The organism is Mesorhizobium sp. M6A.T.Ce.TU.002.03.1.1, assembly GCF_003997275.1.
GTDB lineage: Bacteria > Pseudomonadota > Alphaproteobacteria > Rhizobiales > Rhizobiaceae > Mesorhizobium > Mesorhizobium mediterraneum.
Genome location: NZ_RZTI01000029.1, coordinates 1 through 55810, shown reverse-complemented (window position 1 = coordinate 55810; position 55810 = coordinate 1). Strand labels below are relative to the sequence as shown.

The window sequence follows — 55810 nt, the reverse complement described above, 5'->3', positions numbered from 1 at the left end:
GGGCGAGCGCGGCGTTGACATCGATTGAGCCCCCTCTTATCTGTCCAACGACTTTGCGTCCAGAACCGTTTTCCGGGCGCTACTTGCGTTTGTCCGCGTTTCACGTGGATTTGATGGGGCCGGCCGGCACCCGTCGCAACGACTTGGAATGCTATCGAAAGGGCCATTGAATGGTCAGTTTTGGCGGTCTCGCCCGTAAGGTTTTCGGCTCCTCCAACGATCGTCGGGTCAAATCGACCCGGCCGCGCGTCGAGGCGATCAACGCCATGGAAAACGAGATGCGGGCGCTCTCCGACGCCGAGCTGACGGCCCGCACGGAAAAATTCCGCCAGGACGTCGCCAACGGCGCCTCCCTCGATGATCTGCTGGTGCCGGCCTTCGCCACCGTGCGCGAGGCAGCGCGCCGCGTGCTCGGCATGCGCCCGTTCGACGTGCAGCTGATCGGCGGCATGGTGCTGCACAATGGCGGCATCGCCGAGATGCGCACCGGCGAGGGCAAGACGCTGGTCGCCACGCTGCCCGTCTATCTCAACGCGCTCGCCGGCAAAGGCGTCCATGTCGTCACCGTCAACGACTATCTTGCCACGCGCGACTCCGAATGGATGGGCCGTGTCTACAAATTCCTCGGCCTTACCGTCGGCGTCATCGTCCATGGCTTGTCCGACGAGGAACGCAGCGCCGCCTACGCCGCCGACGTCACCTACGCCACCAACAACGAGCTCGGCTTCGACTATCTGCGCGACAACATGAAATTCGAGCGCGCCCAGATGGTGCAGCGTGGCCACAGCTACGCGATCGTCGACGAGGTCGATTCGATCCTGGTCGACGAGGCGCGCACGCCGCTGATCATTTCCGGTCCGCTCGAGGACCGCTCGGAAATGTACAACACCATCGATGCCTTCATGCTGAAGCTCGAGCCGGCCGACTATGAGATCGACGAAAAGCAGAAGACCTCGATCTTCACCGAGGAAGGCACCGAGAAGCTCGAAAACCTTTTGCGCGACGCCGGCCTGCTCAAGGGCGAGTCGCTCTACGACGTCGAGAACGTCGCCATCGTCCACCACGTCAACAATGCGCTGAAGGCGCACCAGCTGTTCCAGAAGGACAAGGACTACATCGTCCGCAACGGCGAGATCGTCATCATCGACGAGTTTACCGGCCGCATGATGCCGGGCCGCCGCTATTCGGAAGGCCTGCACCAGGCGCTCGAAGCCAAGGAGCACGTGGCGATCCAGCCGGAGAACCAGACGCTCGCCTCCGTCACCTTCCAGAACTATTTCCGCCTCTACAAGAAGCTCGCCGGCATGACCGGGACGGCGCTGACCGAGGCCGAGGAATTCGGCAACATCTACGGCCTCGAAGTCACCGAGATCCCGACCAACCTACCGGTGGTCCGCATTGACGAGGACGACGAGGTCTACCGGACCGTCGAGGAGAAGTACAAGGCGATCGTCAAGGAGATCAGGGAGGCGAGCGCCAAGGGCCAGCCGACACTGGTCGGCACGACCTCCATCGAAAAATCCGAGCAGCTGGCCGAGCGCCTGCGCAAGGAAGGCTTCAAAGATTTCGAGGTGCTGAACGCCCGCCACCACGAGCGTGAGGCGGCGATCGTCGCCCAGGCGGGCAAACCCGGCGTCATCACCATTGCCACCAACATGGCCGGCCGCGGCACCGACATCCAGCTCGGCGGCAATGCCGACATGCGCATCGCCGAGGAGCTTGGCGACATGCCTGAAGGTCCCGAGCGCGAAGCCAAGGAAAAGGAAATCCGCGAGGACGTGCAGCGGCTGAAGGAAAAGGCGCTGGCCGCCGGCGGCCTCTACGTGCTCGCCACCGAACGCCATGAATCGCGCCGCATCGACAACCAGTTGCGCGGCCGCTCCGGCCGCCAGGGCGATCCCGGCCGGTCGAAGTTCTTCCTGTCGCTGCAGGACGATCTGATGCGCATCTTCGGCTCCGAGCGCATGGACGGCATGCTGCAGAAGCTCGGCCTCAAGGAAGACGAGGCGATCATCCACCCCTGGATCAACAAGGCGCTGGAAAAGGCGCAGAAGAAGGTCGAGGCGCGCAACTTCGACATCCGCAAGAACCTGCTGAAGTACGATGACGTCTCCAACGACCAGCGCAAGGTGGTGTTCGAGCAGCGCCTCGAGCTGATGGACGGTGAAGGCCTGTCCGAGACCATCGCCGAGATGCGCGAGGGCGTCATCGACGAGATCGTCGCCAAGGCTATTCCCGAAAACGCCTATGCCGAGCAGTGGAACGTCGCTGGCCTCAAGGCCGAGGTCGCCGAATTCCTCAATCTCGACCTGCCGATCGAGGACTGGGTCAAGGAAGAGGGCATTGCCGAGGACGACATCCGCGAACGCATCGCCCAGGCCGCCGAGAATGCCGCCAAGGAGCGCGCCGAGCGCTTCGGCCCCGATGTGATGACCTATGTCGAGCGCTCCGTCGTGCTGCAGACGCTCGATCATCTGTGGCGCGAGCACATCGTCAACCTCGACCATCTGCGCTCGGTCGTCGGCTTCCGCGGCTATGCCCAGCGCGACCCGCTGCAGGAATACAAGGGCGAGGCGTTCGAGCTGTTCCAGGCGATGCTGGGCAATCTGCGCCAGGCCGTCACTGCACAGCTGATGCGCGTCGAGCTGGTCCGCCAGGCCGCCGAAGCGCCACCGCCCGAGGCGCCCGACATGTTCGGCAGCCATATCGACGGCACCACCGGCGAGGACGATTTTAACGGCGGCGAGACCGGGCTTCTGGTTCGCCAGGAGACCCACGCCATCGTCGCCCCCGAAAACCGCGACCCGAACAACCCCGCCACCTGGGGCAAGGTCGGCCGCAACGAGGCCTGCCCGTGTGGGTCGGGGAAGAAGTACAAGCATTGCCACGGGGCGTTTGCGTAAGCCGCAGCTTTCCTTCTCCCCGTTCACGGGGAGAAGGTGCCCGAAGGGCGGATGAGGGGCGGCGCGGACGCCCGCGCTTAGCCAATCTCCCCAGCTGAGGGGGCGCTGTCTCGCCGGCACCGGAAGTACCTATTACGAATTTGTCGACCGTCAGATTCCATCAGCTGGCCTGTCGTTTCGTCGCGCTCTGCCGCGAACGGCGAATATGAAGCAGCGCTCTGGCGCCGCCCCTCATCCGCCTGCCGGCACCTTCTCCCCGTGAACGGGGAGAAGGAGCGCCCCGCCTCCTCACCCAACCGTTTCTTAATGTGTTTTCGTTAGACGCATACGCAGAAAAGAGGCGGAAAACGGAGAGTAGTGGGTGCGCTTTTCGGCGGCGACGACAGCCGGGCGGTTCCTGCCGCAGCGCCTTGCGCTGCGCGTAAAGCCGCTGCTTGGCCGCATCGACGCCGTGCTGTTCACCGCCGACGAGCGCGGCGAAGCCGGCCGCATGTCGCTCATCGCCTTTTCCATCCGCATCGTCAGCGCCGTCATCGCCTTCGTCAGCCAGGTGCTGATGGCGCGCTGGATGGGCTCGTTCGAATACGGCATCTTCGTCCTCGTCTGGGTAACGATGGTCATCCTCGGCAATGTCGCCTGCCTCGGTTTCCATACCTCGGTCATCCGCTTCATTCCCGAATATCGCGAGCGCAACATGCTGGCCGAACTGCGCGGCATCGTGCTGACCAGCCGACTGTTCGTGCTGGTTGCCTCGACGGCGATCGCCGGCCTTGGCGCGCTCGGCGTCTGGCTGCTCTCGCCCTTCATCGAGAACTACTATGTCGTGCCGTTCATTCTCGGCCTCATCTGCATGCCGATGATCGCCATGTCCGATCTGTTGCAGGGGCTGGCGCGGGCCAACTCATGGGCGCTTTTTGCGCTGGCGCCGACCTATCTGGTGCGGCCGGTGCTGATCCTGGCGCTCATGGCGCTGATGCTTCTGGTGGGCTTTGCGCCCGACGCCAGGACCGCGATCTTCGCCTCGATAGCCGCCGCCTATGCCACCACAATCGGTCAGCTCATCGGCGTCACGGCGCGGATGGACAGGAATATCCCGGCCGGGCCGAGGAAGGTGCATTTCGCGCAGTGGTTCCTCGTGTCGCTGCCGATCTTCCTGGTTGAAGGCTTCTTCTTCCTGCTCACCAATGCCGACGTGCTGATGGTCGGCGCCTATATGAGCCCCAACGACGTCGCCGTCTATTTCGCCACGGTCAAGACGCTGGCGCTGGTGCATTTCGTCTACTTCGCGGTCAAGGCAGGCGTCGCCCAGCGCTATGCGCAATTCACCCATGGCGAGCCCGAAAAGCTCGCCGCCTTCGCCCGCGAAACGGTGTCTTGGACCTTCTGGCCGTCGCTGTTCATGGCGCTGATGGTGCTGGTGCTTGGCGAGCCTATGCTGAGCTTGTTCGGGCCTGAATTCAGCGCCGGCTATCCGCTGTTGTTCCTGCTGGTGTTCGGCGTCGTCGCCCGCGCCGCCGTCGGCCCCTGCGAAAGCCTGCTCACCATGAGCGGCAACCAGAACATATGCGCCGCCGTCTACGCCATGACGCTGGCCTTCAACATCGGCCTCAATTTGCTGCTGATCCCGCTTTTCGGCTTGTGGGGCGCGGCGATGGCCACCGCCTTCGCCATGATCTTCGAAGCCGGCGCGCTGTCTTTCACGGTCTGGCGCAAGCTCGGCATCGTCATGGCCATTTTCGTAGCCGCCGAAGGAGCCGCGTGATGGCCGCTGTCCCGTTGCTCGAAGAAACCAGCGGTGGCCCGGCCGGCGCCATGGTGATCGGCCTCGCAGGGCTCGCCCGCGAAGCCGATCCCGCCCATATCGAACTCCTGGCCAACGATCGGCCCGAGCGCAAACTGGCCATTTACCCGGCCTCCGCCGGCTTCGATCTGGTCGAGGAGCTCGACTATCTCTGCACCCGCACGATCGAGCCCAACGTCTTCTTCAACCCGCGCTTCCTGGCGCCCGCCATGCCGAGGCTGGAAGACCGCGAGGTGCGGCTGGCGGTCATCCGCGACGGCGACGAATACCGCAACCGGCTGCGCTTGCTGGTGCCGTTCTCGGTGGAGCGGCCGGCGGTGCCGCTCGGCGTGCGGGTCATGCGCACATGGTCGAGCCCGTTCGGCCCGATCGGCACGCCGCTGGTCGACCGTGACGATCCCGTCGGCGTCGTCGAGGATTTCTTCTCGATGCTGTCGCGGCCGCACCTCAAGCTGCCGAAAGTCTTTGTCCTGCCCGACATCCGGCTCGACGGCCCGGTGGCCAGCCTGCTGGCCACGGTCGCCGAGACGCGTGGCCTTACGCTGGTCACCACCGGCAAGGCCGAACGCCCGATGCTCGAAAGCGAGCTCGACGGCGATGAGTATCTGAAGGCCTCGCTGCGCTCGCACCACTATCGCGAGTTCCGCCGCCTGAAGCGCCGCCTTGCCGATCTGGGCCAGCTGGAGCATCTCGTGGCGCGCGGACCCGACGAGATCCGCCATGCCATCGAGCGCTTCCTGACGCTCGAGGCTGCCGGCTGGAAGGGCCGCGAGCGCACCGCCATGGCCATCGACCGCTACCGTGCCGCCTTTGCCCGCGAAGCCGTGCACCGGCTGGCTGAACAGGATCTGTGCCGCATCCATTCGCTGACGCTCGATGGCCGCACCATCGCTTGCCTGGTCGTCTTCGTCGAGGCCGGCGTCGCCTACACCTGGAAGACGGCCTATGACGAGACGCTCGCCGCCTATTCGCCGGGCACGCTCCTGATGATCGAGGTGACCAGGCAGCATCTCGACGATCCCAACATCATGATGAGCGATTCCTGCGCGGTGCCCGACCATCCGGTGATGAGCCGGCTATGGATGGAGCGCCGGCCGATCGGCACGCTGGTCATCGGCCTGACGCCGGACGCCGACCGCCTCGCCCGCCAGGCGGCGTCGCAGCTTCACCTCTACCGCGAAACCCGCAACATGGCGCGCCTCTTGCGCAACCGGATGAAGGGCCTGTTGGGACGGCGGTAGGCTTGCAGCCGCCAATCTCCAGGCTTGCGATTAGCTATGAGCCACCATGCCTTCGTCATCCCAGGGCGGAGCAGGAGCGAAGCGACGTCGCGCAGACCCTAGGATCCATGCCGTTTCCTCAGCCGAAGAATGCAGCGGCTCGGGACGGCGCTTGTATCCGCAACGTGCGAGCTACCCTTCCAACACCACCGGAACGGGGTGGAGGAGCGTTCGGTTCTGGTCCGCAGGAGCACTACCGCTAGGTCGCGGCATGGATCCCAGGGTCCGCGCCGCGTCGCTTCGCTCCTTGCTCCGCCCTGGGATGACGAAGGTGTGGGGGATTACGGCTAATCGCCAACGTTGGCGATCGGCGGCTGTAGGCCGGCCGCCAACGACCCGTCCGCAGTCCCTTTGAGGCTCCGCCAAAGAGCCAAATCCCTGTGCAGACGACCTAGCTCATGTGGGTTAATTCTCCCAACCAGCGGAAAGGATTAGCATCGGCGACAATCTGGGCCGCGCAACCAGCATCATTGCCGCCTCGGTCTGCCGGCCAACAAAAAACTGGGAGGAATGCATGACGAAAACAACTCACTTCAGGCGTCGCAGTGTTCTGGCTTTGATCGGCCTTGTTGGCGGCTGTCTGACCGCGGCCGCAGCTCAGGCCGCCGAGCCTGACAAGGCCGAGATCGATGCCCTGAAAGAATCGCTAACCAAGTACGAAGACTACAAGGCCGCCATCCGCGACCTCTATCTGTCGACGGTCGGATGCGTTTATTACAGCGGCGAAAAAGTGGCTGGGGCTATGGATTACCCGAAGGGCGCGATGGGCATTCATTTCGTCAACGTCGCGAGCGTCAGCCCGACACCAGATCCGACGCGCCCCAATGTCCTTATCTATGAGCCGGTCGACGGCGGCTTGCGCCTGGTGGCCGTGGAATGGCTTGTACCGTTGACGCCTGACACCAAGGAGCCGCCGAAACTCTTTGGACAGACGTTCCAGGGGCCGATGGAAGGGCACTATCCGCTCATTCCGGCGGAGTTCCATCATTACGATCTTCACGCCTGGCTGTTCAAGGACAACCCGCTCGGAATGTTCAGTCCGACGAATCCCGACGTGAAATGCGAAAATTACGCGTTTCCGATGCCGGAGCAGCCGACCAAGATGGTGCCGGGTCCGATGTGATGGCCACCTGAGCTACGCGGTCCGATGGTGTCGGGAAGGCCCGCGCCTCGATGGTGGTTATCCCAGCAGCGCCGAACCGGGCTTTCAAGGTGCTCGGATGGCAAATGGTGCCCCTAGCCGGGATCGAACCAGCACTCCTTGCGGAACTCGATTTTGAGTCGAGCGCGTCTACCAATTCCGCCATAGGGGCTCAGGCCGGGCGGCCTGGATGGGCGCGGACTATACGGTTGGAGGCCTGTTCGTCAACTGGCCAATTCCCGGCATCCCGGCCTTCGCTCAACCCCAGCCTTCGATTTCGTGAAGCTGCGGCCATTGTGCGGCGCGAAAAATCTTTCTAGACAGGCAGCGCACGTCATAGGGGTACCAATGCTTCGCGGACTTTACGACTGGACCTTGTCGCTGGCGGCAAAGAAATCCGCCGAATGGTGGCTGGCCTTCATCGCTTTCGTCGAAAGCTCGGTGTTCCTGGTGCCGGCCGACGTGCTGTACCTGCCGATGGCGCTGTCGCGGCCGGATCGCGCCTATCGCTACGCGCTGATCGCCACCCTGGCATCCGTCCTGGGCGGCATCGCCGGCTGGTACATCGGCCACTATGCCTACGACACGGTGGCGCGGCCGATCCTCGAATTCTACGGCAAGTATGACGACTTCGAGGCGCTGCGCGTCTCGTCGGGCATCGGCTTCATCATCCTGATGCTGATCACCTCCGGCCTCGCCCATCTGCCGCCGATCAAGGTGGTGACGATCCTGTCCGGCGTGATCGGCGTCAATCTCCTGCTGTTCATCGTGCTGGCGATCGTGGCGCGCGGCGCCCGCTTCCTTTTTCTCGCCTGGCTGCTGCGCCGCTATGGCGAACCGATCCGCGAGTTCATCGAAAAGCGCCTTGGCCTGATCGCTGGCGCCGCTGCCGCCGCCCTGATTTCGCTCTATATCGTCGTCAAATACGCTTTCTAGAGCAGGGATGTTCAAATCCTTTCTTCTGAGCGAGAACGGACGATAGATCGATGACAGCGACCGTGAATGCCGACATTGGACGCCAGCGCATGCGGACGGCGTTGTTCCTCGCCGTCGCCATGGCCGCCACCGTCGGCTCGGCGCTGGCCTTCCAGTATCTGGGTGGCTACATCCCGTGCAAGCTCTGCCTGGAGCAACGCACCCCCTACTACATCGGCGTGCCGCTGATGCTGTTTGCGGCGCTAGCGTCGACACTCCACGCCCCCGCATGGGTTACCCGTAGCCTGCTGGCCGTCGGCGGCCTGCTGATGGTCTACGGCGTCTATCTCGGCGTCTATCACTCCGGCGTCGAATGGGCGTGGTGGGCTGGTCCGACCGATTGTGCGGCAGCTGCCGGACCGGTGGACACCGGCGGCAAGGGCGTGCTCGACGCGCTCGACAAATTCGTGCCCCCCTCCTGCGACAAGGCAGCCCTGCGCATTCTCGGCCTGTCGCTCGCCGGCTGGAACGCCATCGCCAGCCTTGTCCTGGCGGTCATCGCCTTCCGCGGCGCCTTTGCCCGCGACTGAGCTGCCGCAACGCAGAGTTCGCGCAAAAATTCGTCAGGCCGGAACGCATGACGTGGATTTCGAGAACCGGAGCGGAGCGTACTTAAGTACGTGAGCACCGGAAGCGCAGAAAGCCGCGTCAGGCGGCCGGCATGGCGGATTTGTGCCGAACTCTACGGTTCCAGTTCGACATCCCAGTAGAGATAATCCATCCAGCTTTCATGCAAATGGTTGGGCGGGAACAGGCGGCCATTGTTGTGCAGATCATGCACCGTCGGCTGAAAGGGCTTCTGCAGCGGCCACATCTTGGCGTGCGCCGGCATCATGCCGCCCTTCCTCAGATTGCAGGGCGAGCAGGCGGCGACGACATTTTCCCACGTCGTCGCGCCGCCGCGATGGCGGGGGATGACATGGTCGAAGGTCAGATCCTCCGGCGTGCCGCAATACTGGCACTGGAAACGGTCGCGCAGGAAGACATTGAAGCGGGTGAAGGCCGGATGCCGCGATGGCTTCACATAGGCCTTCAGGCTGACGACACTCGGCAGCTTCATCGAGAAGGTCGGCGACGACACGGCGTGCTCGTATTCGGCGACGATATTCACCCGCTCGAGGAACACCGCCTTGATGGCATCCTGCCACGACCAGAGCGACAGGGGGTAATAGCTGAGCGGACGGTAATCCGCGTTCAGCACCAGCGCTGGAAGCCCATCCGGAGACACGGCAACCGTCACGTCATTGACCTCCTTGGCTCTACAACCGGTCGGCGCGGATACTGTAAGCCCGACATGACAGGGATGTGAAGCGGCTTGTCGATCAAACGAAGTGCCAAAACTGGATGATTTTCATGCTTTTTTGCGGATTTAGGCAGGGGGTGCAGCGTCCCTGCCCTTCAATTCGCGATAATAGGCCCAAAAAAGCCGCGATGCGACACCTCGCCACGGGCTCCATGATTCGGCGAGCTGGATCAGTGTTTTCTCGGGCGGACGCGGCTCGATGCCGAGCGCGTGACCGACCGCGCTCTGCAAGGCAACGTCGCGTGCCGGGAAGACATCGGGGTGGCCGGCGGCGAACAAAAGATAGACTTCCGCCGTCCACGGGCCGATGCCCGACACTTTGGTCATGGCTGTGATCGCCTCCGCGGCATCGAGCAAGCAGAGATGATCGAGGTCGAGGCCATCGACCACCGCCTGGGCCACGGCGATCAGGCCGCGCTGCTTTGGCCGCGACAGTCCGGCCTCGCGAAAAATGGCTTCGTCCGCCGCAAGGATCGCTTGTGGCGTCAGCGGATCGACGAGTTTTGTCAGCCGCCCGAAGATGGCGTCGGCGCTGGCACGGGAAACCTGCTGCGAGACGATGATCGAGGCAAGGCTTCTGAACCCCGGCTCGGAGAGCCGAAGCGGCACCTCGCCGGCCATGCCGCGCACCTTTGTGAGGCGCGGGTCGAGCAGGCAAAGCGCGTCAAGCCCTTGTGAGATGTCGTCGAGCGTGGCGATGCGTTGCATGCTTGCTTGTTCCCAGCGCAAAATGGCAATTCGTAATCAGGCTCAAAGTAGCAACTGGCGAAAGCGCCGCACAACCCGATTGCCGCCCAAGGATGACACTCCTGACATTCCGCTTCGCGCCGAGCCCGAATGGCGAACTGCATCTCGGCCATGCCTACTCGGCGCTGCTCAATCAGAAATTGGCGAGGGCAACGGGCGGACGCCTGTTGCTGCGCATCGAGGACATCGACACGACGCGCTGCACGCCGGAATTCGAGGCCGGCATTTTTCGCGATCTGAAATGGCTCGGGCTTGGCTGGGAAGAACCGGTGCGCCGTCAGTCCGAGCATTTCGCGGACTATCAGGCGGTGCTCGACCGGCTGATTCGCGAAGAGCTCGTCTACCCCGCCTTCATGAGCCGTGGTGATATCAGAGCCTTCATTGCCGACAGCGAAAAGCGTGGTCGCGACTGGCCGCGGGACCCGGACGGCGTGCCGCTCTATCCCGCCATCGACAAGGCATTGCCGACCAGGGAACGCAAGCGACGGATCGCCGAGAATGCGCCTTTCGCCTGGCGGCTGGACGTTGGCGCTGCGATGGCGCGCGTTGGCACGGATCTGTCATGGCTGGAATTTTCGGATGAGAGGCTTTCCGCAACACGCGCGGTAGACGCCCGGCCGCAGGACTGGGGCGACGTGATCGTGGCGCGCCGTGAAATCCCGACAAGCTATCATCTCGCCGTCGTCGTCGACGACGCGCTGCAAGGCATCAGCCATGTGGTGCGCGGGCAAGACCTCTATTTCGCCACCGGCGTGCAGCGCCTGCTCCAGGAGGTTCTCGGCCTGCCGCAACCAAGCTACTTCCACCATCGCCTCGTCCTCGGCCCGGACGGACGAAAGCTGTCGAAGAGTTTTGCGGATACCGGCCTTGCCGCCTTGCGCGAGGCCGGCACATCTCCGGCCGATGTCAGGCGGCTGATTGGGATGTAGATCAGCGCACACGCTCACAAATACGAGCGCCTCTTCAATTCGAATGAGCCTATGGATCAACCGTTTGGTTTTGCTTGCCAGGTTGAACCACTTTACAGCAATCGCACACTCAACCCCTCACCGACCACACGGCAGCCTTCCGAAAATGCACAGCATCAAGCGGTTCATCCCCGCCTCTTTCGTCGTCCTCTGGGCGACCGGCTTCATCGGTGCGCGATACGCCATGCCATGGGCGGAACCCTTCACCTTCCTCGCCGCGCGCTTCGTGCTGGCGGCGATCCTGCTGGCCGTTCTGATGGTCGTGCTCGGATCGAAGAGAGCCACCCGCGCCGAGGCGCTGCACGCCACGGGCGCGGGCATCCTGATGCATGGCGTCTACCTCGGCGGGGTCTTCTGGGCCATCCACAGGGGCATGCCGGCCGGGCTTTCGGCCCTGATCGTCGGGCTGCAGCCGCTGATCACGGCGGTACTCGCCGGCAGATTCCTCGGCGAAGCCATCCTGCCGCGCCATTGGGCCGGTCTCGGCATCGGCCTGGTCGGTGTGGTCATCGTGCTCTGGCCGAAGCTCGGCGCACTCGGCGGTGGCGTGACGGCCGAGACGCTGGCCGCCTCGCTTGTCTCGGTGCTTGGCATGAGCGCCGGCACGATCTGGCAGAAGCGCTTCGCCTCCGGCGGCGATCTCGTGGCGGCCACCAAATGGCAATATGTCGGCGGTGCATCGGTCATGGCCTTGGCTTCGCTCGCCTTCGAGACACGCACCGTCGTCATCAATGGCGAGCTGATCTTTGCCATGGCATGGCTGGTGCTGGTTCTGTCGATCGGTGCCATCTTCCTCTTGATGGTGATGATCCGCGACGGCGAGATGTCGAAAGTCGCTTCGCTGTTCTATCTGGTCCCGGCCGTCACCGCGGTCATCGCCTGGATATTGTTCGACGAGCAGTTGAGCCTGGTTCAGATCGTCGGCATGGCGATCGCGACGCTCGGCGTCGGGCTGGCAACCGCTCAGCCAACTAAGAATCAGCCAACGCGGGCGCGTGCCTCCAGATAGCGGCTGATCGCGGCATTGAGCTCACCGCCGAGGATGAAGATCGCCGAGACGATGTAGAGGAAGACGACCGCGATCATGATCGAGGCAAGGCCGGCATAGGTCGTCACATAGGACGAGAAACGGTCGAGATAGGCGGCGAAGATGGTCGACCCGATGAGCCAGGCAATCAGCGTGAAGATGATGCCCGGTATGATCGAGACGAAGCGGCGCTTGCCCGCAGGCAGCCAGTAATGCACCGCGAACAGCCCACCGACGATGACGACGGAGGCGATGATGTAACGCCACAGCGTGATCGTGCCCATATAGGGTTTTATCCATTCGAAATTGGTCTCGGCCAGCCGCGCCAGCAAGGGCGCGAAAACCACGAGCACGCTGATCACCAGAAAACCCGCCGTGGCGATCAGCACGAAGACGATGCTCTGCACCCGGCGATAGATGATGCCGCGCGTTTCGGAGACGCGGTAGGCGCGGTTGAGCGAGGTGCGCAGCGCCTCGATGCCGTTCGAGGCGAAGAAGGCGGCGAGCAGCACGCCATAGGTCAACAGGTCGGTGCGCCGCACGGTCAGCACATTGAGCACTTCGCGCGCGATCGGCTTGGCGATCTGCTCGGGCCAGGTGTCGAAAACGAGATGCACGGCCGTGTCGGCAAAAGCCTGTGCGCCGAAAAAGCTGGCCAGCGTCGTGGCAAAAATCAGAAAAGGGAAAAGCGCCATCAGCGCCGTGATCGCCAGATGACTGGCCATCGCCCAGCCATCGTCCGCGTTGAAATGGCCGAGCGCATCATAAAGCACGCGTTTGAGGGCTACGATCTTCCGCAACAAGAACCGCGTTCCCTTCGATTGTCTCGACGCCGCGAATATGGGAAGGGATTGCGGCAAATGGCAAGGCTAGGTCAACCCACACTTCCTCCTGGAGAAGCGTTGCGCACCATCATCGTCACCGGTGCTTCTTCCGGGATAGGCGCCTATTGTGCCCGGGCGCTGAAGGCGGAAGGCTGGCGGGTCTTCGCGACGGCGCGCCAGCCCGCGGATATCGCTGCCCTCGAAGCCGATGGCATCGAGGCCTTCTATCTGGACTATCGCGAACCTGTATCGATCGAGACGCTGGTGGCGTCGGTGCTGGAGCGGACGGAGGGACGGCTCGATGCCCTGTTCAACAACGGCGCCTACGCACAGCCCGGCGCCGTCGAGGACCTGCCGGTCGCAGCACTCAGGGAGCAATTCGAGGCGAATGTCTTCGGCTGGCATGACCTCACCCGTCGTGTCGTGCCGGTGATGCGCCGCCAGGGACATGGCCGTCTCGTCCATTGCTCCTCGATCCTCGGCCTGGCGCCGCTGCGCTTTCGCGGCGCCTATTCGGCATCCAAGCACGCGATCGAAGGGCTGATGCTGTGCATGCGTCAGGAACTCCAGGGCAGCGGCATCCATGTCTCGCTGATCGAGCCGGGGCCGGTGACATCGAAGATCGCCAGTAACGGGCTTGTGTGGTTTCTCAGGAATATCGACCATGAGAATTCCGTCCACCGCCTCGCCTACGAGGCGCAGTTGCAACGGCTGCGGGCCGGCGGCAGCACATCGCGGCTGAAGCCCGGGCCGGAGGTGGTTCATGCGGCCTTGCGCCATGCGCTTCTGTCGCGGCGCCCGCGACCGCATTATGTGGTAACGGTGCCGGCCAGGATCGGCGTGATCCTCAAACGCATTTTGCCGGCAGCGATGCTCTACCGCCTGCTTGCCAAACGCGCCTGAACGCAATCGACTGGAAACACACTATGGCAACCGTCTTCAACATCCTCGCTGTCCTCGTCATGGTCGCCGTGGTGATCGTGCTGATCCGCGGCCTCATCAACATGATGCGCGGCGGCTCCGCGATGACCTCCAACAAGCTGATGCAGACGCGCGTCTTGCTGCAGTTCGTGGCATTGGTGCTGATCATGCTGGCCGTCTGGTTCACCCGCAAATAAAGGCGACCTGCGATTTCGGGAGGCAGAGCGTGGTCAAGCTCAACAAGATCTACACCCGCACCGGCGACGATGGCACCACCGGCCTCGGCACCGGCGAACGGCGGCTGAAATCCGATCTGCGCATCGACGCCTACGGCACGATCGACGAAGCCAATGCCTGCATCGGCATGGCCCGCATCCACACCGCGGCAACATATCCGGCGATCGACGCGATGCTCGGCCGCATCCAGAACGACCTTTTCGACCTCGGCGCCGATCTGGCCGTGCCGGACGACGGCAAGCCGCTCGGCTATGAGCCGCTGCGCATCACCGCGGTGCAGACCGACCGTGTCGAAAAGGACATCGACCTGCTCAACAAGGATCTGCAGCCGCTCAAATCCTTCGTGCTCAACGGCGGCACGCCGGCGGCGGCTGCCCTTCACCTCGCCCGCACGGTGGCACGGCGGGCCGAGCGCATCATGGTGGCGTTGACGCAGGACCCAGGCGAGCATGTCAACCGCGAGGCGATAAGATACATCAACCGCGTGTCGGACTTTCTGTTCGTCGCCGCGCGCACGGTCAATGACAATGGAAACGCCGACGTGCTATGGGTTCCCGGCAAGAACCGCTGAATCTGCCGAGGCGGGAGGGGGTCCGATGTTCATCCCGCTTTACGACACCAACCGGCTGCGCCACATCAAGCTGCAATATGTGACGATCGGCCTGATCGCGCTCAACACGCTCGTCTACTTCGCCACCGCGCTTGGCGGCGAGCAGTTTTCCAACGCTGCTGTGCTGGGCCTTGGCTTCATCCCGTCGGTCGTCCACGACAGCGTGGAACTGGCTCCGCAGTTTGTCGTCATCCCGGAGAGCCTGAGCTACGTCACCTATTCCTTCCTGCATGCAGATATTTTCCACCTTGGCGGCAACATGCTGTTCCTCTGGGTGTTCGGCGACAATGTCGAGGACGCGCTCGGCCACATCCGCTTTCTCGTCTTCTACATGCTGTGCGCCATCGCTGGCGCCTTCTTCCAGGGCCTGATCGCGTGGGATTCGCAGGTTCCGCTGATCGGCGCCTCGGGCGCCATTGCCGGTGTGGTTGCCGCCTATCTGATCCTATATCCCCGCGTGAAAATATGGGTGCTGGCCTTCGCCCGCATCCCGCTGCGCATCCCGGCCTTCATACCGCTCATCCTGTGGATCTTGTTCCAGATCGTGATGTTCGCCGCCGGCGGCGAGGATCAGGTTTCCTGGGCATGCCATGTCGGCGGCATCATCGCCGGGGCCGTGCTGGTGCTCATCTTGCGCAACCGCGCCGTGCCACTGCTTGCCGGCGCGGACGAAGAGGCCGTGGTGGTCGCCGGCCAGGTGCCTGTTGCCGCAGAGCCGGCGCCAAGCGACCCGCTGCCGGCGCAGCCGGCGCCGCGCTGGGGACGGGGAAGCGCCTCCAGTCCGGACTGAACCGATTTGAGTGCGTCGCGGATGATTTGCGCGCGCCCCAGATATTGACGTGCGGGGTCGCCGCAACTACGGAAGCTTTCCCACACTAGGCGGTCGGAGACTAGAATTCCGCCCGGAATGTCGGCTTTCGACAACTCTGAAGGGGCGCACGCTGCTATAGCGCGCTCAATTTATCTTGGAAGAGGTTGCTATCGTGAAAGAGGTGACAGGCAAATGAAGATCCTTGTGCCCGTGAAGCGGGTTGTGGATGCGAATGTGAAGGTTCGTGTGAAAGCTGACGGTTCGGCGGTGGAACTCGCCAACGTCAAGATGGCGATGAACCCGTTCGACGAGATCGCGGTCGAAGAGGCGATCCGGCTGAAGGAGGCCGGCAAGGCCGAAGAGATCATCGTTGTCTCGATCGGGCCGCAGCAGGCGCAGGAGACCTTGCGCACCGCACTCGCCATGGGCGCCGACCGTGCCATTCTGGTCAAGACCGACGAGCAAACCGAGCCGCTGGGTGTCGCCAAGGTGCTGAAGGGCGTGGTCGAGGCGGAACAGCCGGGTCTCGTCATTCTCGGCAAGCAGGCGATCGACGACGATTCCAACCAGACCGGCCAGATGCTGGCCGCACTTCTCGGCTGGGCGCAAGGCACCTTCGCTTCCAAGATCGTTATCGATGGCGACAAGGCCAAGGTGACGCGCGAGGTCGATGGCGGCCTGCAGACGGTGGAGCTGAAGATGCCGGCGATCGTCACCGCCGACCTTCGCCTCAACCAGCCGCGCTACGCCTCGCTGCCCAACATCATGAAGGCCAAGAAGAAGCCGCTCGACGAGAAATCGCCCGCCGATTATGGCGCCGACGTCAAGCCGCGGCTGAAGGTGATCAAGACCGAGGAGCCGAGCGGCCGCAAGGCGGGCGTCAAGGTCAAGAGCGTCGCCGAGCTGGTCGATAAGCTGAAGAACGAAGCCGGCGTGTTGTAGGAATTCATGTGATGCCGGCCTGCAAACGGCAGGGTTCTCCGCTTCCGGTGCTCACGTACTGAAGTACGCTCCGCTCCGGTTCTCGAACCCAACCGTTTTCGACTCGGCCTGACATGAATTTGAGACGTCCCCACTGAAGTGGATCAAGGAATAGAGAGATGACAATTCTTCTGATTGCCGAACACGACAATGCGACACTTTCCGACCAGACCGCCAAGGCGCTTTCGGCAGCACTGCAGGTCGGCTCGGACGTGCATGTGCTGGTCGCCGGCAAGGGTGCCAAGCCGGCAGCGGACGCCGCCGCCAAGCTCAAGGGCGTGGGCAAGGTGCTGCTCGCCGAAGCCGACGAGCTCACCGAGCGCCTCGCCGAACCGCTGGCGGCGCTCGTCGTCAGCATAGCCGGTGCCTATGACACGATCATCGCGCCGGCGACCTCGTCGGGCAAGAATGTCGCGCCGCGCGTGGCGGCTCTGCTCGATGTCGCGCAGGTGTCCGAGATCATCGAAGTGGTGTCGTCAGACACCTTCAAGCGGCCGATCTATGCCGGCAACGCCATCCAGACGGTGCAGTCGAGCGACGCCAAGAAGGTCATCACCGTGCGCACTGCCTCCTTCCAGGCCACACCCGAGGGCGGTTCCGCCCCGGTGGAGACGGTCCAGGCGGCGGCCAATCCCGGCCTGTCGATCTTCGTCGAGAACAGGCTTTCCGAGACCGATCGTCCGGAGCTGACTTCGGCCAAGATCATCATCTCGGGCGGCCGCGCGCTGGGCTCTTCGGAGAAATTCCAGGAGGTCATCCTGCCGGTCGCCGACAAGCTCGGCGCCGCCGTCGGCGCCTCTCGTGCCGCTGTCGACGCCGGCTACGCGCCGAACGATTGGCAGGTCGGCCAGACCGGCAAGGTGGTGGCCCCCGATCTCTACATCGCCGTCGGCATCTCCGGCGCCATCCAGCACCTCGCCGGCATGAAGGATTCCAAGGTCATCGTCGCCATCAACAAGGACGAGGAAGCGCCGATCTTCCAGGTCGCCGACTACGGTCTCGTCGGCGACCTTTTCGTCATTATGCCGGAACTGCAAAAGGCGCTTTGACGCTATCTGGCAAAGCGTATTAAATAGTGAGGGGTGGGGTAGACGAAGTCACCCCGCCCTTTTAGTTTGCACCGCACAAAAAGCAGGCCGCAAAGGCCTTTTGACGGGATCGGTGTAATGAGCAAGATCGAGACGATCGGCATCATCGGCGCGGGCCAGATGGGTGGCGGCATCGCCCATGTGTCCGCGCTTGCGGGCTACAAAGTGCTGGTCTACGACATCTCACCCGACCGCATCGAAAAGGGCATCGCCACGATCAGCGGCAACATGGCCCGCCAGGTCGGCTCCGGCAAACTTGAGGAAAAGCTGCGCAATGACGCGATGGCGCGCATTTCGGCAGCGCCCACCATGGCCGACCTTGCGGGTGCCGATCTGGTGATCGAAGCGGCGACCGAGGACGAGACGGCCAAGCGCAAGATCTACGCCCAACTCTGTCCGCAGCTCAATCCCGAAGCCATCCTGGCGACGAACACCTCGTCGATCTCGATCACACGTCTCGCCGCGCAGACCGACAGGCCGGAGCGTTTCATCGGCATCCATTTCATGAATCCGGTTCCACTGATGAAGCTGGTCGAACTGGTGCGCGGCATCGCCACCGAGGACCAGACCTTCGAAGCGGCAAAGGCCTATGTGAACCATCTCGACAAGACGATCACCGTCTCGGAGGATTTTCCGGCCTTCATCGTCAACCGCATCCTGCTGCCGATGATCAACGAGGCGATCTACACGCTTTATGAGGGGGTCGGCTCGGTCGACGCGATCGACACCGCCATGCGGCTCGGCGCCAACCATCCGATGGGACCGCTGCAGCTCGCCGATTTCATTGGCCTCGACACTTGCCTGTCGATCATGCAGGTGCTGCATGACGGCCTGTCGGATTCGAAATATCGCCCCTGCCCGCTGCTGGTGAAATATGTCGAGGCCGGCTGGCTCGGCCGCAAGACCGGGCGCGGCTTCTACGACTATCGCGGCGAGCATCCCGTTCCGACGCGCTGAAGCATTTTTGCAGCCAAGCGGAATCACTTGGCGTCGCAGAAATTTGGCTAAGCGACGTGCGTCCATTTGGGTGCACGAAGTACACGCTGAATTCTCGTATACGAGTATCCGAACATCGTGCTTCCCGGAAATCGAATCCGAGTTCCGGGCCGATGCGCTTACCGCGCACCTATTACTCCGATCGTGGCCCCGTCGTTACCAGCGTACGAAAAGCCGCCCGCCGAGCGCGCCGAGCGCGGCGAGGACGGCAATCGCCATCGTGTACCAGGTGGCGACGAAAAGCGGCGAGTCGTCGAAGCAGTGTGCGGCATAGAAAGTTGCCGCCAGCCCACCGGCGAGCAGGCCCGCCACCGTTCCGGCCAGCACCGGCCGCGTCGGCGCGCCATAGCGCAGCACCGCTATGAAGACGGCAAGCGGACCGATGCCGATCAGCGGAATGGACGTCAGGCAGATAACCATGTTGCTGCCGACCAGCCGCGTGCCCCAGTCGGCCGCAGGCACGGAAAGGAGCTCCAGAACCACCGCAACGATCACCAGCAGCGGTGCGGCAATCATCCAGGCCGCCGCCCTGCCTGTCGATGCACTGGGTGTGGACAGGGCCCGGATCAAGGCGAAGGCGCTGACGGCCAGAGCAGTCGTGAAGACGAACTTGGAGAGGAAGCGCATCGTATGCATGGCGGTCGCGATGTCGGCACGCGGACCGATCGTCAGCCAGAAAACTATAGCCGCAATCACCGCCGTCGCTCCGGCGGCCACCCACCAGGCCGAGCCAAGCGGCATCGTCGTGCTGCGGGCATCGGCGTCAAGCGCCTTGATGAGATCGTCGGTCCTCATGTCATTCACGCCCGAATTGTTTGGCCCCGAACCGTTTGGCAATGGCGGCAAGTCCGCGATGCAGCGACACGCGCACCGCCGTCTCGCTGATGCCGAACTTCGCTGCCGTCTCGCCGATGGAGCGGCCTTCGACCGATACAGACGAGACCACGGAACGCTGCGCCGGCGGCAGGCCGTCCAGCGCCCGGTTGATGTCACGCTCGCTGACTGTCTCGGCCTCCGGTTCGGCGAAGGTCTCGGCGATCTCGTCGATCTCGATCTCGACACGCCGCCCGCGCCGCCGAAAGGCGTCGATCAGCTTGAAGCGCGCAATGGCGTAGACCCAGGGCAGCACAGCCAGATCCTGACGCCACGTATGCCGTTTCACATGAATGGCCAGCAAGGTTTCCTGCACGACATCCTCGGGATCGACCCCGCCCTGGACGATCTTGCGCCTGACAAAGCCGCGAACGAGAGCAGCCGTCCGGTGCAGAAAGTCGGCGTAAGCCCTTTCATCTCCCGCGATCGCGGCCCGCATCAGCCGGGAAAGCTCGGCCTCGTCCTTGCCGGTCACAAGAGTTCACTCCCGATATTCGCGCCTCGGCGCTGGTTTGTTACGTGGCCGGCGAAATAATGTCCAAGCCAAACTATGGGAATACGGAAGTTTGCGGGCGGCTCAGTGCCTCGAGCCGAGCACGAAATCCCGGACAAACCTCAGACCTTTGCGAACGACCAGCTTTCTGCGCCTTTTCCGATACTCGCGCCGCAGCGCGGCAAGAAACTCGAAATGCGTTCTGTCGATTTCCGCCGTCGATGACGGGTCGCGCGTATGCGGCAATGCCAAAAGAGCATCGGCATGCATGTTGGCGTAGGGCATTGAATCGTATTTGTCGAAAGGTGTTGGCGGATAACTAAGGACGGTGGGGTTGGTGTTGATTTCGAAAACCTGAATGCAGCCATCGACGATCGTGTAGTCGATCCGGCCATATCTGATCGAAGCCCTTTCGAAAATCGCCATCAGGTTCGGCGCGTGGGGATTGTCCCTTACATAATCCAGGTGCTGTTTTCTTGTAGCTTGCAGCATGCCCCTTCCAGGATCCTTGATGAACCATCCTTCGTTGGCAAAACAATGCTGTGCGTAGATCCTGTCGCCGACGCGATAGGCCGCGTATTTTCGGTACAGGCCATCGGGGCTGGCCTTCGATCCGAATTCGACCACCATTGGCCGGACGAACTTCATGTCAGGCAAGGCGGCGAGAGCATCGTCCAGTTCGCGACGCGCTTGCAATAGCCTTGGCGCCTTGTAAGCAGCGCCCGTCTCGTCGCGTAGAAAAACGGGATAGCGTATATCGTCGGGCAGAGCATCTGGCCGGTGGACCTGGAAATTGTTGATGCCGTCCGCAAACAGTTTGCGCAGCAAGTCAAAACGCTGAAAACTCTCGCGCGGATGATTGAGCTGAACGACGTGAGGTTGTTCCAGCTCCATCTTGCGGCCGAGCTCCGAGGCCGCATCGATTTCAACCTCACTCAGTCGGTCCATATCGGACCAGATTACCGTTCCCGCAGAAAGCGCCCCTAGAAGAGTTGCCTGCTCATAGGGGACCAGGCGAAAAAAGTTCTGCATATCTTTTCGATAGTAGAGAAGAAAGCTCGCCTGGGTGTAGGTATGCAGGCGATGGCAAACATAAAAAATCATGGGAAAATCAGCCGTTGCGGGGTCGCGCATGCACGACTAGCAAATAGGGATCATGCATTCTATACGGCATTGGCGGGCTGCCCTCCATGACAACGAAAAACATCAGATTTCATTCCCTCGACAAAGAAGACGTGCCGCGGATGGCCGAGATGGAGAATGCCGCATGGGGACCGCTTGGCGCTGGAGCGGACACTATCCGTCGTCGACTTTCCCTGGGGCATACGATGATCGCGGCGTCCGTTGATAATCTCGTCGCGGGCGCAATCTGCTTCGTAGAGACCAATCAGGATCCGCACGACACTGCAAAGTTTCCAAAGACCTTCTCCGCCTATTCTTCGATGCCCCGAAGTGAGCCTGCGCTTTCGCTCTATGTCTATAACCTCGGTGTGCGTCCGGAATTCAGGGGAACGGATATCGCGCGTCGTCTGCTTTCCGAATTGATCGAGCACGGACGCCGGGTCGGTGCACGCTGGTTGGTGGGAGACGGACGCTGCCCGTCCTACGCAGGCGCGCAGCACGACACCCCCGACAAGGTCCTTCCGGATCAGAAGTTCCGTGCGACCATCGACGACTGGCACCGCACCGGCGTGACGCCTCAAGTGAAATCCATAATCCGGGATCCGCTGCTGCGATTCTACCGACGGGTACTGAACTGCGAATTTCTGCATCTGGCGCCTGGATTTCTGCCGGAGGATGCAAGCTCCGGGGGCTATCGTGTTATCTTTGCGGTGGATGTCACCCAATGATATCAGCCAAGCTTTTCAACCCTTTCGCTCTCGGCAACGATCGGTTTCCAGAATTCGCGCGGCGCCGGGCGACCGGGGGAGCAGCTTGGGGCGAAGCACCTTACCCCGAAGTGGGCCAAGCGTATTACGTGTTCAGCCATGCCCTGGTTTCGAAGGCGCTGAAACACCCGTCGCTTTTGCAAGCGCCGCCCGGCGCTTACCAGGCGACCCGGCAAAAGATCACCGCTAATTACGCGCTCGATCTGCTGACGAAATCCATGATGTTGTCGGATCCTCCGCAACATCTACAACTTCGCCGCCCGCTCGCGGGATCGCTGACGCCATCCCTGAGTGCGCGTCTCTTCGACAGCCTGTTGTCCACAGCATTACATTTGACGCAAAAGGCCACGGAAAAACCAGACTTCGACGCAGTGCGCGATCTGGCCGTCCCTTTGTCGTTCTCAACTTTGGAGAACATCCTCGGCATTGATATCGATAACCCGTGGTCGATGGGAGAGGATGCACAATGCATGGCCAAAGCACTGGAGATGAGACCTGAAGGCGTGGACCCCGACGCCAATGATGCCTGCCGCCGGCTGGAACTCTGGGTGTCGTCCGCGATCGACAAGGGTGCGATACGGCCAAACGGCATGGCCGCGCAGATGCTAGCAGAGGTCGAAGCCGGCCGCTGGCACCGCGACGACGCCGTTGCCAACATCGTGTTTCTCCTTTTTGCCGGACAGGCGACGGTTGTCGACACGTTCGGCAACGCGCTTGTTGCGCTTGAATGCTTCCCCGACCAGCGGAAACTTCTTGAAGACGGACGCGTAAGCTGGCTGTCCGCAGCGGAAGAACTACTTCGCTATTGCGCTCCGGTTCACTATGCCGGAGCACGGATCGCTGCGAACGACTTCGATTTTGACGGTGTCGCCATCCGTGCCGGACAGGCTGTCGTCCCAGTGCTTGCCAGCGCCAATCGCGATGCGGCGGTTTTTCCGGCAGGCGACCAGCTGGACCTGAACGCCACCGTCTCCGCTACCCTCACCTTCGGCACTGGCTTGCATGTCTGTCTCGGGCAGCATGTCGCCCGGCTGGAGCTAGCCGCCCTGCTGGAGGCACTGTTCACAAAGGCTGGAGGCTGGCGCCTGGACCTTCCCAGGGTTGTCAGACGACCCTCGGTGCTGCTTTACGGCCTGCAAACCGCTCCCCTGGTTTTGCCTTTCGCGTAGAAAACGCCACGGAACACGACCAGCTCCCGGCGACGCTTTGCTGCGGCCAGAGGAGACACACGTGCCTGCTCACACAAAATTGTCCGTCCGGCGCGGCTTTCGCGTTTCGATACTTGATTAACGCAGTGGCCAATGTTGACTACACCGGTCAGGAATTGATAGGTGCAGCCTTGCTAAATCAAGACCATCGAGATCGAGAGGGATGACGTCCATGAAATATGCTCTTTCCGCCCTTGCCGGTGCCACAGCACTTGCAATCAGCCTGATCACCGGCCCGGCGATGGCCCAGGACGGCGGCATCGTCGTCTACAATGCCCAGCATGAGAGCCTGACTAATGCCTGGGTGGAAGGTTTCACCAAGGAAACCGGCATCAAGGTCACCGTTCGCCACGGCGGCGACAGCGATTTCTCCAACCAGATCGTCGCCGAAGGCGCCGCCTCACCTGCGGACGTGTTCCTGACCGAGAATTCGCCGGCTATGGCCCTGGTCGAGGCATCAGGCCTGTTCGCGCCGATCGATGCCGACACGCTGGCGCAGATTCCGCAGGAGTATCAGCCGGCCAGCGGCAAGTGGGTGGGCGTCGCCGCGCGCAGCACCGTCTTTGTTTACGACAAGACCAAGCTGACCGCCGAGCAGTTGCCCAAGTCGCTGCTTGATCTCGCCGATCCAAGCTGGAAGGGACGCTGGGCCGCTTCGCCCTCCGGCGCCGATTTCCAGGCGATCGTCAGCGCGCTTTTGCAGCTCAAGGGTGAGGCCGCAACGGCCGACTGGCTGAAGGCGATGAAGGAGAACTTCACCGCCTACAAGGGCAACAGCACGGTGATGAAGGCGGTCAATGCCGGCGAGGTCGAAGGCGGCGTGATCTATCACTATTACTACTACGGCGACCAGGCCAAGACCGGTGAAAACAGCAAGAACATCGGGCTCCACTATTTCAAGAACCAGGATCCGGGCGCGTTCGTCTCGGTTTCCGGCGGTGGCGTGCTGGCCTCCAGCAAGCACCCGAAGGAAGCCCAGGCATTCCTGAAATGGGTGACCGGCAAGGGTGGTCAGGAGGTGCTGAAGACCGGCAATTCCTTCGAATACGCGGTCGGCAAGGGCGCGGAGTCCAATCCGGCGCTGGTGCCGCTAGCCGATCTGCAGGCGCCGAAGGTCGACGCGACGACGCTGAACTCCAAGAAGGTGACCGATCTGATGACGGCAGCCGGCTTGCTTTAGTCGGCGTTCGTCCTAAAAGGGCAACCGACTGCGCTCCTGCGGGACTTCGCTTTCCGCAGGAGCGCTCTGTTTTTCGAGATGGCATTCGTCCATGACGACAGACTGCGTTTTTGGCCGCGTTTGCGACCCTTCGATCGTTTCCGCCACCGGGCGGCAGCGGCGCGGCGTCTGAGCTGATGCAGTCTGCGGCCGATCTTGCACGTTCAGGCTCGCCGACCGGCATGGTGGCTGGGCAATGGACGCGCCGGCGGCCCGTATCCTGGATTTCGCTCGCCGCCATCCTGGTCTCACTTTTCTCCCTGCTGCCGCTCGCCTTTATCATCTGGATTGCCGTGCAGACCGGCTGGGAAACCGTATCGGCATTGGTCTTCCGGCCACGCGTCGGCGAGCTCCTGGTCAACACCCTTCTTTTGGTGGTGCTGGCCGTGCCGATCTGCATCGTGCTCTCGGTGGCGCTGGCCTGGCTGACCGAACGCAGCGATCTTCCCGGGGCCCGCCTGTGGGCCTGGCTGTCGGTGGCGCCACTCGCCATCCCCGCCTTCGTCCACTCCTATGCCTGGATCACCCTGGTCCCGGGACTGCACGGCCTGTGGGCCGGCGTCCTGGTTTCCGTCGTCGCCTATTTCCCGTTCCTCTATCTGCCGGTGGCGGCAGCTTTGCGCCGGCTCGATCCTGCCCTCGAAGATGCTGCGGCAGCCGTCGGCCTCGGGCCGTGGCGCGTGTTCCGGCGGGTGGTCTTGCCGCAGCTCAGGCTCGCCATCTGCGGCGGCTCGCTGCTGGTCGGCCTGCATCTCCTGGCCGAATACGGCCTCTACGTGTTCATCCGCTTCGACACCTTCACCACGGCAATCGTCGACCAGTTCCAGTCGACCTTCAATGGACCGGCCGCCAACATGCTGGCGGCGGTGCTGGTTACATGCTGTCTCGTGCTGCTCGGGATCGAAGTGCTCGTGCGCGGCGAGGAGCGCTATGCCCGCGTCGGCTCGGGCGCAGCGCGTCCCCTGCAACGCACAAGGCTCGGCCGCGCCACCATCCCGTGCCTGCTGCTGCCGGTGGTCACAGCGTTGCTGGCGCTGGGCGTGCCGTTCGTCACCATCGGCCGCTGGCTTGTGGCCGGCGGTGCCGATGTCTGGCGGTTCGACGAGATCGGCCTGGCGCTCGGCCAGACCCTGTTCCTGGCGCTCGCCGGCGCCCTGCTCGCTACCGTCGCCGCCATGCCGATGGCCTGGATCTCGATCCGCGCGCCGGGACCGCTGCAGCGTCTTCTGGAAGGCTGCAACTATATCGTCGGCTCGCTGCCCGGCGTCGTCGTGGCGCTGGCGCTGGTCACCATCACGGTGCGCATCGCTCTGCCGCTCTACCAGACCCTGTTCACGATCCTCGTTGCCTATGCGCTGATGTTCCTGCCGCGCGCCCTGATCAGCCTCCGGGCGTCGATCGCGCAGGCGCCGGTCGAGCTCGAACGCGCCGCCGCAAGTCTCGGCCGATCACCGCTCAAGGCGCTATGGTCGACGACGATCCGCCTGTCGGCGCCGGGTGCCGCGGCGGGCATGGCGCTGGTGGCGCTCGGCATCATGAACGAATTGACCGCCACGCAGATGCTGGCGCCCAACGGCACTCGCACGCTGGCGATGGCGTTCTGGGCCCACAGCGGCGAGATCGACTATGCATCCGCCGCACCCTACGCTCTCATCATGGTGGCGATGTCGCTGCCCCTGACCTGGCTGCTCTATGTCCAGTCGAAGCGGATGGCCGGACGATGAGCTTCCTCGAACTCACCGATGTGCACAAGCACTACGGCCCGGTGGCCGCATTGGCCGGCGTCGATCTCAGCGTGGCCAGTGGCAGCCGCACGGCGATCGTCGGGCCGTCTGGCTGCGGCAAGACGACCTTGCTGCGGCTGATCGCCGGCTTCGAGCCGCCGGACCAGGGCCGCATCGTGCTCGACGGCGAGGTACTGGCCAATGGCGGCGCCGCCGTGCCCGCATATCGGCGCAGCATTGGCGTGGTGGCGCAGGACGGCGCCCTGTTCCCGCATCTGACCATCGCCGCCAATATCGGTTTCGGCATGGGACGTCACGAGGACAAGCGCGCCGAGCGCATCGTCGAGCTCGCCTATATCGTCGGGCTCGACAAGGCGATCCTGAAGCGCCGGCCGCACGAGCTCTCCGGCGGCCAGCAGCAGCGTGTGGCGCTGGCCCGCGCCATGGCCATGAAGCCTCGGCTGATGCTGCTCGACGAGCCGTTCTCGGCGCTCGACACGGGTCTGCGCGCCTCGATGCGCAAAGCTGTGGCCGAGCTTCTGGAGGCCGCCGGCATCACCACGATCCTGGTCACGCACGACCAGGCCGAGGCGCTGTCCTTTGCCAGCCAGGTCGCGGTGATGCGCGACGGCAAGTTCTCGCAAATCGGCACGCCGCGCGAGCTCTATCTCAAGCCGAAAGACAGGATGGTTGCCGAGTTCCTCGGCGATGCCATCATCCTGCCGGCAAAGATATCAGACGGCTTCGCCAGCTCGCCGCTCGGCCGCATCGCCGTCGACAGCACCGAGCGGCGCGATATCGCCCGCATCATGCTGCGGCCGGAACAGGTGCTGTTGAAACGGACGTCGCGTGAAGGCATGTCGGGCACGCCGGACATGCTGTTCGGCGAGGTCATGGAGTCCGAATTCGCCGGCTCGATGTGCACTATCGCGGTGCGGCTCTTGAACAGTCCCGATCCGCCGGACGCAGCCGCGATCGGCAACACGCCGTTGATCCTGCGCAAGCCGGGCATGGACACGCCGGTGGTTGGCGAGATCGTCCGGCTGACTGTGTCAGGAAAGGCGCATGTGTTTGCCTGAACGGGCGCCCCGGCCCGCCGGAACGGTTCCCGCGCTCAGGCGACGCGGGCATCCGGCGTGACGATCTCACCGGTCGCCTTTGAATAGACGGGCCATTGCTCGAGGAAGTCGCAGCCATGCACCACCACCCGTCGGCCGGCAGTGTCGACGAGGATGACCGCGTATGACGGGGGCGCCTGCTCGACCACCTCATCGCCCACCAGATCGAGCACGAACCTGGCGTGCAGGCCGCGTTGCGCCGTAAACGGAATGCCGGCGACCGTGCCCGCAATATCGCGATGAACATGGCCGAAGAAGATATGGCCGACATTTCCATGGCGCTTGAGCAGGTCCAGGAACCGTCCGGGGTTCTCGAGGCCGAGCAGATCAAGCTGCCGAAGCCCGCTTGCGAGCTTGCGGATTTCCGAGCGCATCTGCACACGCAGCTTGGCGTCGAGATTGGAGAGCGGCTCGTCGAACAGAAAGACCTTCGGCTCGCGGATCATGGCGCGCCCCATGGCGACGCGCTGGCGCTGGCCGCCCGAAAGGGCCGCCGGCTTGCGGTCGAGCAGCGGTTCGAGCTCCAGCATACGGGCGACCGCGCGGATGCGCTCTGTACGTTCAGCGCTAGCAACACCCGCCACTTTCAGCGAATAGCCGATATTCTGGGCGACGCTCATATGCGGGTAGAGCAGACCGAAATCCGTTGCGATTGCCGTGCGCCCATGGGCGCCTAGTCCGACTTGGCGAGTGCCGTCTCGACCAGCCGCTTGGCGTCCGGTCCCGACCATTCGGCCGGGCCGTTCATATGGGCGATCAGGCAGCCTTCACCGTCGATCAGCATGGTGACCGGCAGGCCGAGCGCCAGGCCGCGCGTCTTGAGATCGTTGAACAGCGCCATCGTCGAATCGCGGTAGTAGCCGAGCGACGTGACGCCGGTTTCCTCAAGGAACTTTTTCGGCTTGGTGTCGTCGCCGACATCGACATTGACCGCGACGACCTCGAAGGCGTCGCTGCCCATTTCTTTCTGCAGCGCGTCGAGCGCCGGCATTTCGGCGCGGCAGGGCGCGCACCATGTCGCCCACAGATTGAGCAGCACCGTCTTGCCGGCATGGTCGGCGAGCGTCATCGGCTTGCCGGCGGGATCGTTGAAGGCAAGGCTTTTCAGCGATTGCGGCGGATCGGCCGGCAAAAGTGCTGCAACCTGGCCGGTGGCAGCCGCCGCAACCGTCTTGGCGCGGTCGGCCTTGGCAGTGCAGGCGGCATCGTCCTTTCTGTCGCCAACGGCAACTTGAGCGGGCGCGTTGTTGCCAGAACCGCTCTCGCTGACATATACCGCGACCGCGCCAACCAGCACGCCCGCCACCAAAGCGGCGAGGATGAGGCGCGGGGCCGGGAAAAATCTATTGCCGTCTGCCATTTTCTAAAAACTGCTCCGGAGCACGGGTTATAGCGATGAGCGACAAGAAGGCCAGCAACCAGATGTGGGGCGGACGTTTTGCCTCGGGTCCGGCCGCGATCATGGAAGCGATCAACGCGTCGATCTCGTTCGACCGCAAACTCTACGCGCAGGACATCAGAGGCTCGATCGCCCATAGCGAGATGCTGGCGCAAACGGGCATTATTTCGGCGGCCGATCAAGAAAAAATCGCTCACGGGCTGAACACGATCCTGGCAGAGATCGAGGCGGGAAAGTTCGAGTTTTCGACCAGGCTGGAAGACATCCACATGAATGTCGAGGCTCGCCTTGCCGAGCTGATCGGCGCGGCCGCCGGCCGCCTGCATACCGCCCGTTCGCGCAACGACCAGGTGGCGGTCGATCTCAGGCTGTGGGTCAAGGACGAGTGCTTTCGCGTCGCCGAGGCGCTGAAGGGCCTGATAGCGGCGTTCCTGGAGCGGGCCGAGGAGCATGCGGCGACGGTGATGCCGGGCTTCACCCACATGCAGGCGGCGCAGCCGGTGACCTTCGGCCATCACTGCATGGCCTATGTCGAGATGTTTTCGCGCGACCTGTCGCGTGTACGCGACGCCATCGAGCGGATGGACGAAAGCCCGCTCGGTGCGGCCGCCCTTGCCGGCACCAGCTTTCCGATCGACCGGCACAAGACGGCTAAGGCGCTCGGCTTCCGCGAGCCGATGCGCAATTCCCTGGACAGCGTTTCGGACCGCGATTTCGCGCTGGAATTCTTAGGGCTGGCGGCAATCTGCGCGACGCATCTGTCGCGGCTTGCCGAAGAGATCATCATCTGGTCGACGCCGCAATTCGGCTTCGTCAGGCTATCGGATAGTTTTTCCACCGGCTCCTCGATCATGCCGCAGAAGAAGAACCCCGACGCGGCCGAGCTGGTGCGCGGCAAGACCGGCCGCGTGACCGGCCATCTGGTCGGTCTGCTCACGGTGATGAAGGGCATGCCGCTGACCTATGGCAAGGACATGCAGGAGGACAAGGAATCCGTGTTCGACGCCGCCGAGACGCTCGACCTGATGCTGGCGGCAATGACCGGCATGGTGCGAGACATGACGGTGAACGCCGCCGCCATGAAGAAGGCCGCCGGGTCAGGCTATTCGACCGCGACCGACCTTGCCGACTGGCTGGTGCGCACGCTTGGGCTGCCGTTCCGCGAGGCGCATCATGTCACCGGCCGCGCGGTGGCCCTGGCCGAAGAGAAGAAGATCGGGCTCGACAGGCTGCCGCTGGAAGACTTGCAATCCATTCACCCCGGCATCACGGCGGACGTGTTTTCGGTGCTTGCCGTGCAGAACTCGGTGAAGAGCCGCACGAGCTTTGGCGGCACCGCGCCGTCGGGAGTGAGGAAGCAGATCCGGTACTGGAAAAAGCGCATCGCCAAGGCGTGATGCTCGTGCGGCGAATCCGAAATTCGCATCACGTTGGAGCAGCGCGGCGAGCGAATTTCGGATTCAAAAAGCCGCACGAGTTAATTATGAATTCTAGTGTGGTTTTGGATTTGAAGTTCCTTAACGCGAATGCCATCAAAGACAGGAACTTCAAATCCACCACACTAGGTGCAATGCCAGCAAAACTCAGCTAAAAGCGGCGGGCAAAAGTTTCGGACGGATGGCACGAATGACCGCAAGCAGGATTTTGGTGACGCTGACGCTGCTGGCGGCGCTGGCGACCGTAACGGCCTGTGGCAGGAAGTCCGGGCTCGACACGCCCTATGAGGCGGCCGTGCAGGCTCGCAAGGACGCCGAAAAGGCCAAGCAGCCCGTGCCGCCCGAGCCGGAAAAACCGGTCGAGGACAAGAAGTTCATCCTCGACCCGCTGCTCTAGAGACGATGAGATCGGCCGATCTCATCGTGCTCCAACTTCCGGAACCACTCTTGTGAACCATTTCGACTACCGCGACGGCGTGCTGCATGCCGAGGACGTGGCGATACCAGATATCGCTGCAAGCGTCGGCACGCCGTTCTATTGCTATTCGACGGCGACGCTGACTAGGCATTTCCGCGTGTTTGCGCAGGCCTTTGCCGGGCTCGACGCGCTGGTCTGCTATGCCATGAAGGCGAATTCCAACCAAGCGGTGCTAAAGATCCTGGCAAAACTCGGCGCCGGCGCCGACGTGGTCTCGGAAGGCGAACTGCGCCGCGCGCTAGCCGCCGGCATTCCGGCCAACAAGATCCTGTTTTCGGGCGTCGGCAAGACCGCGCGCGAAATGGATTTTGCGCTTTCGGCCGGCATTCTGTGTTTCAATGTCGAATCCGAGCCGGAGCTTGAATTGCTGTCGGCCCGCGCCACGGCACTGGGCAAGGTGGCGTCGGTCTCGCTGCGCATCAACCCGGATGTGGATGCCAAGACCCACAAGAAGATCTCCACCGGCAAGGCCGAGAACAAGTTTGGCATCCCCTGGCAGAAGGCGCGCCAGGTCTATGCCCGCGCAGCCGAACTGCCTGGCATCAAGGTCACCGGCATCGACACCCATATCGGCAGCCAGATCACCGAATTGCAGCCCTTCGACGACGCCTTCGCGCTGCTGGTGGAGCTGGTCGGCGTGCTGCGCGCTGACGGGCACGCCATCGAGCATATCGATCTCGGCGGCGGCCTCGGCATTCCCTACCGCGTCGATAACAGCCCGCCTCCCTTGCCAGACGCTTACGCCCAGATCGTCAAGAAGCACGTCACGAAGCTGGGATTGAAGGTGATGTTCGAGCCGGGCCGGCTGATATCAGGCAATGCCGGCATCCTTGTCTCGCAAGTGATCTTCGTGAAGGAGGGCGACGCCAAGAATTTCCTGGTTGTCGACGCCGCGATGAACGATCTGATCCGGCCGACGCTTTACGACGCCTTCCATGACATCAAGCCGGTGGTGCAGCAGCCGCCTGCGGCACCGCGCATGACGGTCGACGTCGTCGGCCCGGTCTGCGAGACCGGCGATTATCTCGGCCTCGACCGCGACCTGCCCCGGTTGAAGGCCGGCGACCTGATCGCCATCGCCACCGCCGGCGCCTATGGCGCGGTGCAGGCCGGCACCTACAACACCAGGCCGCTGGTGCCCGAAGTCCTGGTCGACGGCGACCGTTTCCATGTCGTGCGCCCGCGCCAGACGTATGACGAGCTGATCGGGCTGGATTCGCTGCCAGATTGGCTGGAATAGATCATGATCCCGAACCGAAGGTCCGCGTCAGCGAAAAGTGGGAATCGGTTTTCGGAAACGATCATGGTCAAACAAAAATAGAGCGCCGGCAGCGCTACAGCCGGTGCTGAATCAACGCCCTGGTCTCGGCAATCCTGCCCTCGTCGCGGCGATAGAATGTCCACTGCTTGATGCGTTTGCTGCTGAGAAGGCCGGCCTGGGTGAGCACCCGCATATGCTCGCTGAGCGTCGCTTGGGTGATCCCAAGCTTTTCGGCGATCAGCAGCGCGCAGACGCCGTCCTCGACCAGGTCGCCATCCGCTTGGCGTGGAAAATGCGCGCGCGGGTCCTTCAGCCAATCGAGTATTTGCAGCCTGCGCTCGTTGGCGATCGCCTTGAAGACATCGACCTCTTGCATTTAGCCATTTTGCTAAGTTACTAAGTGATGTCAACCCTTGGGAGCAGGCCATGCTGAACGGCAATATGATCACACGCGAACGCATCGCCGCAATGGAACCGCGCATCCGGCCATTCGTGCGCCACACGCCGGTGCTGCGTGTCGACATGGCCGATTTCGGCCGTCCGCCTCTTAGCCTCGACCTGAAGCTCGAATGCCTGCAGCATTCCGGCTCGTTCAAGGCGCGTGGCGCGTTCACCAATCTTCTCGAGCGGCCGGTTCCCAAGGCTGGCGTCGTCGCCGCATCGGGCGGCAATCATGGTGCCGCGGTCGCCTATGCCGCCATGCGGCTCGGCCACAAGGCGACCATCTTCGTTCCCGAAGTGAGCCCGCCGGCCAAGCTGGAACGCATCCGCGGCTACGGCGCAGAGCTGGTCGTCGGCGGCGCGCGCTATGCCGAGGCGCTGGCCGCCAGTGAAGACTTTGCCGAAAGGTCCGGCGCGCTGCAGATCCACGCCTTCAACCAGGAGGAAACGCTGGTCGGTCAAGGCACGCTTGGCCTCGAGATCGAGGCCGACCTGCCCGAGCTCGACACACTGCTGGTCGCCGTCGGTGGCGGCGGCCTGATCGGCGGCATTGCCGCCTGGTTTGCCGGCCGCATCAGGATCATCGCGGTCGAGCCCGAAGGTGCGCCGACGCTTTATCGCGCCTTCGAGGCCGGCCGGCCCGTCGACGCGCCGGCGGAAGGCATCGCTGCCGACTCGCTGGCGCCCAAGCGCGTCGGCGAAATGATGTTTCCAATCGCCGAGGCTTTCGTCGAGCGTTCCATACTGGTCAGCGACGACGAGATCATCGCCGCGCAGGTGGCGCTTTGGGACCGGGTGCGAATCATCTCCGAGCCGGGCGGCGCTGCGGCTTTCGCGGCGGTCCTGTCCGGCCGCTACGCGCCGGCTGCAGGCGAGCGTGTCGCCGTGCTGGTCTGCGGTGCAAACGCCAATCCGGCTAAATTCTGACGATAACAGGGGCAGTCCTGTTCACGTTTTAGGGAACTGCCTCGCCTTCGCCGTGTTTCTTGGTATGTTTGGAGCGACGAGCATCTAAGACTTTGAGTCCTTCGCATCCGATTTTCGGGCCGGTGCGATAGATTTGTGAGGTTCGGGTTATCCCGCCCGAATCAGGAAGGGCCGATGACGCAACGACCCACCTTCACTGGCGATCGCAGCCTGGCCGGGCGCCTTGCTCTGAGCCGGCTGGCGACTCGGGTCTCGATGACGGTCGAGCGTGGCTGGCCGTTGCTGCTTCCGCTGGTCATCGTCGCAAGCCTGTTCCTCAGCATCTCGTGGCTCGGCCTCTTCCATCTGCTGCCCGACACGGCGCGCATCGGTCTCGTGGCGGCGTTCGGCATCGCAGCCCTTGCCGCGCTCTATCCCCTGCGTTTCTTCCGGGTGCCGACCAGCGCCGAGATCGATCGGCGCATCGAGGCGGCCAACCAGTTGCTGCACAGCCCGGTGCTGGTGCAGACCGACCGGCCGAGCGGCAGGGAAAGCATTTTTTCGCAAGCGCTGTGGCGCGAGCATCAGAAACGCATGGCCGAAAAACTCGGCGACCTCGGTGGCGACCTGCCACGCACCCGGGTTCCGGAGCGCGACCCGTGGGGGCTGCGCGCCGTGGCGGCGCTTTTGTTGGTCACCGCCTTTGCCTTCTCCTTCGGACCGTCGGGCGGTCGCATAGCAGACGGGTTCAGTGCCCACGCGGCGCGCGACACTGTCCCGCCGCGCATCGACGCCTGGGTGACGCCGCCGGCCTACACCGGCAGGCCGCCGGTCTTCCTCACCTCCCCAGCCCTCGCCAACCCTGCCCTCGCCGACAATGGCAATCAGGCGCCGCCCGCCTTCACCGTTCCGGAAGGCAGCGATGTTTCGCTGCGCGTCACTGGCGGGTCGGGCGAGGAAACGCTGAGCTATGCCGACGCCGACGGCAACGCCCGCACCATCGAGCCGACCGGACAACAGGCCGACAAGGCCAAGCCGGCGGCGGCAACGCCCTCCACGGTGCGCCAGTTCACCGGAAAGCTGACGGCCAACGGCACGTTGACGCTAAACTCGGGCAATGACGAACTCGGCAACTGGGCCTTCGCGGTGATCCCGGACAAGCCGCCGCAGATCCGCTTCGTCGGCGAGCCCAAACGCGCCGTCAATGGCTCCTTCGAGCTCAACTACCAGATCGACGACGACTATGGCGCGGCCTCCGCCAAGGCGGATTTCGTATTGGCCGACCCGCCGGCGCCGAATGCGCATCCGCTCTATGGCCCGCCCGAAATGCCGCTGTCGCTGCCGCGCCGCGGCGCCAAGGGGAATGCCGCCAAGACCACGAAGGACCTGACCGAGCATGTCTGGGCCGGCGGCAACATCAACCTCACGCTTGTCGCCACCGACGATGCCGGACATACGGCAACCAGCGAAACCAAGACGCTGGTGATGCCCGAGCGGCCTTTCTCCAACCCGCTGGCGAGGGCTGTGATCGAGCAGCGCCGCGTGCTGGCGCTTGACGCCAACGCCAAGAGCCGCGTGCTCGACCTGATGGACGCGATCACGCTCAGGCCCGAAGACACGTTCGACAACATGGCGCACTACCTCGCCATCATGAGCGCGCGCACGCGGTTGAAGATCGCAGACAGCGACGACCAGTTGCGCGATGAGGTCGCATATCTCTGGGAGATCGCGCTCGGCATCGAGGAAGGCAATCTTTCGGAGGCCGAGAGGCGGCTGCGCCAGGCGCAGCAGGCGCTGCAGGACGCGATCAAGAACGGCGCCAGCGACGAGGAAATCGACAAGGCGATGAAGGAACTGCGCGAGGCGATGAACCAGTTCCTGCAGGAATTCGCCCAGCGTGCGCAGCAGAATCCGAACGCGCCGCAGATGCAGCAGAACGGCCAGGAACTGCGCCAGAGCGACATCGAACGCATGATGGACCAGATCGAAAACCTGGCGAAGTCAGGCGATCGCGACAGCGCGCAGCAATTGCTTTCGCAACTGCAGGACATGATGAACAACCTGCAGGCCGGACGTCAGCAGCAGGGCGGCCAGCAGAACAGCGAGATGCGCCAGCAGATGGACAAGCTCGGCGAGATCATGCGGCGCCAGCAGGAGATGATGAACGAAACCTTCCGCATGGACCAGATGCAGCGCGGCCAGCAACAGCGCGGGCAGAACCGCGACGAACAGCTCGGCGAGAACGGCGAGCAGGGCCAAATGGGCGAACAGGGCGAGCCCGGTCCAGGTGAAGACCGCGATCCGCTCGGGCGGCCGAAGCCGATGACGCCGGAGGAATTCGCCGACGCGCTGAAGCAGTTGCAGGAAGGCCAGGGCAAGCTGCAAGGCGACCTCGACCAGCTGAGGAAAGGTCTTGAAGGTATGGGGCTCGAGCCCAATGAAGGATTTGGCGACGCCGGCAAATCCATGGGCAGTGCCGAACAGGCGCTTGGCGACAGCGATGGCGACCAGGCCGTCGGCCACCAGGGCCGCGCGCTGGAAGCGCTGCGCAAGGGCGCCAAGGACATGATGAAGCAACTGCAGGCCATGCAGGGCGACGAGGGCGAAGGCGAGCGGGGCGGCCGCCAGCAGAACGCCGACCGCGATCCGCTCGGCCGGCCACGCTCCACCGAGGGGCCTGATGATGGAAGTTCGGTCAAAGTGCCGGACGAGATCGACGTGCAGCGCGCGCGCCAGATCCTCGAAGCGATCCGCAAGCGGCTCGGCAACGCGCTCAGCCCCGACATCGAGCGCAGCTACCTGGAGCGGCTGCTGGAGCTGAAGTAAACCTCTCCTATCGCCTCAAACATCAAACATTGAGATCGCCATGGTGAGACTCGGCGCCGTCACCCCGATCCTGCGCATCTTCGACATCGCCAAGGCGCATGAATTCTATGTCGGCTTCCTAGGTTTCGAAGTGCAGTTCGAGCACCGCTTCGACGACAACGCTCCCCTCTATATGGGAATTTCGCGCGATGGCTGCGTGCTGCATCTGAGCGAGCATCACGGCGACGGCGCGCCGGGCGCTCATATCCGCGTCGAAGCGGGCGACATCGCGGCGCTGCACCGCGAACTGATAGCGAAGAAGTACCGTTTTGCCTGGCCGGGAGTGGAAGAGACACCTTGGCAGACAAGGGAGGTCACCGTCGGCGATCCGTTCGGCAATCGGCTGACCTTCTACGAAGACGTCGCATAGCGGCTGCCAGGCTTTAGCGATTGGTGAACGCCTCGCGGATCGCCTCTTGCATGCCGTCGATCGCCTCGCCGGAAGCATTCGGATTGCGCCGCAAAACCACGTTCGAGGAATCGATGTCGCCGAACCCGTCGGCGGCCGTAAGTTCGCGGCAGCCGGCAGGGATGTTGCTGCGCGAGATCGGCGCAATCGCCAGCCCGGAGGTGACGGCGAGCCGCAGGCCGCCATTGGTATCGCTGGTATAGGCGACGCGATAGGCTAGACCGCGCTGTTCCAGCGACTTTATCGCGAAATCCTTGCACCAGCCGGCACGGTTGTAGAGCGCGATCGGCACCGGCCGCTCCTCATGCATATGATGCAGCTCCGACGTCACCCATACGGTCGGGTCATGCATCAGCACCTCGCCGCCGAAGAGGTCCTGCCATTCGAACACCACCGCCAGATCGAGCTCGCCGGCGGCGAGCGCCGCGATCTGCGCGCCGGAATGCGCGTAGCGGACGGTGACTTCGACCTGAGGATGGCGCTTGGCAAAGGCGCCGAGCGCGCGCGACAGGATAGCGTGGCCATATTCTTCCGGGATGCCGATGCGCACCGGTCCGCCAAGCGGCGCCGCGACCAACGATGCCGCCGTTTCGTCGAGCAGCGACACGATCCGGCGGGCATTGACGATGAGTTCGCCGCCGCGGCGCGTCAGCGCCACACCACGCGAGCCGCGCTCGAACAGGCTGTCGCCGACCACATCTTCGAGCTTCTTCATCTGCATCGAAACCGCCGACTGGGTACGGCCGGCCTGCTCCGCTGCCTTGGTGAAATTGCCGGTATCGGCAACCGCGACGAAGGTGCGCAGCAGATCGCTGTCGAGCGTGGGCTTCATTTGTCCGCCATAAGAAAATCTGATTGCTGGCATCATTCCAATTCGTTTGCAACATGTCAAACGCCGGATGATAGTTGCTTCACCCATTGGATATGCGGCTGCGAAATCGGCCGCGGACCAATCTAGAGTCCTCACTCGTACCCGCTGCCCGAAACGGTGGCGGGTTCTTTTTAATGCATGTTGCCCAAAAGCATGCCCTCGGGCTTGAACCGGGGGTGCGCAGCGGTTTTGGGACAACGACATGCATAAACCAAAAATTACCAGGCCCGGTTCTCGGCCGCACAGCAAGGAGCCGTCAAACCACATGCAGAACCGGATCGTTCTCGGCATGGCAAGTCTTTGCCTCGGCGTTCTGGTGTTCTCGCTCCAGGATCCGCTGATCAAGGCCGTATCGGGCACTTACCCGGTGACCGAGGTGATGGCGATCCGCTCGATCGTCGCCCTGCCCATTCTTCTCGTGCTCGTTCATGTCGATGTCGGGCTCAGCGCGATCTTTTCGAAGCGATTTCGCATGCTGGCGATGCGCGCCTTCATCCTGTTCACCTCCTACACGGTCTACTACCTGGCGATCGCCGCCCTGCCGCTTGCCGACGCGGTGGCGCTCTATTTCATGGCACCGCTGTTCATCATGGCGCTTGCCGGCCCTTATCTCGGCGAACGGGTGGCATGGCAGACGCTGGTCACCGTCATGGTCGGGATGCTGGGCGTGCTGGTGATGCTGCGGCCCGGCGCCGGGTTGTTCGACTGGGCGGCACTGCTGTCGCTGGCCTCGGCGGTGCTGTACGGTTTCTCGCAGTTGATGGCCCGCAAGATCGGCGACACCGAATCGTCCACGGTCATGGCGTTCTATCAAAACGGCGTCTACCTCTTGGGCGCGGCAGTGGTCGCCGGGCTGTTCTGGCTGGCAGGAATAGCTCACGCCACACATCCGAGCCTCGAATTCCTGGTCAGGCCATGGATCTGGCCGACGCCGATCGATTTCCTGAAGATGGCGACCTGCGGCTTCGTCGCCTCGGCCGGGATGATCCTGTTGTCGCAGGCCTACCGGCTGGCGCCCGCCAACAGCGTCGCCACTTTCGAATATACCGGCATCATCTGGTCGCCGCTGTGGGGCTTCCTATTCTTTGCCGAAGTGCCGCGATCGACCACCGTCATCGGCGCGGCCCTCATCATCGGCGCCGGTCTGTTCGCGCTCAACGCCAGTCGGCGCCGGAGCAGCGGTCCGGCAATCGCGGCGACCTGCGATCCGGCCTGACCACTGTCAGGCCTTAGGCTCTAGGCAAAGCAGGCGAGCGCCTGTTCGACACGCGCGCGGATTTCGGCCAGCGTGAACGGCTTCTGCACGACGTCAAGAATGACGCCGTTCAATTCCTCGGCGCGCTCGCGCTGGTCGGCATAGCCGGTCATCAGCAATATCTTCATCGCCGGGAAAAGCGACGCCGCCGCCTTGGCCATCGCGATGCCGTCCATCTCCGGCATGCGGATATCGGAGACGACAAGGTCGTAGCCGCCACGCGCTGCGCGGATCAGGGCAAGCCCTTGCGCGCCGTCGGCGGCGATGTCGATCATATGCCCGGCGCGTTCGAGCGCACGAGCGGCGAGAGTGCGGACGGATTCATCGTCCTCGACGATCAGGAGCTTTGCCATGGCGGAATGTTTGGCGGGGAAAAGTTGACTTTTCCTGAACCGCAAACAGCATCGGAGAAAAATCTAGGCGTCGCCCTTGACGATGCCGACGAAGGGCAGCTCGCGAAAGGCGTGGGCGACATCCATGCCGTAGCCGACGACGAAATAGTCGGGGCAGTCGAAACCGACATAGTCGGCGTTGAGCGCGGTCTGGCGGCGCATGCGCTTGTCGAGCAGCACGGCGATAGCGCAGCTTTTGGCGCCGCGCGACAACATCAGGTCGCGGGTGAAGGACAGCGTCTTGCCGGATTCGAGGATGTCGTCGATCAACAGCACGTCGCGGCCGGCGACCTCATTGTCGATGTCGCGCAGCACCCTCACCTCGCCGCTGGTTGTGCCGGCGCCGTAGCTGGAGATGAAGATAAACTCAACCTCGGGCGACAGGCCGACATCGTGCATGGCGCGGATGAGATCGGCGGCAAAGATGAACGATCCTTTCAGCACCGAAATCACCAAGAGGTCGTGATAGTCGTGCCCGGCGATCTCCTTGGCGAGCTCGAGATTGCGGCGGGCAATCGCCGACGCCGAAAACAGAACCTCGATATCCTTGCCGCGCACGACTGGCATTGGCCGCCCTTCCAGAAATGATCGCCCTAATCGGCGAAGGTGACCGAAACGGTCTTGACCCCGTTTCTAGGCACGTCGAGCCGGCTGGAAAAGCCAAATCTTTCGCCGGGCGCCAGCGAACGGTTGAATGTCCCCAGCGTATAGCGGGTCGTGCGCCTGTCATTGCCGGTGACCCGGATTTCCAGCGGCGGCAATGGCGACGGGCTGGCGCCGTCATTCGCGGCCTCGCCACCGACGAACAGGACAGGTTCCGGCCCGGACGCATCGATACGCGACGTGACGCCTGAAATAGTGAGGGCAGTGCCTGTTTCCTGGGCCGCGAGAAGAAGCGGCGCCTGGCGCATAAGCGCGTGCCCGCCCGATATCCAGAAGGCTGCAAACGCGGCACTGAGGCCGGCGATCCAGAAGATCGGTCCACCGCGCGATATCCGCAACCGTCCCGTCGCGGCTTCGGGCTTGCGCAGCATCTCCATGCCTTCGATCGACGGCGTGGCCACCACACGCGAAAGCGGTGGGGAAAGGTCCATGCTGCTGGTAAAGCGCGGCAGCACCTCGTAGTCGGCGTCGACGATGTCATCGGCTGGATCACGCATGATGCGTTCCGGCGCGGCGGCCGTGTCGGCCATGATTTCGCCGGAAACCGGGCGCGCGGTTCGATCCTCAGCCATCACGGCCCCAGCACTACGGCACTTGTTCGCTCTTCGTTTCTTTTGCGTAAACGGAAATGGTTAACGCTTCCCCATCGGAACCCTTGTGACGCGCCCAAAAAAACCCAGAATTAACCGCCGGTTAACCATGCCGGCCGATGGTCTTTTCTCAGAGAAGGCTGGCTCGTCGCCGCCGCAAGTTTCAGGTCGTCGAACGTGATCCGCTTCGAAAATGTCGGCCTCCGTTATGGCATGGGTCCGGAAATCCTCCGCGACATTTCCTTGCACATACCGGAGCGCTCCTTCCAGTTCCTGAGCGGCCCTTCGGGCGCCGGCAAGACGACACTGCTGCGGCTTTTGTTCATGTCGCTCAAGCCGACGCGCGGGCTGATCACCATCTTCGGCAAGGACCGCTCGCGCATCTCGCGCACGGAGCTGCCGCATCTGCGGCGGCGCATCGGCGTGGTGTTCCAGGACTTTCGCCTGCTCGACCACATGACGACCTATGAGAATGTGGCCTTGCCGTTGCGGGTACGCGGGCGCGAGGAAGCGAGCTATCGCACCGACGTGACCGAGCTCTTGAAATGGGTCGGCCTTGGCGAGCGCATGCATGTGCTGCCGCCGGTGCTGTCGGGCGGCGAGAAGCAGCGCGCCGCAATCGCCAGGGCGCTGATCGAGCAGCCCGAGATCCTGCTTGCCGACGAGCCGACCGGCAATGTCGACCCGCCGCTGGCGCGGCGCCTGTTGCGGCTGTTCATCGAACTCAACCGGCTGGGCACCGCAGTGGTGATTGCAACCCACGACCTCGGCCTGATGGAACAGGTCGATGCACGGCGCATGATCCTGGCCGGCGGAAGGCTGGATATCTATGACTAACCTTTCCGTTGAACACGCCGAAGACCAACACGCCGAGAGGGCGGGGACGACGCAGCGCGTTCAGCGCAAGATGGCGCCGATCGTGCCGGCACAGAACATCGCCGGCCGGGCGCTGGTCCTGGTCATCGCCATCATGACGTTCCTCTCCTGTCTGACCTTCGGCGCGGTGACGCTGGTGCGTGATACCGCCTCGGTCTGGGAGAACCAGATCTCACGCGAGGCGACGATCCAGATCAAGCCGATAGACGGCCTCGACATGGAGGCAGCGCTTGCCCAGGCCTCGCAGATCGCCGGCGAATTTCCTGGCGTCAAGAGCGCCAGGATCGTCGACCGCGACGCCACGGCGCGGCTACTGGAGCCATGGCTCGGCTCGGGTCTCAATATCGACGACTTGCCGGTGCCGCGTCTGATCATCGTCACCATAGACGAGAGCAACCCGCCCGATTTCGCCGCAATGCGCGCCGCGATCACGCCGAAACTGCCTAGTGCCTCGCTTGACGACCATCGCACCTGGGTCGACCGGCTGGTGGCCATGGCCCGCACCACGGTGACCATCGGCATCGCCGTGCTGGCGCTGATGCTGTCGGCAACCGTGCTGACCGTGGTGTTTGCGACGCGCGGCGCAATGGCCGGCAACGGCCACATCATCGAGGTGCTGCATTTCGTCGGCGCCGAAGCGCGCTTCATCGCGCGCGAATTCCGCCACCACTTTCTTGTTACCGGCATGAAGGGCGCAGCCGCCGGGGGTGCGGCGGCGGTGCTCGTCTTCATCGTCTTCTCATGGTGGTCGTCGCGCAACATGGCAACACCGCAGGCCGATCAGGCAACCGCACTGTTCGGCAATTTCGCCATCGGTTCGGCAGGTTATCTCGGCGTCGTCCTCATGGTGCTGGTTATCGGTGCGCTGACGGCGGCAACCTCCCATGTCACCGTCGTCACCTATCTCAGCGACATCGATGTCCGCCAACCCGACGCGGGGTGATCACGGATAGAGAATTAGCGTAACGTAATGTGTGCTTTTTCACCTACTAAACGCCGCATTTCAGGGTTAACGATAAGATGATGGACGCGCGCGACTCGAGCGGAATGGCTGGACAGTTGCCCTTGGTGATTACGCGTTCCCGTGAGCGCGCCAAGCCCAGCCGATTGGCGGGCGCGTTTCGCATCTCCGCTTTCTTTCTGCTCGTGCTGGCAACGCTGTTTGCCGGCGGCTTCGGCTGGTTCGCCAACACTGTCAGCCGTCTCGCGACGCCTACCAATCCGGCAAAAGCCGATGCCATCATCGTGCTGACCGGCGGCCATTCGCGTCTCGACGCCGCCATGGGTCTGCTTGCGTCCGGCAAGGGCGAGCGGCTGCTGATCAGCGGCGTGCATCCTTCCGCCAGCCGCCGCCAGCTTCAGGTCGCGACCCGTGGCGACAAGAAACTGTTTTCCTGCTGCGTCGACATCGACCGCGCCGCGCTCGACACGATCGGCAATGCCGAGGAAAGCGCCAAATGGGTTGAGGACCACGCCTATGGCACCGTGATCCTCGTCACCAACAACTATCACATGCCGCGCAGCCTGCTGGAAATGGGCCGGCTGCTGCACAAGGCCAAGCTCGAACCCTATCCGGTGGTCAACAGCAATCTTGGCAATGGCGGCTGGCTGACCAAGCCCAGGGCGCTGCGCGTGCTGTTCACCGAATACAACAAATATCTGCTGGCGCTGGCGCGCGGCATCGTGCCGGTAAAGCCAACGCCAACCGGCATCGCGCTGGCCGAGGCTGCTGCGCCGAACTGAGCCGATCTGGAGCCGACAGCGGTATCATTATTCCTTGACCGTGCCGCTTGAGGCTCCACGCAGGCGCGCGATCTCCTGTTCGAGACGTTCGATACGATTGTCCCGTTCGGCCAGCGCCGCCGCCACATCGGCCGCTTCGAAACGCTGTGGGATGTGCTGCGGGCAATTGGAATCCCAGGCCGAAACCGTGAACAGTATGATTTGCTCGGGGCGCGCCTTGTAGCCTTCCGGCATCAGCTTCGCCATCAGGTCGGCGTCGTCCTCGACGACGCGCGCACTGCCCCAGATCTTGATGCGCTGCCGGTGGGCATAGTCGATCAGGAACAGAAAAGCGCGGGGGTTGTCGTCCAGATTGCCCTGGGTGATGAATTGCCTGTTGCCGGAGAAATCCGTGAACCCGATCGTCCGCTCGTCGAGCACCTTGAGGAAGCCGGCCGGCCCGCCGCGATGCTGGATGTAGGGCTGGCCGTCACCATTGGCCGTCGACAGGAAGATGCTGGTCTGCGCCTCGATAAAGGCGGCGAGATCGGGCGTGATATCAGCTTGCCAGCCGCCGCGCTCCTCGACGCGGGCATAGGCATCGCGTGAGCCTTTGCGGGCCTGGATCGCCTTGACGGTTGGCGTAAAGGCGACATCGCTGGTGAAGACGTGAGCATTCATGGAAACCTCCTTTTGCAGACAGAGCTGCGAGCCATGCTCAGCAAGATAAGGCCTTCCATCTTCCGGATGCAGATGGCATAGATGCAATCTGTCCTTCCATTTTATGGGAGAACCATGGATCGCCTCGAGGCCATGTCGCTTTTCGTCGCCGCGGTGGAGGCCGGCAGCCTTTCGGCCGCCGGGCGCCGGTTCGGCATCCCCCTTGCAACGGTCAGCCGCAAGGTCTCCGACCTGGAGCGGCATCTGAAGACGCGTCTCCTGAACCGCTCGACGCGGCAACTGACGCTGACCGACGCCGGTCACGCCTACCTCGCTGCCTGCCGTCGCATTCTCGACGAGGTCGGCGAGGCCGAGCGGACCGCCGCCGGTGAATACAGCGCCCCGACGGGCGAATTGATCATCACGGCGCCGATCGTCTTTGGCCGCCTGCATGTGCTGCCGGTCGTCACCGGCTTCCTCGCCGCCTACCCTGACGTGGCTATCCGCCTGATGCTCGCGGACCGGATAACCCAGTTGACCGAGGAGCACATCGATCTCGCCGTCCGCATAGGCGAGCTTCCCGACTCGAGCCTGGTGGCCACCCGCATCGGCTCGATCCGGCGCGTTGTTTGCGCGAGCCCGGCCTATCTGGCCGAACACGGCACGCCGGAGACCCCGAAAGACCTTGCGTCACACAGCTGCATCACCTTCGAGGGGCTCACCACTCCCGCCACGTGGACCTTTGCCACCGGCAAGACCGAACTCCCTGTTCCGATCCGCTCACGGCTTCGGGTCAACACCGCGGAAGCGGCGATCGATGCCGCGATTGCCGGCGTCGGCATAACGAGGGTGCTTTCCTATCAGATCACTGCTGCGGTGCGGTCCGGCACACTCCGCACCGTGCTGGAGCCATTCGAGCCGCAGCGATGGCCGGTCAGCCTCGTGCATGCCGGCCAAGGTCTGCTGCCGGTGAAACTGCGTGCGTTCCTCGACTTCGCCGCCCCACGCCTGAAGACGCGGCTCGTGCAGGCGACGTGGCAGGCCTGACAAACGGGGGCCATCGCACCGTTTCCTTTTTCCCGGCGCTTGGTGTAACCAACGCACACTTCCTCACCGGGCACTTCCCACATGCTCCATATCCGCTCGCTGGCGTTCAACCTCGTCTTCTACGTCAATCTGATCGTCCAGATGATCATCTGGACTCCGTACTATTTCCTGTCGCCGCGCCACCGCGCCTGGTTCGTGCCGAAATTCTGGTCGCGCACCAGCATGTGGCTCTACGACAAGATCGCCGGTACCAAGAGCGAGATCACCGGCCAGGAAAACCTGCCCGAGGGTTCCTTCATCCTGGCGCCCAAGCATCAATCCTTCTGGGATGCGATCGCCTTCTTCCCCTTCCTGCAGGATCCGATCTACATCCTGAAACGGGAACTGACCTGGATCCCGTTCTTCGGCTGGTACATCCTGAAAATGCGGATGATCCCGGTCGACCGCGGCAGCCGCTCGAAGGCGTTGAAAGCGGTGGTCGCCGCGACCAAACAGGAGCTGGCGCGCAATCCCCGCCAGCTGATCATCTATCCCGAGGGCACACGCCGGGCGCCGGGCGACGAGCCGGCCTACAAATACGGCATCGTCGAAATCTATGCGCAGCTTGGCATTCCGGTGGTGCCGGTCGCCCATGTCGCCGGCCTCTACTGGCCGCGGCGGAAATTCCTGCGCTATCCCGGCACGATCAAGGCCCGGTTCCTGCCGCCGATCCCGCCGGGGTTGGACAAGCAGGAATTCATGGAACGGCTGATCGGCGAGACGGAAGCCGCCTGCGACCAGCTGCTCGTCGATGCGTCCCGTGCGCCGAACCCGCCGCCCATGCCGCCGACGGCAGTGAAGCGGCTGAGGGAATTGGCCCCGACAACCCGGCCTGAACCGCCCGTCTGACCGGCAAGTCCCTAGGGAATCACAGCCAGCGCCGTGGTCAGAACCAGTGTCGCCGCAAACGTCAGATTGATGATCCGCGAGGCCAGCGGTTTGCGCAGAAAGCGCGCAAACGCGGCACCGGCGAGAAGCCAAATGACATGGATGGCGACGATCATCGAGACGAGGACCGCCAGCCTGAGCCCTGCATCGAGCTCACCGGCGGCCGACGTGCCGGCGAACACGGCGGCAATCGCCACATAGGCTTTCGGGTTGGCGACGGCCAGAAGAAAGCCGCCCAGGAAGGTGGGAAGTGCCGCCCCGCCGGTACGCGCAGCCAGAGGCGGAGCCGTTGCTATCTTGAAGGCGAGGTAGAGGATGTAGGCAGCGGACGCCACCGCCAAAAGCGGTGTGAGCCTCGGCGCAGAGGCAAGCATGGCCGTGATGCCCGTCGCCACGACCAAAAGCACTGCGACCGTGCCAAGGATGATGCCCGAGGCGTAGCGGAGCGAACCGCGCAGACCGAAGGCGGCGCCAACAGCGGTGACGCTTATCGTCGCCGGCCCCGGACTGCCCATCACGACCGTCGATGCCAGCACAAGCGCCAGCAATTGCTGCCATAGTTCCGGATGGGAAAAGACCTGTTCGGCCATCTGTATACCAGTATCCCGACGCGATGCGACCGATGGTATGGCAGGGCAGACCAAGCCGTCTTGAACGATCGTGCGGAGCCGTCCGGCGCAGCCGTGCACGGTCCTTGGCTGCGGTTTGAGCAAGCCGCCGCTTCGCGCTAGTGTCTATGCGCTCGCGCTGTCGAGCTCGGCGATATCGTCAGGACTGAGATTCAACGATACGGCGCGGACGAGGCTGTCGACCTGGTCCAGCGTCGTGGCGCTGGCGATCGGCGCCGTGACGCCGGGCCGCGCAATCACCCAGGCGAGCGCCACGTCCGCCTGCTTGGCCGCGTGACGCGCCGACACCGCGTCGAGTGCCGCCAGGATGCGCATGCCGCGCACGTTCAGATAGGTCTTCACGTCGTCGCCACGCGCGCTTTTGCCGAGATCGGCTTCGCTGCGGTACTTGCCGCTCAAAAACCCCTTGGCGAGGCTGAAATAGGTGATGACGCCGATATCCCCCGCCATACACAGATCGCGGAGCGGCCCATCGAAGGCGGCGCGGTCATAGAGATTGTACTCCGGCTGCAGCACCGCGTAGCGCGGCAGGCCCCGCAGGCTTGCCACGTCGAGCGCGGCGCGCAACTGGCCGGCATCGAGATTGGAGGCGCCGACGTGGCGGATCTTGCCCTTGGCGAGCAGCTTTTCGTAGGCGCCGAGCGTCTCCTCGTAGGGGGTGGTCGGGTCCGGCCAGTGCGACAGATAGAGATCGACGACATCGGTCTGCAGCCGCATCAGCGACGTATCGATGGCCTTCTCGATATAGGCGGCGGAGAGGTCTTTCCTGCCCTGTCCCATATCCGACCCGACCTTGGTGATCACGACGACCTTGTCGCGATTGCCGCGGCTCTTCATCCATTTGCCGATGATCGTTTCGGATTCGCCGCCCTTGTTGCCGGGAACCCAGCGCGAATAGGAATCGGCGGTGTCGATGGCGTTGAGGCCGGCGCCGACGAAGCGGTCGAGCAGGTCGAAAGAGGTTTTCTCGTCGGCGGTCCAGCCGAAGACATTGCCGCCCAGAACCAGCGGCGCGATGGACAGGTCGGTTTGACCGAGACGACGTTTCTGCAAGACTGATCTCCGTGGGGAATGGAAAGAATGGAGGCGGGAAGCCCTCGCTTAACCTATGTCGCGGCGTGGCAACGTCAAAGGCCTGGCCAACTTTTCCGACCAGCCAGCCTTCACAAAGGCGCGACCGCCGCGCTCGACGTTCCAGCCGATGTCTACTGGCTTTGGCGCCGGTATTCACCAGGCGGCAACCCGACCACGCGGTTGAAAAGCCGGCTGAATGACGCCGTATCCCGGTATCCGACCTGGTAACATATTTCGGCAATGCCGAGCTTGGTGCTTTCAAGAAGTGTTTTCGCGGCCTCAAGGCGCCGGTCCTGAATCCATCGGCCGGGAGTGGTGTGCAATTCATCGAAAAACCGGCGCGCCAGCGTTCGCGGCGACAGACCGAGTTGCGCACCAAGGAACGCAAGGTCGAGCGCTCCGAGCTGTTTTCTGGACAAGGCTTCGAGCCGGTCGCGGAACGCCTCTTGCGTAGGCGGCAGATCGGCGAGTGGGAACTCGTAAGGTGTCTGGATCTGCCGCGACGGTGGCAGCACCAGCAATTTGCGAACCAGGCGCTCCTCCCTGGCGAAGCCAAGATCGCGCAGAATCGCCTTGCCGAGCTCCAGGCCTGAAAAGCCGCCGCCGCAAGTGTAGATCCGTCCGTCCCCGATCAGCACACGTGAAGCGTCCCACCGCACTTTTGGAAAGCGGCGCTGGGCATCCGTCTTCAGCCACCAGGAGATCGTCGCGCGCTTTCGGTCGAGAAGACCGGCGTCTGCCAGGAAGTAACCGGCCCCGCAATGCGCGGCGATGATGGCGCCGTCGCGCTGCGCGCTTGCGATAAGCGGTGCGGCGTGGCGGCTCTCTTCCTCCAGCGCGGCAACAAGCTCCGGGATTTGCATGCCGGGCATGGCCAGCAGGATCAGCAGGTCCATGCGCTGCGAGGGTTTGCGTCTGGTGTGAAAGGAGATCCCAGGCGTCGTCGTGGCGTCAGCCTGCCGCGCCACGAATTCGAAGGAAATCGCCGGCGCGCCGCGAATGGTGTTCACCAGGTCGAACATTTCGACAAGTGTCGCGGCGACGGCCGAATAGAAGGTCGACGGCAGCCAGATCACGGCATGGAGGGGGCGGTTGTCCAAGATGCCTCCTTTGAACAGCTATGGCAAGTTTAGCATATAGATTGTCAAATCTGCCAATTCCGATTTTTGCCAGCCACCTTAGGTTCCGCGACACCGATGCAAACACCGGTGCTGCAATCTGGTGACGTCCAGGCTGCTTGCCCCAGATCGCCCGTTACTGGAGACCAACATGAAAGCAATTGTATTCGACGCAATCGGCTCGCCGCGGGACGTGCTCTATCTCGGCGACGTGCCCATGCCGCGAATTGGCGACGGCGAGGTGCTGGTCAGGATGGTCTCCGCCTCGGTCAACCCTGGCGACTTCCTGTTCATCCAGAACCTCTACCCCGAACCGAAGAAGCCGCATTTCCCCCGGCAGGTGGCCGGAAACCATGGCGCCGGCGTTGTCGAGGCCGTTGGCGCGAACGTCGCTTTGAAACCGGGCACGCTTGTCGCGTTCAGCTACTACGACAGCTGGGCCGAATATGCGGCCGTTCCGGCCGAATGGCTGATCCCGCTGCCCGCCGACTATCCGCTCGAACGCGCCGGGCAGATGGTGAATCCCATCACCGCCTGGGACCTCTTGGCGGACTCCCGCGTGCAGCCTGGACAGTGGCTGGCCGTCACGGCCGGCTATTCATCGGTTTCGACGATGGTGATGCAGTTTGCCCAACGGCGCGGCATCAAGGTGATCGCGCTCGTGCGACGCTCTCACGACAGGCTGGACCTGAAGCGGCTTGGTGCTACGGCCATCCTCGATCTGTCTGGTTTGAAGGTCGGTATCAGGGAAGCAGTCATGGAAATGACCGATGGCGCCGGGCTGAACGGGATCATCGATAATGTCGGCGGACCCGTCAGTGGCGAATTGATCCGCGCCCTCGCGATGGGCGGGCAGATGGTCATCAATGGCGGCATGAGCGCCGAGCGTTTCGAACTGCACAATTTCGACGTGCTGCTGAGCGGCGTCGAGATCAGGGCAAATATCTACCGCTACTTCTTTTCGCCGCCTGTCGAAGCCGACCGGCCAGTATTGCACGAGATTGTCGATACCTTCGGCCAACCCGATTTCCATGTCCCTGTCGGCGGCATCCATCCGCTGTCGGAGTTCAAGCTCGCCGTGACAAACAGCCTGGACCGCACCGATCTCGGAAAACAGATTTTCAGGATGTAGCCCGGACCATCACCCGAACCGAAGGTCAGCGAAAAAGTGGGAACCGGTTTTCGGAAAAGATCATGGTCAACAGCGAAAGCGATCACGACCCGATCCGTTTCGCCACCTCTTCCAGCCAGTGGTCGCGGATCCCCAGCGCCTCGAGGTGCTCCAGCGTGCTGGACACGTAGTCCTCGTTCTTTCCTGACTGGCCGACGGCGCCGCGAACGACGGTCGCGGCATCCGCCGCATCGAGCGCGCCGGCATATTGCTCGTGGGTGCGGTCGACAACATAGGCGACCGCCGGGACAATCTCGCCCCCGTTCGTATCGCCCACGTTCATACCGTCATTGTCGAGGCGAATGCTAAGTGTGCGCTCGAGATAGACATTGGTGACCAGCTCGCGCTCGCGCAGATAGGTGATGACCTCGTTGCGCAGATCGCCGGGGACGCGGAAAGCCAGCCCGATGCAGGAGCCGCCACGGTCGAGGCCGAGCACCAACCCGGGTCGTTCGCGCGTGCCGCGATGCACGAAGGAGTAGACGCACAGCGACCGGCGATAGCCGTGAAGACGCGCGCGCCGCGTCTCGACATGCGCAAATCCCGGCCGCCAGATCAGCGAGCCGTAGCCAAAAACCCAAAAATCGCCCATATCGCCAAGCCTGGTTGCAGCACCGCACTGGAATCGGTGTTTTTAAAATCCGTCTCCGTCTACCCGATGTTGCCGGAAACGACAGTCCCCTCTGCAACACGCGTTAACGAGAGCCGCAGCATGACGTCAAGTGACGAGCGCCCGCCGAATTTTCGCCGCCGCCTCTTCTGGCTTGGCGCTTTCATCGTCGTGCTGTTCGGCCTCTACAGCGCCGGCTGGTTCTACCTGGCAGACAAGGTCAAGAGCGAAGCCGCCAAAGCAGTCACCGAGCTCAACGGCAATGGCATCGAGGCGGACTGCGCCAATCTCACGGTTAGCGGCTATCCCTCGAGCTTCGCCATTTCCTGCGACAGTCTGGCTTATCAGGACGACACCAGGAACGTCGCAGCCTCGCTCGGCAGTCTCAACGCGGTTACGCACATCACCCAAATCCTGTCGCCTGGCGCCGACTTGCGCGGACCGCTCAGGACCTCAGCCCCGGGGATGACGCCGCTGTGGATCGACTGGGATAATCTGCGAGCGAACCTGAAATTGTCCTGGCCGCTGCCCCGGGGCGTTTCACTGGAGGCAGAGGGCCTGTCCGGCCAGACCGATCCGGCGGATGGCACAGATCCGGTCGAGCTGTTCAGCGCCGGGACGGCGGCCGGACAATTGCGTCCGAACGGTCAGGACATCGACTATGCCGGGAGTTTTACCGATCTCGAAATCGATCCAGGGGCGATCGATGGCCGCGTGTTGCCGCCGCTCGACGGCAGCGGCGACGTGACGCTGAAGAACGGCGTGGCGCTGATCAAGACGCAGCCAAGGAGCTTGCGCGGCCAGGCGGTCGATATCGGCAAGCTCGATCTATCGTCGGGGACCGCGCGCGTCACCGTCTCCGGACCAGTTTCGGTCGATGCCGATGGGCTGATCGACGCCGACCTGATGATCAAGCTCAGTGACCCGAAGGCCGTGGCGGCCATCCTCGGCAAGGCCATTCCCGAGCAGAAGAGCCAGATCAAAACCGGCTTTGCCGGGCTGGCGCTGCTTGGCAACGAACCGTCGATGCCCCTCAAGATCGTCAAGGGCAAGGCCTCGCTCGGTTTTATCCCGCTGGGCAGGATCAAACCGGTCGATTAGACCCATGATTGCGAATCCTCCAGTTCGGAAAAGATCACGGTCAAACAGGAAGATAAATGAACAGCCCGGTGAAGCTCCTGAGTGTTGGCGCGCTGACGCTCGATACGATCCTTCGCGTCGACACGCTTCCGACACGTCAGGGCAAGTTCATCGCGTCCGACGGCGTCCAGATCGCCTCGGGCATGGCTTCGAGCGCGGCCTGCGCCGCGCGCCGCCTCGGCGCGGACGTATCGCTGTGGGCGAGCGCGGGGGACGACTCCGTCGGCGATCAGCTGGTCGCCGGGATCGAGGCCGAGGGCGTCGATTGCAGCTTTGTCCGGCGCGTCAGCGGCGCGCGGTCGGCACTGTCGGCCATCTTGGTCGACACGCATGGCGAGCGCATCATCGTTCCTTTCTATGACAAGCTCGCCCAGGCCGACCCCGAGGCGCTCCCCACCCAAGATCTCACCGCATTCGACGCCGTCCTGGTCGACGTGCGCTGGCCGGGCGCAGCAGCTGTGGCGCTGGCGGCGGCGCGCGCAATCGGCCGTCCGGCCATACTGGACGCCGACACCGCGCCACGGGACGTGCTGGAACGTCTGTTTCCGCTGGCCTCGCACGTCGTCGCGTCGGAGCCGGCAGCGTTCATCCTCTGCGGCGAGGAGCAAGGCCCGCAAAGGGCCTGTGAAGCGCTGGCCGGACGCATCGATGCATTTGTCGCGGTGACGGGCGGCGCTGCGGGAAGCTGGTGGTTCGACCGCTCGGCGGGTTCCGTGCGCCATGTCGCGGCGCCAAGGATCAAAGCAGTGGATACGCTTGCCGCCGGCGACGTATTTCACGGCGCCTTTGCCGTCGGGCTGGCGGAGGCGATGCCGATCGAACGGACATTACGCTTTGCCAGCGCCGCCGCCGCGCTCAAATGCCTGCGCTTCGGCGGCAGGCTGGGCGCGCCGGACAGGGCCGAGACGCTGGCCATGATGGCGGCTCACTGGCCGGCGGACTAACGGCCTGGCGGTCGAGACAGGCTACTGCTTTGCGGGATGCTCGACCGCCTGGCGGCCAAAGTCCGGTACGTCGATGTCCTGGCCGGCCTCGATGATCGAGCGGCGGACGGCGCGGGTGCGGGTGAACAGGTCGAACAGCTTTTCGCCGTCGCCCCAGCGGATTGCCCGCTGCAGCGAGGCCAGATCTTCCGAGAACCGCGCCAGCATTTCGAGGATGGCATCCTTGTTGTGCAGGCAGACATCCCGCCACATGGTCGGGTCGGAAGCGGCAAGGCGCGTGAAGTCGCGAAAGCCGGAGGCCGAATATTTGATGACCTCGGATTTTGTCACCGACTCCAGGTCGTCGGCGGTGCCGACGATGTTGTAGGCGATGATGTGCGGCAGATGCGAGACGATGGCCAGTGTCATGTCGTGATGCTGGGGATCCATCGTGTCGATGTTGGAGCCGCAGCGGCGCCAGAATTCCGAGAGTCTTTCTAGCGCGTCCGGATCGGTGCCGGGCAACGGCGTGAAGATGCACCAGCGGTTTTCGAACAGTTCGGCAAAGCCGGCGTCCGGGCCCGATTTTTCAGTGCCGGCCAACGGATGGCCGGGGATGAAATGCACGCCATCAGGCACATGCGGTTGCATCTGCGCAATGACCGATGCCTTGGTCGAGCCGACATCGGTGAGGATGGCGCCCTGCTTTAGCGCTGGTGCGATTTCCTCGGCGACCTCGCCCGAAGAGCCGACCGGCACCGAAACGATAACCAGGTCGGCATCGCGGACCGCCTCTTTCGCATCCATCGTGTAGGAGGAGCCGAGGCCGAGCTCCCTCGCCCGCGCCAGCGTCGTTTCGCTGCGCGTCGAGATGGCGACGTGACGGGCAAGACCTTCGCGGTGGATGACGCGGGCCAGCGACGAGCCGATCAGGCCGATGCCGACCAGCGCGATCTTTTCGAACATCGGTGATGTCATTGTTTCAGCTTTTCGGGGGTTTCAGCTTTTCAGAAATGTCGTGAGTGCGGCGACAACGCCGCGATTGGCCTCTTCGGTGCCGACGCTCATGCGCAGTGCATTCGGGAAGCCGTAGCCGGAGACGCGCCGCAATATGTAGCCGCGCGCGGAGAGGTAATCGTCCGCAGCTGCCGCCGAATGTTTTTTGTCCTCGGGAAAATGGATGAGGACGAAATTGCCGACGCTCGGCGTCACCCGCAGCCCGAGCTTGGTCAATTCCTCGCTCACCCATGACAGCCAGGTCTCGTTATGCGCCACGCTGCGCTCGACATGGGCACGATCGCGGATCGCTGCAATGCCGGCCTCGATCGCCGTCGCGTTGACGTTGAAGGGACCCCGCACACGGTTGATCGCGTCGATGATATGCATCGGCGCGTACATCCAGCCAATCCGCGCGCCGCCGAGGCCGAGCTTTGAGAAGGTGCGGGTCATGACCACGTTTTCCGCGCCAGCCACCAGTTCGACGCCGGCTTCATAGTCGTTGCGGCGGACATATTCGGCATAGGCGCCATCCAGCACCAGAAGCACGTTTCGAGGCAGGCCGGCATGCAGGCGGCGCACCTCCTGGAACGGCAAATAGGTGCCGGTCGGGTTGTTGGGATTGGCGAGGAAGATGATCCTGGTGCGCGGCGTCACCGCAGCGAGGATCGCATCGACGTCGGCGCGCTCATTGGTTTCCTGGACCGACACCGGGACAGCACCTGCCGACTGGATGTAGATCTTGTAGACCATGAAGGCGTGTTCGGTGATGACAGCTTCATCGCCGGGCGCGAGGTAGGTCTGCGCAAGCAGGCCCAGAATCTCATCGGAACCGTTGGAACAGACGATGTTCGCAGGGTTGAGGCCATGCACCTCGGCGATCGCCTCCCGCAGGCGCCTGGCGGTGCCATCGGGATATATGTCGAGTTTGGCCGCGACGTCACGCGCGGCTTCTATCGCCTTCGGCGAGGGGCCGAGCGGGTTCTCGTTTGACGACAATTTATGGACCTTGGCAACGCCGGCCGGTGCCGTGCTTTTGCCCGGCACATAGGCTTCGATGTCCATGATCCCCGCGCGGGGCGTTGGACGTGCCTGATCCGATGCCTGGTTCATATTGCAAAAATCCGTCGAGAACGCTTCCGCCTGGGGAAGCCGCAGCGGAAATACAAGCCGTGGCCTGGAATGTCGAGAGGCGGCAACTGTCGGTGAGCGCCTGGCCGTTGACGCCGAGGCGCGCCGGTCCTAGAAGAAAGGCGAAATCCCGTGGTGATTTGGCCGGTCGGCTTGCAGCCACGTTAAACAACTCGCTAAAGGGCCGTTTGCATCCTGTAACCGGCTTTGCGAAGGCGATGCCGGTTTTTTGTTGTCCGTAGCCGGCCGGACAATCGCATCGACCCGAAAATCGGTATCGATTTTCGGAAAAGCGCGATGGGTTGATGTAAGAGGATGCGATGGTCGCGCTGCGCACTAAAAGAACCAACAACGAGGCCGACGAGCCGTCGAGCCCGGTGTTGCGTTTCGATGCCGACAAGCCGCTCAAGCTCGACGCCGGCACGCTGCTGTCACCGTTCCAGATTGCCTACAAGACCTACGGCACGCTCAACGACGCCCGCTCCAACGCCATCCTCGTCTGCCATGCGCTGACCGGCGACCAGCATGTCGCCAGCACCAATCCGGTGACCGGCAAGCCGGGCTGGTGGGAGGTGCTGATCGGCCCCGGCAAGATCATCGACACCAGCCGCTTCTTCGTCATCTGCTCAAACGTCATCGGCGGCTGCCTCGGCTCCACCGGCCCCGCCTCGACCAATCCCGCCACCGGCAAACCCTACGGGCTCGACCTGCCGATCATCACCATCCGCGACATGGTGCGGGCGCAGTTGATGCTGGTCGACCATTTCGGCATCGAAAAACTGTTTTCGGTTCTCGGCGGCTCGATGGGCGGCATGCAGGTGCTGCAATGGGCGTCGAGCTACCCGGAGCGCGTTTTCTCGGCACTGCCGATCGCCACCGGCGCGCGCCATTCCTCGCAGAACATCGCCTTCCACGAGGTCGGCCGGCAGGCGGTGATGGCCGACCCGGAGTGGCATGGCGGCAAATATTTCGAACAGGGCAAGCGCCCGGAAAAGGGACTGGCTGTGGCGCGCATGGCCGCTCACATCACCTATCTGTCGGAGGCCGCCCTGCACCGGAAATTCGGCCGCAACCTGCAGGATCGTGAAGCGCTCACCTTCGGTTTCGACGCCGACTTCCAGATCGAGAGCTATCTGCGCCATCAAGGCATGACCTTCGTCGACCGCTTCGACGCCAACTCCTATCTCTACATGACCCGGGCGATGGACTATTTCGACCTCGCCGCCGACCATGGCGGCCGGCTGGCCGACGCCTTTGCCGGCACCAAGACCCGTTTCTGCCTGGTCTCCTTCACCAGCGACTGGCTGTTCCCGACCGAGGAGAGCCGCTCGGTCGTTCACGCGCTGAACGCGGCCGGCGCCTCGGTGTCCTTTGTCGAGATCGAGACCGACCGCGGCCACGATGCCTTCCTGCTCGACGAGCCGGAGCTGTTTGCCGCCATCAACGGCTTCATCGCCTCGGCGGCCCGCGCCAGGGGGCTCAGCGCATGACCTCTGAAGATTGCAGGCCTTCCGGATCGGCATCATGCTCGAGGCATCAGCGCATGACCCCGAAAAGTTGCAGACTTTTCGGATCAGGATCATGCGCTAACCAAAAGGCACGATCATGAGTGTCAACCACGCCCAGCGCGTCGACCTCGAAGTCGTCGCCGGTCTCATCCCGGCGCAGGCGCGGGTGCTAGAC

55 protein-coding genes, 1 tRNA gene, 1 pseudogene and 1 riboswitch are annotated in these 55810 nt (G+C 63.3%); of the genes and pseudogenes, 36 read left to right on the top strand and 21 right to left on the bottom strand.

Annotated features, from left to right (window positions below):
• The first annotated feature begins 170 nt into the window (after positions 1–170).
• The 4 genes from secA (at position 171) to EOC93_RS12035 (ending at position 7107) form a co-directional block, all read left to right on the top strand.
• The gene (secA, locus tag EOC93_RS12050; RefSeq protein ID WP_127204714.1) at positions 171–2903 is read left to right on the top strand and encodes a preprotein translocase subunit SecA; all 2733 of its coding nucleotides are present in this window, start codon (positions 171–173) and stop codon (positions 2901–2903) included.
• A gap of 361 nt (positions 2904–3264) precedes the next feature.
• Positions 3265–4665 carry a lipopolysaccharide biosynthesis protein gene (locus EOC93_RS12045; protein WP_127204713.1) on the top strand — a complete coding sequence of 467 codons (1401 nt, stop codon included), beginning with the start codon at positions 3265–3267 and terminating at the stop codon, positions 4663–4665.
• Positions 4665–5945 (top strand): GNAT family N-acetyltransferase, encoded by a 1281-nt coding sequence (locus tag EOC93_RS12040; protein WP_127204712.1) that lies wholly within the window; start codon positions 4665–4667, stop codon positions 5943–5945. The genes EOC93_RS12045 and EOC93_RS12040 overlap by 1 nt, the downstream gene beginning before the upstream one ends.
• Positions 5946–6498: 553 nt before the next feature.
• The gene (locus EOC93_RS12035; RefSeq protein ID WP_127204711.1) at positions 6499–7107 is read left to right on the top strand and encodes a hypothetical protein; all 609 of its coding nucleotides are present in this window, start codon (positions 6499–6501) and stop codon (positions 7105–7107) included.
• A gap of 105 nt (positions 7108–7212) precedes the next feature.
• On the opposite strand, the gene EOC93_RS12030 is transcribed toward EOC93_RS12035, so the two are convergent.
• Positions 7213–7297, bottom strand: a tRNA-Leu gene (locus tag EOC93_RS12030).
• A 176-nt stretch (positions 7298–7473) separates the two neighbouring features.
• Between EOC93_RS12030 and EOC93_RS12025 the strand changes: the two genes are divergently transcribed.
• Both EOC93_RS12025 and EOC93_RS12020 read left to right on the top strand, forming a co-directional pair.
• Positions 7474–8061: a YqaA family protein gene (locus EOC93_RS12025; RefSeq protein ID WP_095485998.1), complete on the top strand. Its 588-nt coding sequence runs from the start codon at positions 7474–7476 to the stop codon at positions 8059–8061.
• A gap of 50 nt (positions 8062–8111) precedes the next feature.
• Positions 8112–8630, top strand: a complete 519-nt coding sequence (locus EOC93_RS12020) for a disulfide bond formation protein B (protein WP_127204710.1) — start codon at positions 8112–8114, stop codon at positions 8628–8630.
• Between the two features lie 152 nt (positions 8631–8782).
• Here EOC93_RS12020 and EOC93_RS12015 read toward each other — a convergent pair whose 3' ends face one another.
• Entirely contained in the window at positions 8783–9340 is a 558-nt protein-coding gene (locus tag EOC93_RS12015) for an HNH endonuclease (RefSeq protein ID WP_095485996.1), read from the bottom strand.
• 129 nt (positions 9341–9469) lie between these two features.
• Complete coding sequence (locus EOC93_RS12010) at positions 9470–10111, bottom strand: DNA-3-methyladenine glycosylase (RefSeq protein ID WP_127204709.1); 642 nt, start codon at positions 10109–10111, stop codon at positions 9470–9472.
• Between the two features lie 92 nt (positions 10112–10203).
• Between EOC93_RS12010 and gluQRS the strand changes: the two genes are divergently transcribed.
• Both gluQRS and EOC93_RS12000 read left to right on the top strand, forming a co-directional pair.
• Complete coding sequence (gene gluQRS / locus EOC93_RS12005; RefSeq protein ID WP_127204708.1) at positions 10204–11079, top strand: tRNA glutamyl-Q(34) synthetase GluQRS; 876 nt, start codon at positions 10204–10206, stop codon at positions 11077–11079.
• Between the two features lie 145 nt (positions 11080–11224).
• Positions 11225–12127, top strand: coding sequence for an EamA family transporter (locus EOC93_RS12000; RefSeq protein WP_127204707.1), 903 nt, complete (start codon positions 11225–11227; stop codon positions 12125–12127).
• On the opposite strand, the gene EOC93_RS11995 is transcribed toward EOC93_RS12000, so the two are convergent.
• Positions 12097–12948 carry a YihY/virulence factor BrkB family protein gene (locus tag EOC93_RS11995; RefSeq protein ID WP_095485993.1) on the bottom strand — a complete coding sequence of 284 codons (852 nt, stop codon included), beginning with the start codon at positions 12946–12948 and terminating at the stop codon, positions 12097–12099. The two genes, EOC93_RS12000 and EOC93_RS11995, sit on opposite strands and share 31 nt — an antisense overlap.
• A 57-nt stretch (positions 12949–13005) precedes the next feature.
• Between EOC93_RS11995 and EOC93_RS11990 the strand changes: the two genes are divergently transcribed.
• The 7 genes from EOC93_RS11990 to EOC93_RS11960 all read left to right on the top strand — a co-directional run bounded on the left by EOC93_RS11990 (position 13006) and on the right by EOC93_RS11960 (position 18574).
• Positions 13006–13872 carry an SDR family oxidoreductase gene (locus EOC93_RS11990; protein ID WP_127204706.1) on the top strand — a complete coding sequence of 289 codons (867 nt, stop codon included), beginning with the start codon at positions 13006–13008 and terminating at the stop codon, positions 13870–13872.
• Positions 13873–13895: 23 nt separating this feature from the next.
• Positions 13896–14087, top strand: a complete 192-nt coding sequence (locus EOC93_RS11985; protein ID WP_095485991.1) for a twin transmembrane helix small protein — start codon at positions 13896–13898, stop codon at positions 14085–14087.
• A 29-nt stretch (positions 14088–14116) separates the two neighbouring features.
• Complete coding sequence (locus EOC93_RS11980) at positions 14117–14698, top strand: cob(I)yrinic acid a,c-diamide adenosyltransferase (protein WP_127204705.1); 582 nt, start codon at positions 14117–14119, stop codon at positions 14696–14698.
• Between the two features lie 25 nt (positions 14699–14723).
• Positions 14724–15527 (top strand): rhomboid family intramembrane serine protease, encoded by an 804-nt coding sequence (locus tag EOC93_RS11975; protein ID WP_127204704.1) that lies wholly within the window; start codon positions 14724–14726, stop codon positions 15525–15527.
• A 213-nt stretch (positions 15528–15740) separates the two neighbouring features.
• Complete coding sequence (locus EOC93_RS11970) at positions 15741–16490, top strand: electron transfer flavoprotein subunit beta/FixA family protein (RefSeq protein WP_095485988.1); 750 nt, start codon at positions 15741–15743, stop codon at positions 16488–16490.
• Between the two features lie 158 nt (positions 16491–16648).
• A complete protein-coding gene (locus tag EOC93_RS11965; protein ID WP_095485987.1) occupies positions 16649–17578 on the top strand; it encodes an electron transfer flavoprotein subunit alpha/FixB family protein in 930 nt (309 codons plus the stop codon).
• Positions 17579–17695: 117 nt separating this feature from the next.
• Entirely contained in the window at positions 17696–18574 is an 879-nt protein-coding gene (locus EOC93_RS11960) for a 3-hydroxybutyryl-CoA dehydrogenase (protein WP_127204703.1), read from the top strand.
• 195 nt (positions 18575–18769) lie between these two features.
• Here the strand turns inward: EOC93_RS11960 and EOC93_RS11955 are convergent, their stop codons facing one another.
• The 3 genes from EOC93_RS11955 to EOC93_RS11945 form a co-directional block, all read right to left on the bottom strand.
• Positions 18770–19408: an NrsF family protein gene (locus EOC93_RS11955; protein ID WP_127204702.1), complete on the bottom strand. Its 639-nt coding sequence runs from the start codon at positions 19406–19408 to the stop codon at positions 18770–18772.
• Between the two features lies 1 nt (position 19409).
• Positions 19410–19961: a sigma-70 family RNA polymerase sigma factor gene (locus EOC93_RS11950; RefSeq protein ID WP_127204701.1), complete on the bottom strand. Its 552-nt coding sequence runs from the start codon at positions 19959–19961 to the stop codon at positions 19410–19412.
• Between the two features lie 102 nt (positions 19962–20063).
• Positions 20064–21113 carry a hypothetical protein gene (locus tag EOC93_RS11945; protein WP_126104758.1) on the bottom strand — a complete coding sequence of 350 codons (1050 nt, stop codon included), beginning with the start codon at positions 21111–21113 and terminating at the stop codon, positions 20064–20066.
• Positions 21114–21169: 56 nt separating this feature from the next.
• Between EOC93_RS11945 and EOC93_RS11940 the strand changes: the two genes are divergently transcribed.
• The 5 genes from EOC93_RS11940 to EOC93_RS11920 all read left to right on the top strand — a co-directional run bounded on the left by EOC93_RS11940 (position 21170) and on the right by EOC93_RS11920 (position 27098).
• Positions 21170–21829 carry a GNAT family N-acetyltransferase gene (locus tag EOC93_RS11940; protein ID WP_126104757.1) on the top strand — a complete coding sequence of 220 codons (660 nt, stop codon included), beginning with the start codon at positions 21170–21172 and terminating at the stop codon, positions 21827–21829.
• Positions 21826–23037 carry a cytochrome P450 gene (locus EOC93_RS11935; RefSeq protein ID WP_127204700.1) on the top strand — a complete coding sequence of 404 codons (1212 nt, stop codon included), beginning with the start codon at positions 21826–21828 and terminating at the stop codon, positions 23035–23037. Before EOC93_RS11940 ends, EOC93_RS11935 begins: the two co-directional genes overlap by 4 nt.
• A 211-nt stretch (positions 23038–23248) precedes the next feature.
• Positions 23249–24256 carry an iron ABC transporter substrate-binding protein gene (locus EOC93_RS11930; protein ID WP_127204699.1) on the top strand — a complete coding sequence of 336 codons (1008 nt, stop codon included), beginning with the start codon at positions 23249–23251 and terminating at the stop codon, positions 24254–24256.
• 176 nt (positions 24257–24432) lie between these two features.
• Positions 24433–26019, top strand: coding sequence for an iron ABC transporter permease (locus EOC93_RS11925; RefSeq protein WP_164547103.1), 1587 nt, complete (start codon positions 24433–24435; stop codon positions 26017–26019).
• Positions 26016–27098, top strand: coding sequence for an ABC transporter ATP-binding protein (locus EOC93_RS11920; protein ID WP_126104753.1), 1083 nt, complete (start codon positions 26016–26018; stop codon positions 27096–27098). The genes EOC93_RS11925 and EOC93_RS11920 overlap by 4 nt, the downstream gene beginning before the upstream one ends.
• A 35-nt stretch (positions 27099–27133) precedes the next feature.
• On the opposite strand, the pseudogene EOC93_RS35350 reads toward EOC93_RS11920, so the two are convergent.
• Both EOC93_RS35350 and EOC93_RS11905 read right to left on the bottom strand, forming a co-directional pair.
• Positions 27134–27781, bottom strand: a pseudogene (locus tag EOC93_RS35350) (ATP-binding cassette domain-containing protein); the annotation flags it as partial.
• 29 nt (positions 27782–27810) lie between these two features.
• A complete protein-coding gene (locus EOC93_RS11905; protein WP_127204698.1) occupies positions 27811–28497 on the bottom strand; it encodes a TlpA disulfide reductase family protein in 687 nt (228 codons plus the stop codon).
• A gap of 35 nt (positions 28498–28532) precedes the next feature.
• Between EOC93_RS11905 and argH the strand changes: the two genes are divergently transcribed.
• The 3 genes from argH (at position 28533) to lysA (ending at position 31690) form a co-directional block, all read left to right on the top strand.
• Positions 28533–29933 carry an argininosuccinate lyase gene (gene argH / locus EOC93_RS11900; protein WP_126104751.1) on the top strand — a complete coding sequence of 467 codons (1401 nt, stop codon included), beginning with the start codon at positions 28533–28535 and terminating at the stop codon, positions 29931–29933.
• 229 nt (positions 29934–30162) lie between these two features.
• Positions 30163–30369: a lipoprotein gene (locus tag EOC93_RS11895; protein WP_095485974.1), complete on the top strand. Its 207-nt coding sequence runs from the start codon at positions 30163–30165 to the stop codon at positions 30367–30369.
• A gap of 52 nt (positions 30370–30421) precedes the next feature.
• A complete protein-coding gene (gene lysA / locus EOC93_RS11890) occupies positions 30422–31690 on the top strand; it encodes a diaminopimelate decarboxylase (protein ID WP_126104749.1) in 1269 nt (422 codons plus the stop codon).
• Positions 31691–31784: 94 nt separating this feature from the next.
• On the opposite strand, the gene EOC93_RS11885 is transcribed toward lysA, so the two are convergent.
• Positions 31785–32087, bottom strand: a complete 303-nt coding sequence (locus tag EOC93_RS11885; protein WP_126104748.1) for a metalloregulator ArsR/SmtB family transcription factor — start codon at positions 32085–32087, stop codon at positions 31785–31787.
• Between the two features lie 50 nt (positions 32088–32137).
• Between EOC93_RS11885 and EOC93_RS11880 the strand changes: the two genes are divergently transcribed.
• From EOC93_RS11880 to EOC93_RS11870, 3 genes are all read left to right on the top strand, one after another.
• The gene (locus EOC93_RS11880; RefSeq protein ID WP_126104747.1) at positions 32138–33079 is read left to right on the top strand and encodes a threonine/serine dehydratase; all 942 of its coding nucleotides are present in this window, start codon (positions 32138–32140) and stop codon (positions 33077–33079) included.
• A 174-nt stretch (positions 33080–33253) separates the two neighbouring features.
• Positions 33254–35884: a TIGR02302 family protein gene (locus EOC93_RS11875; RefSeq protein ID WP_127204697.1), complete on the top strand. Its 2631-nt coding sequence runs from the start codon at positions 33254–33256 to the stop codon at positions 35882–35884.
• Positions 35885–35924: 40 nt separating this feature from the next.
• Positions 35925–36293, top strand: a complete 369-nt coding sequence (locus tag EOC93_RS11870) for a glyoxalase superfamily protein (protein ID WP_127204696.1) — start codon at positions 35925–35927, stop codon at positions 36291–36293.
• A gap of 13 nt (positions 36294–36306) precedes the next feature.
• On the opposite strand, the gene EOC93_RS11865 is transcribed toward EOC93_RS11870, so the two are convergent.
• On the bottom strand, positions 36307–37164 hold the full coding sequence (locus EOC93_RS11865; protein ID WP_127204695.1) for a LysR substrate-binding domain-containing protein: 858 nt from the start codon (positions 37162–37164) through the stop codon (positions 36307–36309).
• A gap of 304 nt (positions 37165–37468) precedes the next feature.
• Here EOC93_RS11865 and EOC93_RS11860 point away from each other — a divergent pair, with 304 nt between their 5' ends.
• Positions 37469–38419, top strand: coding sequence for a DMT family transporter (locus EOC93_RS11860; protein ID WP_127204694.1), 951 nt, complete (start codon positions 37469–37471; stop codon positions 38417–38419).
• A gap of 20 nt (positions 38420–38439) precedes the next feature.
• On the opposite strand, the gene EOC93_RS11855 is transcribed toward EOC93_RS11860, so the two are convergent.
• The 3 genes from EOC93_RS11855 to EOC93_RS11845 form a co-directional block, all read right to left on the bottom strand.
• Positions 38440–38811 carry a response regulator gene (locus EOC93_RS11855; protein ID WP_126104742.1) on the bottom strand — a complete coding sequence of 124 codons (372 nt, stop codon included), beginning with the start codon at positions 38809–38811 and terminating at the stop codon, positions 38440–38442.
• Between the two features lie 63 nt (positions 38812–38874).
• Complete coding sequence (hpt, locus tag EOC93_RS11850; protein ID WP_126104741.1) at positions 38875–39417, bottom strand: hypoxanthine phosphoribosyltransferase; 543 nt, start codon at positions 39415–39417, stop codon at positions 38875–38877.
• Positions 39418–39443: 26 nt separating this feature from the next.
• Positions 39444–40088: a hypothetical protein gene (locus tag EOC93_RS11845; RefSeq protein ID WP_126104740.1), complete on the bottom strand. Its 645-nt coding sequence runs from the start codon at positions 40086–40088 to the stop codon at positions 39444–39446.
• A gap of 192 nt (positions 40089–40280) precedes the next feature.
• Here EOC93_RS11845 and ftsE point away from each other — a divergent pair, with 192 nt between their 5' ends.
• From ftsE to EOC93_RS11830, 3 genes are all read left to right on the top strand, one after another.
• Positions 40281–40940 (top strand): cell division ATP-binding protein FtsE, encoded by a 660-nt coding sequence (ftsE, locus tag EOC93_RS11840; protein WP_010911739.1) that lies wholly within the window; start codon positions 40281–40283, stop codon positions 40938–40940.
• Positions 40933–41922 carry an ABC transporter permease gene (locus EOC93_RS11835; protein ID WP_126104739.1) on the top strand — a complete coding sequence of 330 codons (990 nt, stop codon included), beginning with the start codon at positions 40933–40935 and terminating at the stop codon, positions 41920–41922. The genes ftsE and EOC93_RS11835 overlap by 8 nt, the downstream gene beginning before the upstream one ends.
• A gap of 77 nt (positions 41923–41999) precedes the next feature.
• Positions 42000–42722, top strand: coding sequence for a YdcF family protein (locus EOC93_RS11830; protein ID WP_127204693.1), 723 nt, complete (start codon positions 42000–42002; stop codon positions 42720–42722).
• A 27-nt stretch (positions 42723–42749) separates the two neighbouring features.
• On the opposite strand, the gene EOC93_RS11825 is transcribed toward EOC93_RS11830, so the two are convergent.
• Positions 42750–43382 (bottom strand): pyridoxamine 5'-phosphate oxidase family protein, encoded by a 633-nt coding sequence (locus EOC93_RS11825; RefSeq protein WP_127204692.1) that lies wholly within the window; start codon positions 43380–43382, stop codon positions 42750–42752.
• A 114-nt stretch (positions 43383–43496) separates the two neighbouring features.
• On the opposite strand from EOC93_RS11825, the gene EOC93_RS11820 reads away from it, so the two are divergent.
• Both EOC93_RS11820 and EOC93_RS11815 read left to right on the top strand, forming a co-directional pair.
• The gene (locus EOC93_RS11820; RefSeq protein ID WP_127204691.1) at positions 43497–44408 is read left to right on the top strand and encodes a LysR family transcriptional regulator; all 912 of its coding nucleotides are present in this window, start codon (positions 43497–43499) and stop codon (positions 44406–44408) included.
• 81 nt (positions 44409–44489) lie between these two features.
• Positions 44490–45296, top strand: a complete 807-nt coding sequence (locus tag EOC93_RS11815; RefSeq protein WP_127204690.1) for a 1-acyl-sn-glycerol-3-phosphate acyltransferase — start codon at positions 44490–44492, stop codon at positions 45294–45296.
• An 11-nt stretch (positions 45297–45307) separates the two neighbouring features.
• Here the strand turns inward: EOC93_RS11815 and EOC93_RS11810 are convergent, their stop codons facing one another.
• The 3 genes from EOC93_RS11810 to EOC93_RS11800 all read right to left on the bottom strand — a co-directional run bounded on the left by EOC93_RS11810 (position 45308) and on the right by EOC93_RS11800 (position 48138).
• Positions 45308–45925, bottom strand: a complete 618-nt coding sequence (locus EOC93_RS11810) for a LysE family translocator (protein ID WP_126104734.1) — start codon at positions 45923–45925, stop codon at positions 45308–45310.
• Between the two features lie 144 nt (positions 45926–46069).
• Positions 46070–47017: an aldo/keto reductase gene (locus tag EOC93_RS11805; protein WP_127204689.1), complete on the bottom strand. Its 948-nt coding sequence runs from the start codon at positions 47015–47017 to the stop codon at positions 46070–46072.
• Positions 47018–47169: 152 nt separating this feature from the next.
• Complete coding sequence (locus EOC93_RS11800) at positions 47170–48138, bottom strand: helix-turn-helix domain-containing protein (RefSeq protein ID WP_127204688.1); 969 nt, start codon at positions 48136–48138, stop codon at positions 47170–47172.
• Positions 48139–48307: 169 nt separating this feature from the next.
• On the opposite strand from EOC93_RS11800, the gene EOC93_RS11795 reads away from it, so the two are divergent.
• The gene (locus tag EOC93_RS11795) at positions 48308–49288 is read left to right on the top strand and encodes a zinc-binding dehydrogenase (RefSeq protein WP_126104731.1); all 981 of its coding nucleotides are present in this window, start codon (positions 48308–48310) and stop codon (positions 49286–49288) included.
• An 82-nt stretch (positions 49289–49370) separates the two neighbouring features.
• On the opposite strand, the gene EOC93_RS11790 is transcribed toward EOC93_RS11795, so the two are convergent.
• Positions 49371–49919 carry a gamma-glutamylcyclotransferase gene (locus tag EOC93_RS11790; RefSeq protein WP_095485953.1) on the bottom strand — a complete coding sequence of 183 codons (549 nt, stop codon included), beginning with the start codon at positions 49917–49919 and terminating at the stop codon, positions 49371–49373.
• Between the two features lie 120 nt (positions 49920–50039).
• Between EOC93_RS11790 and EOC93_RS11785 the strand changes: the two genes are divergently transcribed.
• Positions 50040–51038: a DUF2125 domain-containing protein gene (locus EOC93_RS11785; protein ID WP_126104729.1), complete on the top strand. Its 999-nt coding sequence runs from the start codon at positions 50040–50042 to the stop codon at positions 51036–51038.
• A 56-nt stretch (positions 51039–51094) separates the two neighbouring features.
• Positions 51095–52021 carry a sugar kinase gene (locus EOC93_RS11780; RefSeq protein ID WP_127204687.1) on the top strand — a complete coding sequence of 309 codons (927 nt, stop codon included), beginning with the start codon at positions 51095–51097 and terminating at the stop codon, positions 52019–52021.
• Positions 52022–52042: 21 nt separating this feature from the next.
• Here EOC93_RS11780 and EOC93_RS11775 read toward each other — a convergent pair whose 3' ends face one another.
• Positions 52043–52978 (bottom strand): prephenate/arogenate dehydrogenase family protein, encoded by a 936-nt coding sequence (locus tag EOC93_RS11775; protein ID WP_206072959.1) that lies wholly within the window; start codon positions 52976–52978, stop codon positions 52043–52045.
• 21 nt (positions 52979–52999) lie between these two features.
• Positions 53000–54109 (bottom strand): histidinol-phosphate transaminase, encoded by a 1110-nt coding sequence (hisC, locus tag EOC93_RS11770; protein WP_095485949.1) that lies wholly within the window; start codon positions 54107–54109, stop codon positions 53000–53002.
• Between the two features lie 140 nt (positions 54110–54249).
• Positions 54250–54327, top strand: a riboswitch (SAM riboswitch).
• A gap of 120 nt (positions 54328–54447) precedes the next feature.
• Between hisC and EOC93_RS11765 the strand changes: the two genes are divergently transcribed.
• The gene (locus tag EOC93_RS11765; RefSeq protein ID WP_095485948.1) at positions 54448–55617 is read left to right on the top strand and encodes a homoserine O-acetyltransferase; all 1170 of its coding nucleotides are present in this window, start codon (positions 54448–54450) and stop codon (positions 55615–55617) included.
• The last annotated feature ends 193 nt before the right edge of the window (positions 55618–55810 follow it).

Excerpts from the sequence above, each read along its gene's own strand:
- secA (WP_127204714.1), top strand. The coding sequence starts at position 171 with ATGGTCAGTTTTGGCGGTCTCGCCCGTAAGGTTTTCGGCTCCTCCAAC.
- EOC93_RS12040 (WP_127204712.1), top strand. The coding sequence starts at position 4,665 with ATGGCCGCTGTCCCGTTGCTCGAAGAAACCAGCGGTGGCCCGGCCGGC.
- EOC93_RS12035 (WP_127204711.1), top strand. The coding sequence starts at position 6,499 with ATGACGAAAACAACTCACTTCAGGCGTCGCAGTGTTCTGGCTTTGATC.
- EOC93_RS12025 (WP_095485998.1), top strand. The coding sequence starts at position 7,474 with ATGCTTCGCGGACTTTACGACTGGACCTTGTCGCTGGCGGCAAAGAAA.
- EOC93_RS12020 (WP_127204710.1), top strand. The coding sequence starts at position 8,112 with ATGACAGCGACCGTGAATGCCGACATTGGACGCCAGCGCATGCGGACG.
- EOC93_RS12010 (WP_127204709.1), bottom strand. The coding sequence starts at position 10,111 with ATGCAACGCATCGCCACGCTCGACGACATCTCACAAGGGCTTGACGCG.
- gluQRS (WP_127204708.1), top strand. The coding sequence starts at position 10,204 with ATGACACTCCTGACATTCCGCTTCGCGCCGAGCCCGAATGGCGAACTG.
- EOC93_RS12000 (WP_127204707.1), top strand. The coding sequence starts at position 11,225 with ATGCACAGCATCAAGCGGTTCATCCCCGCCTCTTTCGTCGTCCTCTGG.
- EOC93_RS11990 (WP_127204706.1), top strand. The coding sequence starts at position 13,006 with ATGGCAAGGCTAGGTCAACCCACACTTCCTCCTGGAGAAGCGTTGCGC.
- EOC93_RS11985 (WP_095485991.1), top strand. The coding sequence starts at position 13,896 with ATGGCAACCGTCTTCAACATCCTCGCTGTCCTCGTCATGGTCGCCGTG.
- EOC93_RS11975 (WP_127204704.1), top strand. The coding sequence starts at position 14,724 with ATGTTCATCCCGCTTTACGACACCAACCGGCTGCGCCACATCAAGCTG.
- EOC93_RS11970 (WP_095485988.1), top strand. The coding sequence starts at position 15,741 with ATGAAGATCCTTGTGCCCGTGAAGCGGGTTGTGGATGCGAATGTGAAG.
- EOC93_RS11965 (WP_095485987.1), top strand. The coding sequence starts at position 16,649 with ATGACAATTCTTCTGATTGCCGAACACGACAATGCGACACTTTCCGAC.
- EOC93_RS11960 (WP_127204703.1), top strand. The coding sequence starts at position 17,696 with ATGAGCAAGATCGAGACGATCGGCATCATCGGCGCGGGCCAGATGGGT.
- EOC93_RS11955 (WP_127204702.1), bottom strand. The coding sequence starts at position 19,408 with ATGAGGACCGACGATCTCATCAAGGCGCTTGACGCCGATGCCCGCAGC.
- EOC93_RS11945 (WP_126104758.1), bottom strand. The coding sequence starts at position 21,113 with ATGCGCGACCCCGCAACGGCTGATTTTCCCATGATTTTTTATGTTTGC.
- EOC93_RS11940 (WP_126104757.1), top strand. The coding sequence starts at position 21,170 with ATGACAACGAAAAACATCAGATTTCATTCCCTCGACAAAGAAGACGTG.
- EOC93_RS11935 (WP_127204700.1), top strand. The coding sequence starts at position 21,826 with ATGATATCAGCCAAGCTTTTCAACCCTTTCGCTCTCGGCAACGATCGG.
- EOC93_RS11930 (WP_127204699.1), top strand. The coding sequence starts at position 23,249 with ATGAAATATGCTCTTTCCGCCCTTGCCGGTGCCACAGCACTTGCAATC.
- EOC93_RS11925 (WP_164547103.1), top strand. The coding sequence starts at position 24,433 with ATGCAGTCTGCGGCCGATCTTGCACGTTCAGGCTCGCCGACCGGCATG.
- EOC93_RS11920 (WP_126104753.1), top strand. The coding sequence starts at position 26,016 with ATGAGCTTCCTCGAACTCACCGATGTGCACAAGCACTACGGCCCGGTG.
- EOC93_RS11905 (WP_127204698.1), bottom strand. The coding sequence starts at position 28,497 with ATGGCAGACGGCAATAGATTTTTCCCGGCCCCGCGCCTCATCCTCGCC.
- argH (WP_126104751.1), top strand. The coding sequence starts at position 28,533 with ATGAGCGACAAGAAGGCCAGCAACCAGATGTGGGGCGGACGTTTTGCC.
- EOC93_RS11895 (WP_095485974.1), top strand. The coding sequence starts at position 30,163 with ATGACCGCAAGCAGGATTTTGGTGACGCTGACGCTGCTGGCGGCGCTG.
- EOC93_RS11885 (WP_126104748.1), bottom strand. The coding sequence starts at position 32,087 with ATGCAAGAGGTCGATGTCTTCAAGGCGATCGCCAACGAGCGCAGGCTG.
- EOC93_RS11880 (WP_126104747.1), top strand. The coding sequence starts at position 32,138 with ATGCTGAACGGCAATATGATCACACGCGAACGCATCGCCGCAATGGAA.
- EOC93_RS11875 (WP_127204697.1), top strand. The coding sequence starts at position 33,254 with ATGACGCAACGACCCACCTTCACTGGCGATCGCAGCCTGGCCGGGCGC.
- EOC93_RS11870 (WP_127204696.1), top strand. The coding sequence starts at position 35,925 with ATGGTGAGACTCGGCGCCGTCACCCCGATCCTGCGCATCTTCGACATC.
- EOC93_RS11865 (WP_127204695.1), bottom strand. The coding sequence starts at position 37,164 with ATGAAGCCCACGCTCGACAGCGATCTGCTGCGCACCTTCGTCGCGGTT.
- EOC93_RS11860 (WP_127204694.1), top strand. The coding sequence starts at position 37,469 with ATGCAGAACCGGATCGTTCTCGGCATGGCAAGTCTTTGCCTCGGCGTT.
- EOC93_RS11855 (WP_126104742.1), bottom strand. The coding sequence starts at position 38,811 with ATGGCAAAGCTCCTGATCGTCGAGGACGATGAATCCGTCCGCACTCTC.
- hpt (WP_126104741.1), bottom strand. The coding sequence starts at position 39,417 with ATGCCAGTCGTGCGCGGCAAGGATATCGAGGTTCTGTTTTCGGCGTCG.
- EOC93_RS11835 (WP_126104739.1), top strand. The coding sequence starts at position 40,933 with ATGACTAACCTTTCCGTTGAACACGCCGAAGACCAACACGCCGAGAGG.
- EOC93_RS11830 (WP_127204693.1), top strand. The coding sequence starts at position 42,000 with ATGATGGACGCGCGCGACTCGAGCGGAATGGCTGGACAGTTGCCCTTG.
- EOC93_RS11825 (WP_127204692.1), bottom strand. The coding sequence starts at position 43,382 with ATGAATGCTCACGTCTTCACCAGCGATGTCGCCTTTACGCCAACCGTC.
- EOC93_RS11820 (WP_127204691.1), top strand. The coding sequence starts at position 43,497 with ATGGATCGCCTCGAGGCCATGTCGCTTTTCGTCGCCGCGGTGGAGGCC.
- EOC93_RS11815 (WP_127204690.1), top strand. The coding sequence starts at position 44,490 with ATGCTCCATATCCGCTCGCTGGCGTTCAACCTCGTCTTCTACGTCAAT.
- EOC93_RS11810 (WP_126104734.1), bottom strand. The coding sequence starts at position 45,925 with ATGGCCGAACAGGTCTTTTCCCATCCGGAACTATGGCAGCAATTGCTG.
- EOC93_RS11795 (WP_126104731.1), top strand. The coding sequence starts at position 48,308 with ATGAAAGCAATTGTATTCGACGCAATCGGCTCGCCGCGGGACGTGCTC.
- EOC93_RS11790 (WP_095485953.1), bottom strand. The coding sequence starts at position 49,919 with ATGGGCGATTTTTGGGTTTTTGGCTACGGCTCGCTGATCTGGCGGCCG.
- EOC93_RS11785 (WP_126104729.1), top strand. The coding sequence starts at position 50,040 with ATGACGTCAAGTGACGAGCGCCCGCCGAATTTTCGCCGCCGCCTCTTC.
- EOC93_RS11780 (WP_127204687.1), top strand. The coding sequence starts at position 51,095 with ATGAACAGCCCGGTGAAGCTCCTGAGTGTTGGCGCGCTGACGCTCGAT.
- EOC93_RS11775 (WP_206072959.1), bottom strand. The coding sequence starts at position 52,978 with ATGACATCACCGATGTTCGAAAAGATCGCGCTGGTCGGCATCGGCCTG.
- hisC (WP_095485949.1), bottom strand. The coding sequence starts at position 54,109 with ATGAACCAGGCATCGGATCAGGCACGTCCAACGCCCCGCGCGGGGATC.
- EOC93_RS11765 (WP_095485948.1), top strand. The coding sequence starts at position 54,448 with ATGGTCGCGCTGCGCACTAAAAGAACCAACAACGAGGCCGACGAGCCG.